Raw genomic sequence first — 57671 nt, forward strand, 5'->3', positions numbered from 1 at the left:
GAGGCCCGAAGGTCCCCCTCTTTGGTCCGAAGACGTTATGCGGTATTAGCTACCGTTTCCAGTAGTTATCCCCCTCCATCAGGCAGTTTCCCAGACATTACTCACCCGTCCGCCGCTCGTCACCCAGGAGCAAGCTCCCTGTGCTACCGCTCGACTTGCATGTGTTAGGCCTGCCGCCAGCGTTCAATCTGAGCCATGATCAAACTCTTCAATTAAAAGCTTGATTTGCTTCAACTCGTGAAGCGGTGCTCAAAAATTAACTTTCGTAATAATTCAACTAAATGAATTACTGCTTGGTCACTCTTCAAGACTTGATATTTTTTTGATACCCGAAGGTATCTGAGATATCAATCCTGCGAGTGCCCACACAGATTGTCTGATAAATTGTTAAAGAGCAGTGAGTTGCGCGCTTTCGCTTGCTAACTCGAGGTGGCGTATATTACGCTTTCCTCTTTCAGAGTCAACCCTTAATTTCAGGATATTTGACTCTCATCGCCGCGTTACTCTGTGATGTTGTTCACATGTTCCGTGTCGATGGAGGCGCATTATAGGGAGTTCTCCTGAGGCTGCAACCCTAAATATGCAGTAATTTGACTGACTGCTGCAATCCCCAGCAAAAGCCCGCTTTATACGCAGTTGTGCACAAAGTTATCCACAAAACTGATCGACTCTCCTTGATAAACCCACCTCGAAGTTAGTAATACGATCATCAGCAACACCAGAAACGCCCCATGAAGACGCATTTTTCTGCCTCACCGTTCATTTATATCCTTCGCGAAGCCAAGGTTCGCGTTCCTAACCGCGAGATCTGCCTTAAACATGCCATCTCCTGTTCTTCCGTCTATATATAGAAGGCGTAAGAAGTTTGGCGACATGGGCAGATTGGCTTTTGATGGCGGCAACATCGTGCGTGAATGTATCCGGTCTTTCTCAAGTGAACGGTTGTTACTGCCGAGCCACGATGAACCCCGCACGCATCGTTCCTTTATAAGTACACTTCGGGCTTTCGGTACTACCTGCTTTCGGCCTGCCTCGATTCGCAGCTGTGTTATCAGCTTAAACACCGCAAACATGTAAAACGTATGCGAATCGGTTTAGCTATATAAATGTACGCTGCACGATGATGTCTTTGTCGACCTGTTCGTGAACTGCGTGATGGGTGCCTGGCGCGTAATAAAGAAGGAAATCGTTAAGCTCGGAGATTTACGCGGGGAACTAAGCTTGGGTGTTGTGGAATTTATGACCTGCTCCCCGTTGATTAGTACACCCCGATGTTAGTAATGTCTTCATCTGCAACGTGAGGACATCCCCATGAAGAAGCGTTTTTCCGACCAACAGATCATCAGTATTCTCCGCGAGGCTGAAGCCGGGGTATCTGCCCGTGAGCTCTGCCGCAAGCACGCCATTTCCGATGCCACGTTTTACACATGGCGTAAGAAGTATGGCGGTATGGAAGTGCCTGAGGTTAAGCGCCTGAAGTCGCTTGAAGAAGAGAACGCCCGACTCAAGAAGCTGCTCGCCGAAGCCATGCTCGATAAGGAGGCGCTTCAGGTGGCTCTTGGGCGAAAGTACTGACGACAGACCAGAAGCGGGAAGCCGTGGAGTTGATGTGTGGAGCGACCGGTCTGTCGCAACGTCGTGCCTGCAGGCTGACAGGTTTGTCCCTGTCGACCTGCTGCTATGAAGCGCAGCGTCCGGCGTCGGATGCGCATTTATCAGGGGGCATCACTGAACTGGCGCTTGAACGCAGGCGTTTTTGGTTACCGGCGCATCTGGCAGTTACTGCGTCGGGAGGGCGTTCACGTCAATCACAAGCGGGTATACCGCATTTACCACCTTAACGGCCTGAGCGTAAAACGCAGACGACGTCGTAAAGGGCTGGCGACCGAGTGGTTTCCCCTTCTGCGCCCAGATGGGCCGAACCTGACTTGGTCGATGGATTTCGTCATGGACGCACTGGCCACCGGTCGCAGGATCAAGTGTCTGACCTGCGTGGATGATTTCACGAAAGAGTGCCTGACGATTACCGTCGCTTTCGGGATTTCAGGCGTGCAGGTCACGCGTATTCTGGACAGCATTGCACTGTTTCGCGGCTATCCGGCGACGATAAGAACCGATCAGGGGCCGGAATTTACCTGCCGCGCATAGGATCAATGGGCCTTTGAGCATGGCGTGGAGCTGCGACTTATCCAGCCGGGCAAGCCGACCCAGAACGGATTTATTGAGAGTTTTAACGGACGCTTTCGCGATGAATGCCTCAATGAGCACTGGTTCAGCGATATTGTTCACGCCAGGAAAATCATTAATAACTGGCGACAAAATTATAACGAGTGCTGTCCTCATTCATCGCTGAATTACCAGACTCCAGCTGAATTTGCAGCTGGCTGGCGAAACGGGAAATATGAAGAAAAACCAACCGACATTACTAACTGAAGGTTGTGATCTCCCCCCTGTAAACCGTACCAGTCTAAACTGAAGTATCCGGTCTTTCTTTCATCTCACAGAGAGGCACATCGCCATGAAAAAGACCCGTTATACCGAAGAACAGATTGCATTTGCGCTGAAACAGGCCGAAACCGGCACCAGAGTGGAGGAAGTGTGCAGAAAGATGGGCATTTCTGAAGCCACTTTTTACAACTGGAAGAAAAAATTTGGCGGGATGGGCGTGACGGAACTGCGTCGTCTGCGGCAACTGGAGGATGAAAACCAACGACTCCGTCGTCTGGTGGCAGACCTCAGTCTGGACAAGGAAATGCTCCAGGATGTCATTCGAAAAAAGTTCTGAGGCCCGTCCAGAAGCGGGAAGCGGTGACTTACCTACTGGACGCATATCGTATTGGTCTGCGCCGTGGTTGCCGTTTGATGATGCAGAGTCGCACGGTATACAACTATTGCAGCTGCCGTGATGACAGGGCCCTGACTCACCGGATAAGAGAGATTGCTGAGGCGCGTGTCCGCTATGGCTGTCAGCGTATTCATATTCTTTTGCGCCGTGAAGGCTGGTTAGTAAACCATAAGAAAACTCACCGAATATATTGTCTGGAAGGACTGAATCTACGGACAAAACGCCCCCGTCGGCATGTTACTGCCAGGCACCGACACGTCCGTCCGGAAGTCAGCGCTGTAGATCAGTGCTGGAGCATGGATTTTGTTGCTGATAATCTGTTCAACGGACGTCGGATCCGTGCCCTGACTGTAGTGGATAATTTTAGTCGTGAATGCCTGGCGATAGAGGTTAGTCAGGGGCTGCGGGGAGAGGATGTAGTTGCCGTTATGGAGCGCCTGAAGCGAATGAAGCAGCGGGTGCCACACCGGTTGCAGACGGATAATGGCAGCGAATTTATCTCTAAATCGCTGGACAGATGGGCGTATGAAAATAAGGTGACGATGGACTTCTCGCGGCCGGGAAAACCCACAGACAATGCACTGGTCGAGTCATTCAACGGCAGTCTGCGTGATGAATGTCTGAATGTTCACTGGTTCCTGTCACTGGAAGATGCTCAGGAGAAGATCGAGTGCTGGCGACAGGAATATAACCAGCAAAGACCACATTCATCGTTAAATAATCAGACTCCGGAGGAATTTATCCGAAGTCTGCAAAAAGGCCGGAATCACTGATTTAACCTGGCATCGATATTGGGAAGGGATCAATAACCCGGAAATCTCAAAAAGTGCGTGGAACTAAAACGGGTGTGCTTACACACGCTCTCCGGGAATCGTCCACATAGCCGTTTCAAAATCCACTTCTGTCCAGCGAGCAAAACGTAACTCGCTCGAACGGATGAAAACTAGTAACGTCAAATCCACAGCTAGCCGCGTTAATGGTCTGCCGGTGTAGTTATCAATACGATGGAGTAACTCAGGAATGCGGTTGAGATCTAGCGCAGCGCGATGCTTTCGTTTAGCTGTTGCGATCGCACCAGCGATCTCTTGTGCAGGATTGTAATCAATTAAGCCGTTCTGTACCGCAAAGCGCATTATTGCCGTTGTCCGCTGTTGAAGACGCGCAGCTACTTCAAGACGTCCTGACTTCTCCACGGCTTTAATTGGAACCAGTAAATCGCGAGTACCAATATCTACTATATTTCGCTTCCCTACTGCGGCAAATAAATTGTCTTCCAGACTTTTCAACACTCGAGCACTGTGCGATGGAGACCACTTTTGATTGCTGGCATGCCAGTCTCTGGCGACCACTTCAAAAGTTATCGCCTCTTGCTCTTGTTCTACCTTAACAGCTTTCTTATTCTCACTGGGATCGACTCCATTAGTTAAATGCTTGCGGGCTTCTTCACGTCGTACCCTGGCATCAGCCAATGACACTTCAGGATATTTCCCCAATGCCAGCATCTTTTCTTTCCCGCCGAAGCGATAACGCAGCCGCCAATATTTAGAACCGTTCGGGTGAACCAGCAACACCATGCCGTCACCATCAGTCAGCTTATAAGCTTTTGCTTCCGGCTTAGCAGTACGAACCTTCACATCACTCAGAGCCATATTGAGTATCCTTTCAAGGGTTCTGTGTGGGTACAAACATTATCGAACCGGGATATACCCACATTTGTACCCGCATCAGTAAGTTGATGTAGATTGAATCAGGTTGACTTATGTTGACTGAAAAAGCGAGAGGAGCCTTGCGGGGACTGGATTTTAGGCATAAAAAAAGACCTCAGTTGAGGTCTATTTACATACATATGGTGCGAAGGCCGGACTCGCACATAACGATTAATCCTTTGATTTAAAAGAAATAAAAAATAACATTTATATAATATACCAACATCGATACCAACACATTAAATCGTTGATTTTGGGACTCGAATCGGGGCAGGCCCTACCTAAAAAGATACTAACAATCGAGCATGTCTCTGTTGCTATGCATCAACCACATCCAATACCGTTTTGCGAAAACAGGCATAGGCCTCTTCCCATGAAACGTGGCTTTCACCGAATACCATTAGTGTGACAAATTGATGATAGCGTTCCTTATAAACAGGATTGCTCATGAGTTCTTCCAGCCCCATTTTTAGTTCTTCGACAGGCGACTCGCAGAATTCAGGATACTGAGCACCGTAACGTTCAATATCCTGTTCAATGAATTACTGCACGAATTGCTTCAAAACAGTAACGTCAGCACCTTTTTCTCTAACAATACAAAAATTATCGTAGATATGACGTACCAGTGATTAATCCATTGCACGTTCCACATCACGCATACTTGCAGCTGTTCTGCGCATCATCGAGATCAGTTTTTCAGCCTGCGTGCTGCCGATGGTTGCGCAAGAGAAAGCCCTCACTGCTTCGCCCTTCTTTGTTAGATTCATTACCAAGGAGCTAATAGCACGGTTTTCCGCAGCCTCAGGCAAATCCGTTTCCATCAGTTCCAGTTTGATAAATGGCCTTAAGCAGGGAACTTGTGCGTATTCCTGCGAGTAACGCACCGGAATTTCATTATAACGGTATTCATCACGAGTAACCTTTGGATACTCTTCATCCATGCGAAACGTACCTGAAGCGGCAATCGTTGCGAAATTACATCTGACTTGACTGCCCGTTCGCATTTTACTTGACCATCGTTCGCAAATTACCTGTGCATATCCAGCAAAATTATCATTGTTCCCCCGAGGAACCTGGCCACAAGAGCGGACATCGTAAATAGCCAAATATATTGATCACTTGGTGGCGACTCAGAATCGCTAAAAGTACACTTAAAATTGGCGCGGGTCGCTGGGAGGAGGCCGCAGTTGAAGCCAACCAGGTAACGGCGGGAACTGGCCGAGCTCAACCGGCAACCCAAGTGGGGGCAAGCGAGGGTATTCGCCTTCTAAAGGAAAATAAACGTTGGTGTAGAAGCAGAGCCCTTGGCGGCTCTGCTGTCACTTTAAGACAGTGTTACTCTGGGCTATCTAGTGTTGAGCGGACAAACCTACGCAGTGGTTTTATCTGATCGGGATTCTTGAATCCCTTCTCACCAAACATGACGTCGTGCGTAATCATGGTTTCTATCACGGCTTTCTCATAGCGCATTTGATCGATAATCATTCCCTGAAAGGTAACAATTACTAGCGGATCAACATCACTGTTGCTCTGCAATCTCATATGATAGAGGCCGGTGTATTCAGGAGATGAGCCAGGTACGGAATTTGAATCTTTGGCCAAGGGATAACGTGCAGTGTAACCGTGTATATTAGGATCGTAAATCTCAATGTAACCTTGAGTTTCCATCAAGATTTGGAGATCAACTAAATCATCATCATAGGATTCTTGTACTTCCGCATCGAATCCGAACGTCTCACTTGAAGATGCAAATTTATTCGCGAGTTCTACTTTGCCGAAGTAGATCTTCTTAGATGCATTACCAGATTGTGTGCCCAACAAACTTCCCTTCTTCGGCTAAATCCTTCTCACGAAGAGCACGAAGCTGGGCCTTACGTTCATCCCTGGAACCGGTTAACTGAACGCTACCTGCTTTACGTGCTTGATTCAGAGTATGGACGATCTGTTTTGGGGATGGAGTGTGTTTCATAGAGAACCTCCGTTAATCTACATCATCAGTATAAACCTTAAGCACAGAGAAGGGCTATAGGACTGTCAAAAAACTTTGACAGTCCATATCATCAGTATTAGTGGCCACTGGAGTTTTGCGAGGGGCATTTATATATTGCACACCACTCATATTTCGATGTCAGACACTCATATTTATTGTGCCAGGCTTCTGATATCTCAGATGAACTCTGCCTGGTACGATCATTACGAAATAATTTCTGCGCTTCGGTCACAGGACACTGAGAAAGAAGCAGAATTTCTCGCCATTGATCTCTGCAAAAGCCGTCTTCGCCTTCTGGAGGCTATCCGTTCAAGCCGACGTAGCCTGTGGGCAAGCGGTATCACTATATCCTAACCAAGTGGAGAGTTTTCACTTCAAAGTGTAATTCTCAGGGACCGAATGACTATATTTCGCTCAAAGCCGACCTCCAGTGCCCTGCATTTGTCCACACTGTGCCAGGAGCGGACGTTGGCTTGATGCGTCATTTTCTGTGATGCTCGCCAAGAGTAGCGGAGCTATAAAAAAACACTCTAGTCGGTATAATCTCTTTCATGTTTTTCTTTTCGGTATCTAACACCATGAGCATGTCAGCATTACAACCGCAGATAGTTAAAGCAATGAAACCAAAACATGGAAAGGATTGGATGTTAGTCCGTGGAGACACGGTTTTCGTCCGCTTTTTAGCTAAAAATGATGATGGTAATTCTTTTGAAGTGCAGACACCAACGAGGCCCGAAGAGAGAATTCGCATAGGGGGTGATTTAACTATCGGATACAAGCTGCCAGTAAACCAGAAGCTCCTTTTTTCGGTCGCTGAGACGTTAGCCCAAGAAAATCATCTTCAACCTGAGAATAAAGTAGACCGATTTCAGAATAATTGCATCTCCATGTTTTCCATTACTATAGATCACGGCAAAACTATACAAGATGAGGTCAACGAGGAATGGGTCACTCGCTTCTTTGAGCTCTTCGATGCTCATGGGATTTCAACGAATATTGTCGAACCTGGCATGGTCGATATTTATTCTGACCTATGTGTTGAGGATGGCGAAGACGTTTGTCTGAATGATGGTATGTACATGCGCCCGAACGGGACAATTTACGAACGTTAATAATTTAGGTGCGAAAGCATAAATCAATTCCCGGTTGATAGCCGGGATATCACTTAACCATTTCCGACAATTAGTCCAAGTAGCTCCACTTCTTCAGGCGACTTTTCGTATTCATGACCACTCTATGATTTAGTTCGCCGCCACGCTCTGGACTTATTTCCTCTACTTTCAGACGATCTAACGCTTCAATCACTACCGCAGCGGAACCTCCGGGAGCAGCAGGCATCAACTTACCGGTAATCGCATTTTGCCGCGCTTTGGTGTAGTCGCCATAGCCTACTTTCAGCAATAGCCCTTCCTTCACCAGCTCATACAGTGCTCTGCCAATTTGGTCGTAGCCAGCAAGATCTTTGAAATCGTCACGAGTGAAAACATAACGCTTTGAGCGTTTCAGTCGTGACTGAATACGAGCTTTTGTAGTCATGTTATCCTCCTTTGGTCATTTCTTCATCATAGCAAACATACGACACTTAACTTATCTTGTAGCGAGTATTCCCGGATAGTGTTTCGCAATAATGTCATTCATTCGGTCAATCAACTCTGGGCGCTTAAACGTGATATGCGCACTTCCCTTCTGAAAATAGCGGATAGAAAAATACGCATCGTCGAAAATTTTCGGGGTACTTTGCTGGGTAATGTGTTCACTCAGTCTGACCGTCACATCGTGGCGGTTTTCCGGAATGGGTTTTCCATCTAACAGAAACAACATACGTTCAAGGTCAGCCAGTTGATCCCGCCGCCATCCCCAGTTGAGCCGAAAACCCCAGCGGTTGTGATCCACCAAGCTATTGACGATGATCTTTTTGCCGAACTGACACGGGTTGTTGGATTTGTAGTCCCAGCTCAATCCTTTGAACACATTGATGATGCCACGTTCAAACACATCTGCTTTGCTACTATGCAGTTGTTCAAAGGTACTGAGAATATTGGCTTCGCTGATCTCAGGAATATCGTCACCTTCAAGATTATTATCCCACTGCTTACGCCCCTGAGCGTCCATCAGTGCCAGCATCCCCGATTTTTGCATCAGGTCACGCCAGATGCTGCGATCAAGATTGCGGGTTATCGTACTCATTGCGGTTTTCACATTTTCCATGAGCCAACAGCCACAACGAAACTCTTGACGCATCGCCCAGTCACGGGCTGTTTTACCTCCAATACTGCTGGTCAGCGTAGAGATCGCATCAAGTTGCTGGATCAGTTCCTCAATCTGTTTCAGTGCGGCATTGCGGCTCGTTACGGTGCGTTCAATGCTGGTTGAACTGATGATATCGGTATGGTCTGTTAAAACATCCGCTTCTACGCAGTGTTGTTCTGACATGATTTTCTTTCCTTTGTATACAAATGCAAAGCGCCAGCCGAATGAGGGCTGGCGCTTATGCGTATTGTGTTGTCTGGTTGTGGGATGTTGCCTGTGGTCAGTAGAGGTTTTTTGTTCCGGTTGGTTGATAACGAGGTGATACGCGCTACCCGTCAAAGGTGGCAAAGCCCGGGAGAATGTCGCCAAAGGCATCAAAGTGGATAGTGGTCATCGCATAGCGACGCATCAGGGTGACGATAAGCCGCCGACAGTCCTTTGATAATCCCAGTCGCCTGAGACGTAATACTGGAAACATCCACGCATTAAGGCGGATCAGGTAGCCCGAGCCCGTGTAGTGCACCCATTCCGCGTCACCGTAAGCCTGGCACTGTTGCGAAAGTGCATGCAGAAGCTAGTTATCCTCATCAGTGATATGTGCTGTACTGCACTGAATACCGTTAGCTCTGGCGGTAGGTGGCAAAGGAACTTCGACCATGATTTCACCAGGTGTACTGGCAATGCGAAGTGTGTGACCATTGTCGTTGATCACATTAATCAGGTCATCAATTTCAACCCCATCCATTTCAACAGCAATTTTCCCCATATTGAGGGCCAGAACGTTAATACTATCGGCTTCAACATTCATTGATATTTTCAATGGTGTTGCTCCAGCCGACTCACTTTGCCACGTGTAATATCACTCACAGCTTTATAACCACTGCGCTTCATCAGACCGGTGGCTTGTCTGGCGCGGAGGATATCGATTGGGGTGATAAACGGTGACTGCTCCATGATGTTAAAACCAGGCCGGTCAGTGCGCAACAGCTCATATTTCCCCACAAGGAAGTTTACCGCATCGCTGAGGGATATTCCGGCGTCAATATGCTCGCGGATGGTGGTTTCATTGCTGAACGGGGTATCACTGAGTGTGAGTCCATAGTGCTGCTCGAGCAGATGCGTCAGCAGCTGTTGCCATATTTCGACAGGTGACGGGCAGGACTGTGCCGCCCTTTGCGGGGTTGCTAAAGGTACAGTTTGCATGGGTTGGGTTCTCTTCAGATTAACGATGTTACGTAATGGGTATTGCGAAGAAGGTCGTGCGGGTTATTTCGGGCTTGTCGGGTAAATGGTGAGATAGAGATAACCATGGCTGCCCAGGGTATCGGCTTCGCAGGTCAGGCCATTGTAGTGCAATGTAACGCAATGCTGACTGCGGGGATTGACCTCACCTGAGTGCAGCCTGAGTTCAAGCTCTTTGAGCATCAATGGAAACGCCTGGTCAAGCCGCAGTGCCTCATCCTCACTGAAGGCACCGTTAAAGCCAGCACGATCAGCCAGAAAATGTAGACGGTTGCCTTCCTGCACCAGACGCGCACCAAAACTGGGGGTTACTTCGCGATTTAATCCCCATTGCAGGCATGGGGTGTTCTCCGGTGATGTACCGGATGAAGCGACAGATTTCATTTAAGTGTTCCTTAATGACTGAGAGATGTGATTAATTCAGAGTTACGCTGCGAAAAATGGCATATGGGCCTGCCCGGTCCTGACGATGCTCATCAAAAACAGCGAGTACGCCGCTGATATCCTGAACTTCACGTCCGTAGTAATGGCAGACACTACCATGCCACCGGTAATGACCTGTACAGAAGGCAGATAGCCTGGATTCGGGATGCTGACGATAAATATGCATCGCCTGACGTTTACTGATGATTTTCATTCTTCACCTCACAACCAGCCACATTCAGCAAAAGACACCACTTCGTTCCCAACAACGAGATGATCCAACACTCGCACTTCTACCAGTGCCAGGGCTTTTACGATCCGCTGAGTGATATGTTTGTCCTGCTGGCTGATTTCTGTCGTACCGGACGGATGGTTGTGCGCCAGAATGACCGCAGCGGCGTTGTGCTTAAGGGCAGATTTAACCACTTCTCGGGGATGCACCTCTGTATGGCTGAGCGTGCCGGTAAACAGTGTTTCTCGTTCCAGCAGGCAGTGTTGATTATCGAGATACATCACGATAAAGACCTCACGCTCCTGGTGAGCCATCTGTAATTGCACCCAGCTTTTAGCAAAGCTGGTGGCGGTAAATGTCTCACTCGGTTGACGTTGATACTTCTCAAGCAGGCGCAGCGCACGACGAATAATGCGCTGCTCATTAACCGGAAAGACAGGGGATAACATCAGTTCAGACATGCTCAATCCTTAATCAACAATCCGCATAATGGCAGCACATTCCGGATGATGCAGCGCGTAATCCCGCAGACGGTAATAGTGCTCCGTCATGGCATCATTCTCTGTTCGGCAGGCATGGTGACTGTATGCCAGCAGACAAACGGTGATACCCGCTGCTTCACTGCTCATTTCCGCGCTGTTGCCGTTGAGTGGATTGCACAGAGACCAGAGTGTTTCATCGTCGGGTGCCATAAACGCTCCGCCATTACTGAGCGTGTAGAAATTCCAGATACCGCCACTGTAGTCAGCGCACATCCGGTCAAGCCAGGCAAAGATGCGTGGTTCCAGCAAGATCCATTGTGGAATGGTGCCGAAGTGCTGCGGCCAGAAACTGGCGCGGTATTCATCTGGCACGAGAATGGCCGAAATAGTTGCCGGGTTAACCGTCCGGGATAAAGTGGACGTATCAGTCGTAGGCGTTGTTGAGGTCTTCATGGTAAACAGCTCCGGATATAAAAAAGCCAACCGGTAAGGGCTGGCGGGAATGGTGAGTGGTTAAGTGCACTGATAAAGAATCACAGATTGCGGATACCATGGCTGGCGATATAGCGATTCAGCATGTCTCCGGCCTCAGGTTCAAAATTCCATGCCCGCCAGATCATTTCGCCGTTGTGACGTACTACCAGGCGAAAATGGGTGCCCTGGTCATCTTCAATCGCGACATTCTGATACTGTCTGGCGATGGCTTCGGCCTGCTCGCGTGTGAATGAGCCGGAAGGAAGCAGTGCGAATTCTTCAATGCTCACAGATTAAGTTCTCCCTTCTTCACTGCGTGTGTGGGTGATCGAGAAATTCCAGCATATTTTCTGCCATTACCCACAAAGCCCGGTTGAGCTTCACATCCCCGTCGATACCCTTTACTGCCCGGGTATGGCTACGCCCGCCTTTGGCATTCCTCCCGGCAAGCCCACCTTTGATTAAATTCTCCTGAATACGCTGATAAACGGTCCATAAGTCATCGCTGTAGTCCTCATAGCGACGTGGTGTCAGCAACTGTGATACCGTGACTGGCTGATGCTCTTCACCAAAGCGATAACGAAGTGCAGCATTCGCCATTGCCTGGCGAGCGGGTGCGGATAGTGTCAGGGACTCCATTGCATCCCGTTTCTCCTCCACTCGGTCAAAAATGCCCAGCACTTCATAAGCACCCTCAATAACGTTTTCCACCACATTTCCCCGGTGCGGTACTTTTACTTCGCCAAATGACTGTCCGCAAATCAAACCGTTCTGACAAACCGATCTGAATAGACCCGGCAACATCTGGTAAGAACTGGAGCCATCATGGCTGTTAAGCAGAATGATTTCCGGCACCTGTTTGCCGGTGATTTGCCCTTCGCGGCGCAGGCGCAGCATATGTTTGGTGTGCTCTCGCTTGCTCGGGTCACGCACACGGGTCTGGCAGGCAAAGAAAGGCTGGAAGCCTTCACGCTGCAGGTTTTCGAGTACGGTAATGGTCGGTATCCACGTATAGCGTTCACTGCGGGATTCATGCTTTTCTTCGCTGAAGACACTCGGTACATTATGCGCCAGTTCATCGCGGGTTAACGGACGGTCGCGGCGTATGAGGTTCACCGCACCAAAGCGGCTGGCTAATCGCATGGTTAATTCCTTTTCTGAATGAATCGGTATAAAAAGAAAAGGCCACATTCCCGAAGGAACATGGCCTTTAACATTAAAGATGGTGTTACTGATAAACTGTTATTGCCCCATAGACTCCACTTTTGCACCAGTGGCCTTACCATCAGCGCCAACGGTGACGAGCACCTTATCGTAAGTGCGATATCCCGCATTGTAGACTTCAAAAACCACAGTATTACCCTTCACTTCATAGCTGCCAAAGTCAGCAGCATCTGCCGTTTCACTGTCATACTCCTTTATGTAAGCCTGCCTGGCTGCCTTCATGACGGAGCCTTTATTAATCTGCGGAATGCTACTTGTTGTGCCGGTCGCCAGAGCGGGAACATACTTCGGGCAAACCTTCATCATGTCACCGCGGGTAAATGACAGTTGCCCGCCAAACACCTGCAGGGTTGAAACCTCCTGAGCTGCAATGGAGACAATCGCCTTTTTAGCTGCAGCTGTAGCTTGCCCGCCTTCAACTTCAACGGCTTTAAACCCTGTTTGCTGGTTGCACATCTGGGAAGTGGGAACCAGATTACCGTTTATATTAATGCGACTGCCCATAAGCTCCTGCGGACCACTGGGACATCCCTGTAACTGGCCGAATATGCCAATAGTGTCATTTTTCAGCATCACCAGTGCCTGACCGTCTTCCGTCATGGTCTGGCACCAGCCGTTTTTCACGGCCCAGTTGCCTGCCTCAGCCGACACCGAAGCGGCTGACAAAATGAGTGCTATTGCTGCCTGAATTTTCATATATCACCTTATGGATAAATCAGAAGCTGCAACGGGAAAGATAAAGAAACGGGCAAAAGCGCAGCGGCCTGGCTTTGCATCCTTGCCTTCATACACTTCCCTGTCATCCAGACCCCTGAAGCCTTCTGCGAAAGAAATCCCATTACTTTTGATAGGTAAAAGCGATCAACAGGGAATAATTCATCGATATTTTAATAGATATAAACGATCGATATTTGATTATTGATCGTTTTTACAGATCAATATACTGCTTTTTGAGCACCTGTTTCTGGCCCAGTGCCGACTGTTTCAGCCAAACAATCTGTCCCACAGGCCCGTCGCCAGCTGCACCAGTTTCTCGCGTAACTGCAACAGCAACGCACGCCAGCCCGAGGGCAGCGAGTTCGGGTCAATCACAGAATCAAAAGCAGTCCCTGCCAGTTCACCGAAACACTGGCGTACAGCGGAGTCACTTTCAGAGCTTTGATGTTCAGGTTTTAGCTGACGATAAACAGCGCTACTGGCCTGGGGCGGTAAGGCATGTACCATCAACTCCACCAGAGCGGGCAGGTTGTAACGGGTATGTGCGGAAACGGCCATTACGGGGAAAGAGGATGGCAGCTGGCCTGCAACCAGCGCACTGACTGCAGCAAGCGAAAGGCACTGTTCAGCAGAGGGCAATGCCTGCCGCAGCTCTCCCTCTGGAAGGGGTGGAATGCGATCGGCCTGGGTTACCACAAACAGAAAGCGTGAATGATCGGCACCGCAAGCCAGCAGTGCCCTGTGTGTCGCGATATCTGTTGCCCGGGCACGTTCATCTGCACGCAGCACCCAGATAATCAAATCCAGCTCAGCCAGCAATTTCTGATACAGCGGCAGATATTCTTCATCGTATTCTGGTGTCTCACCCACGCCAGGCAAATCAACCAGCGTCATACTGCGCTCACCTACGGTCAGTAACAGACGCTGGGGTTCGCGGGTACAGGCGGTTAAATCACTGGTGAGGCAGACGGGCTGCTGAAAAAGGGCATTACACAGTGAACTCTTGCCCGCACCGCTTTTACCCATAATGCCAATCACGGGCTCGTAGTGAATGGCCTGCTGCAGTCGGAAAAGAACACGTTCAGTAGCCTGTTGCGGTAAGAAGTTAAGGCAGGTGCGCAGAACATCACTGGTATCCTGCGATTCGGGGATTTGAGACATAAATTACTCCTGTGAAAAGTCACACCGGAAGATGGCTAACCGGCTATTCACAGAGGTAATATAGTCGTGAAATTTTCTTCAATAGGGATAATGCCTGGATGGATATTAAAACAATGAACCCGAGGCAAGAATTCCTTAAAACTATTCAGTATGAAAAAATCTCGATAGCGATCCGGGCAGGTAAAATCTGGCTCGCGACTCAGAGAATGCTCAAGCGAACCGGTAAAACTTTCTCAATTGAAAGCAGTGAAAATAGTTCTGACAAGATGACATTCAGTTTTGATGAAATCCGGCATTTGTACTTGTTGCAGCTGGCTGCGACTCACATCAAAAGCGTTAGAGGTTATTCCTCCTGGGTTGAAATATCTCTTCTTCAGGAACGAGTTCCTCGTTTAGTGTCGTGGGCCACTTCGCACATGATTATCCCAAGCTCAGTACGAAGAAAAGTTGATGCTTACAGGCAGATAAAAACGTCATCAGAAAAACAACAATCCACCTCAGTCAAAGAGTTTTCTGGAAGTCTGTACTCTGCACTTCATCAGGCGCTTGAATCCAAACCCGCTGCCGATAAACTTATTTCTCAATTACCCTCGACACATGAAGATGCGAGGAAAATAACTGAACCGGATATTAAAGCTTATGGCTATGTAGGAAAAACTATTGCACCCGTATTTGTACTTTTCACACTTGAGTGTAAACGGCTCGGATATAGCACAGAGCATGAAGTTTTGTTGCGTCTGCAAAGATTAATTAAAGATAGTGATAAATTAAACATGCTTGGTAATAGCTTATATTTCACCTTTCTTTATCCGGACGACGAAGATCTTTTCAGTCATTTCTTTATTGAATATCAGAAAGGAACAAAATCATCAGGTGAGCGTGAGGTTTATGCGACAAAATTCATACAGGATGTTTACTCTCGCTATTTGCATACTGCAAATAAACGTAATTATATTAAGAGAAAACATAAGAAGTGGTCAGAATAGCCACTTCTTCGAGAATATTAGTCAATGCTTCCATGCAAGATTAATTGTTCTATGATCGATTGCTGTGTCGCCCCTCGTTCACTGACCATTTTATCAAGTCGTGCTTTAGCATGCCTGCTTATTTTTACGCTAATTTGCGTTTTCAGTTTATCTTTTGCGGTGCTTTTTATTTTATTATAAGCAGCCTTGAAATTTGATATTAAATAATTTTTGTATTTGATGGCTTCCTTCTGATGTATGTACTCAACAATAAATGGCTCATCAAAAACAGCAATAATTGCCATATGACGCTCACTCATACTTCGTGGCTGAAACCAGGATGATAAACCTTTGTTTTTAAATTCAGGTAAAGCCCTGATATATTTCCACGCCCACTGTGTGGTGTGTTCATTCCGGGGGAGCCAGGACATATCTTTGATCTTATCCTCAATAAAAAACCATTCATTCTGCATTTCACGCATGATCTTAAATGCTTCAGTCAAACCTTGTTTCTTTTCCATCACCTCGAAATATTTTTTAACAGCAACCAGGCGCTCCTCATGAATAGCTGGATCACTGTTTACCTCGAAGAACCTGTAGGGAACATCCTTATCATCTAGATCTGCGATCTGAATGCCTAAACATGAGCATGACGCACCCCTGATAAACAACCAACACCAGAATGTGGTACGTTCCGAATTTATCCAGTCCAGCAGACTGCTTTTATCTGCAGGAATGAACGTTGTGTTACGCCTTTTTGACTCAAGATCTTCCCCGTATTTTCGATACTCGTTGCGTTGCTCTAATAAGCTCTTTCCAGTCATCGTTCTTTCTCCTCGATGGGATAACTCCCTACTGAATTTGGTTCAAACCTTAACAGAAATGTCAATTGATTTATCTACACCTCAGATTTGAAATGTTTAAAACATTTCGAAAAATAGTCATCAATAAAAAATACATGCCTGTTTCATGTGGTCAAAAATCACTGATTACCATGAGAAGTGCGTAACTTAATGCTGGCTACAGAAGATGACGCTTTATGACGATGCTGACAAGTTTATTGATGAAAAACTGCTCTGAACCTTTCGACCTGAAGGCATACGTCATGGCATTACGGTAATTTTTTACATTTAAACCTGTGGTATGAGAAGGATGCCCGTTACCCCACTAGTAGCAACCAGGCACCTCTCCCGACATCACACTAACTTACGGGAGCATCACCATGACAAACAAAACTCATCCGATATCGGCCATTACCCCGGCATCAACATCTGTACTGAACGACCAGCTTGTAGACATGACTTTTATCACCACCTTTTGCGGTGTAAGTGATAAGTGGATCTACCGACAAATTCAGCTCGGCCACTTACCTGGGCCGATTAAGCTGGGTCGCAGCTCGCGATGGCTTAGAAGCGAGATTGAGGAATGGTTGCAAAAACGAGTCTGTAGCAGATGACGGGATATATAACTCCAGAATCTGCTTTACCCCACCAGATGCAATAACGCCAGAGGAATTATCCATACCAGACAGAAATTTAAATCCACTTCATGTCGGATATAAATATATTAAATTAATGATGGATTACAATCACTATCAATACCTATTAACCGGTAATGACACACTTTAGCTTTCGATACCTGTTGGTTATTAACGCCTGTTAACCAGTAATACACTTTAATGATTAGCACCCCTTGCTCATGACACTCTTTATCAACGATGCCCTCCTTGTTTATAAATATCACAGTCACTAAGTCAGAACCCGTTAGTCATTCCACATCAACAAATTTCACTCAAGATCTACCCATGAATTTCTGATTGAAATACCAACCAGAATAAACCTTCCCCAGCCGGAGTCAGCCATGCCTGTAAATTATTATCACCATCCTCCATACATCGCACGCATTCTGCAAACCGTCAACTCTGCAGTCAGTATCCATTCCCAGTTGGCGTGTTTCTTTATCACGTTAAGATTTCCTCAAAACGCCACAGGTCGTGATGATGATGAAGCTATTTCGCGTTTTATTGATGCCCTGAAATACCAGATTAACGCCTACATTGATTTCAAGCGTTCGGAGGGTAAACGTGTGCATTCGACTACGCTGCATTATATCTGGGCTCGAGAGTTTGGTCCCCGTAATGGTAATAAACATTACCACGTCGATCTGATGCTCAATAAAAACACATTTCATCAGTTGGGTCATTACATCCTGCCTGACTCAGGACCGGGATCGCTGGCAAATTTGATCCAGAGAGCATGGTGCAGTGCACTCAAATTACCAACAGAATCACATGCCAGTCTCGCCAGTTTTCCATCTGATTTTCCGTGCATGTGGATTGAAAATAACAACCCTTTCCAGCGTACGGATGCGGAACAACGGATGTTTTATCTGGCAAAGCGCTATACCAAACGCAATGGTGACGATAAACACTCTTTCGAATGCAGTCAGTCCAGACCCTCGCTGCTGAATGGCCGTAAAAGTCGCGTATAAATATTACCCCTGTACAGGGGGGAGCATCATGTGTAACGCCATCCTCTCACGGATACAAAGCCTGTAATTTCACTGTTGAGCAGTGTCTGCTGGTGGAGTATCCGGATCCTGACGGACAGTTCCAGGTCGTAGGTTACCGGAAGAGAACGGTGCGATTAGGCTTCTCAAACTATCAACCGGACTGAATTACGCTGGATTAGAAAGGATACGATGAATAGCAGTCGCTGATTCATTTCCCGACTAATGGTGTTTACATCCTTGACCGGGGCCAGCCCGACTTCGTTGAAACCTGGAATGACCTTGTGTTTGGTCTCAGCTATCTCGCCAAAGAAGACACCAAAGTCTACAGCCCACAGGAACGCTCAATGGGTTGCCAGAAGTAGTCTCAGCCTTAAGGGTAGTGACTACGGTAATTTATTACAGACGAACGTAATCCTCTGAAGGAGTACCGGCGAGCAATGTCACTCAACCGTGCCGGTCTTCTCCTGTCGTTAATCATTCAGAGGGAGAATCAACGTATGAATACCAAAACCAGTCCTGTACCTGCGACATCGCTACTGAACGCAGACGATCCGTTAATCGATATGAATTTCATCACCACGTACACGAACATGACCGACAAGTGGTTTTACAAACTTATTGGCGACAACCAGTTTCCCAAACCCATCAAGCTGGGGCGCAGTTCCCGTTGGCGTAAAAGTGAGGTGGAAGCCTGGATGCAGGAACGTGTGAATAAGTCTCGCCCGTACTGACGGTTTTAATTGAACAGGACAGCCCGTAATCCTCAGCAGAGAACTTCCCCATGCAACTCAGCTTCATCAAAATCCCTTACGCAGTGGCGCTACCGGATGGCGAACTGGTCGATGAAAACTACATCGGACATGCGCCTCTGGTGTGCGAATTCTGCGGTGTACAAATGGTGCAGGAAGTCGAATCAGATAACACTCTGTACTACCGGCATGTGCTGACGGGTGAGAACGCTATCGCCAGAGCGAAAGCCTGCAAATACCGTCATAACCCGGCAGGCGGTCAGCAGCCTTATCATGCCCTCAAACCTCTTGATTACCGTGCTCCAGTTCCGGCATGGGTCAAACAAACACTTCAGCACAAAACGAAGATACGCAACTGGCGATGCCTGTTATGTAAACACCGCTATTACGGCAATAAACAATGTCCCCGCTGCCATGACTGGACCTGCACGTTAGAAGCCTGAGGTCCTCGAACGGCTTGAATCAAATGTTCTTCAACTCTATCCATGCCCGGCAGGGTAAACGCTGTCGAGTATTTCTCATGCCTGTCGAAAAGGATAACGCGAGAATGAAACAAATTGAAAATACGCACGACGTAAAAGTGGTGGAATACCGTTCCTGTATAACCCAGTTAAACGCATATCTGGGTGGGTTCCACGGGTGCTGCAATGACGCTGAACGGCGTGACTGGCGTGCAAGGGCAATTGACCAGTTGAGCAAAGCGACATCGATCCGTTGCCATCGAACGAAGCCTGCCGATATCCGGCGGTTCAAATCGGTCTGTGAACGTCTTCAGCTATGCATCAACAGCGTCTCACCGGAAGGCCAGCTTTGCGCTCACACCGCCTGAATCCGCTGCCCCGTAATATTTTTGAGGTATAGGTATGAAACAAAAAGCAGCCAAAAGCGCCATCGATGAATTCGGGAATCTGGTCAATGCTAAAGATTTCCGGTTTCCCTCGATGTGGAAACTCTACTGCTTTCACTGCAGCCGCCCGATGACCCTCGTGCATCCTCAAGGTGACAGGGCAGCGTATTTCTTGCATGACATCACCTTGTTGACGCCAGGTGATTATATTGCCTGCCCCAACCTGGAAGCATTGCAGACTCCGTAATCATTTTACACAGGCAGCGGGAATGCTCTCTGTCCAACCATTCGTATCATCTTTCCCGTTGCCCTAATTCCCTATTTTCGAAGAAAGAGAAACCGATGATTCATTACGGTGAAAAAAACACACCCCGAACACGTACTGACAATACCGATGTCGTACTTATCCGGACAACTCTGCAGCAGGCAACGGATCATTATCCACGTCTGGCCGCTCTGGGTTTTACGCTTCAGCATGCAAATTCTCATCCAGGCGGAGATATGCAACAAAACCGTGCTCAACTACTTCGCTTCCATGCTGAAACCTATTGTCGTATCGGAGAATATGCAAAGGTGCGGACCAAATCAGGAAAGCTGTCTCAGCCCACGCTTCTGCGCTGGCTTTGGGAGGAGAAACATGTGTCTGCATGCAGGATGATGATGCTGTTCAATCTGGGGGTGTGCTATTCCCCCCGGCATGATGTTTCACCGGATGAGGAGATGCAGGCAATGATATCGTTGCTGATGGCAGCATGGAGGGATGTGGAGCCCGGCGGGAAGCTGGTGGAGATGACGGAATACCGGGCTGAGAGGACGAAACCAGTGGCTTTTGGAAAACATTATTCAGTTCTGCGGGAAGCTGCGTTGCGAATAACCAAACCTGTCGCTTATGCACGGAGTGGCCCAATAACCTAATTCTTATATCTTCGCTGTTTGTAGTCTTCGTTGTTCTTGCCTTAATCTATTCAGTCTGACATTCAAGCAATGGTATAGCAGAAAGCTTCGTGAAGACGATAAAGCGGGATTACATCAGCATCATGTCAAAAACGGACAGCGACGATGAATCTGACGTTGGCGTGCAGTCATTACACCGAACATCCCCCAAGGATACTGTTTGCCACGAGAATATATACGCGGGTAGTTAATGTAACCGTAAGAGAAAGAAGCGTCTGGTATATAGGGTAAAATCCCCCCTCATTGGCCCCTCTCTTTAAGCCGTCTTAAATGACCCTTAGGTGTTTGTTAAAACCGTAGTGGTTCTATATGAAAAAAGTTAAGGGGAGTCGTCTACTCCCCAATGTTGATTACAAGTCTTCTAGAAAATCTGAGCTAACATACTACGCAAGTTTAGCTCCGACCTGTTCACAGGTACTTTCCAATACTACCGCTACTTCGTGCAGGAAAGAGTTCCGATCAGGCGATGGAGTCTCGTCAGGAATCGGTGCTGCCCTCTTGTATATTCTCTCACCGATAATTGAAGCACGTGAGTAGCTAGAACCAGGCCCAGACAGGCTGAACGCAGACTGCCATTCCGGCATTCTTTCGGTCCGAACGCGGCGGCTGGCAAGATCTAGAATTTTCGCGGATAGTGTGTTTGCTAGGCTATCGAATACCTGCTGCTTATGCTCATCGCTGGTAGGTTCTGATGGCTCCCATTTAACTGGGTTTTGTAGCAGAACGTAAAGTCGATCCTGGAGTTGTTTGCGGAGATCTGCAACCGGTTTAAGATTGTCGTATTCATCGCCGAGTCCAGGTGTGCTAAGACGCCGACTTAACGCCCAAATACGTTTCCAGTGCTCTTTGCAAATACCTGGCTTATAGGTGAGGCCCAATCGAGGCCACCATGTATCCTGGAAGCTCTCAGCAGCGTTCTTCACCGCCAGAACAAGATTCATGCGGTCATACACGGGTTTCTCGGGCACAGGAGAAGGCTTTTCCACAATGGCATCAATGGCGGACAATAATGCCTTCATCTGACCAATGGTCCGCCTATGAGCCTTTTTACTGCCATCTAAGTGTTCGTCGATACTACCGAAGAAGAAACACGCTTCCTTTAACCGGCTGCGAAGGGCTCTCTCCGCGAATCGACCCAGTTCCTCGCCGATTGAGGCTAAGACATTTTCAGCGGAAGCTAGGATATGCTGCTCTTTAGCCGCTGCGTTAGGCAAATTATCACCCTTGACCTCGTCGAAATGTGAGAACACAAGCAGAAGTTTGCTGGCGCAACCCGACGTGATCATCTCCTTCATTGCTGCAACTGGTGCTGCTTGCATCGGCTGGATCGCATTGTCAACAAGCACTATGGCATCTGTTGATTCTATACGCCGGGTCAATGATGTCGAGATTGTTGCCACTGATTTGGGGGTATGACCTAGCCCTTCACCATCAAGTAGTACAAGCTTGGGCTGTTGCCCATTGTTCCAAGCTGGCAAGAATGCCCCTGCGACACGGATACCGTTAACCAGGGGAGTCAGCAAATGTCCGAAACGTGGTGAATGGTTACTTGAGAATCGTGTTATTGTCTTAATGAAACTCTCTCGGTCGTCCGTCTCCCATGACCACGATTGTGGCCAACCCTGCTTGTTGCGACGTATCTTACCGTCTGTCAGTAGAATGAAACGTAATTCGATCTCGTCCATCAGCTCGTCGCTAATACTGTGGAACTCATTATCTTCACGTAAATGGCGTTCAAGCTCTTCCTCAAATAGTTCATCGACGACTCGTTGATCCTTCTCGTCAATTGCACCAAGTTCAGTTTTAAGCTGATCTCCATAACGAACAGCGATGGCACGTAGAGTGGTTATACTCCTACTAAGCAATGCATTCGTATCATCAATGTTGATTGCATTGTCAGTGATAAACTCATCAGCCGGTTCAACAGTGATATTTTCGTCTTCGTCGTCATCATCGTCGTCTGTTACCGCTACCTGTGGCCCGTTACCCAATAGATAGTTAAACCGGAACCTCTGATTCACGTGCATCAGCAATTTGCGTAGAATTACGTTGTCACTATCTCCACGGTAGGCTGATAAAACAGCTTCCGAGAGACATTCATTCAGGTGTTCACGGACTTCGTCGATGGGGCAAAATGTGACAACTGCCCGGTACGGACCTGGCGCAAGAACAACCTCAGTTTCATGCACCGTAGTCTTTGCAGTCGATGTTGAGGGAAAACGTTCTGTATCCGGATCTGTACCGATCAGCTGTCGCAATAATGTTGTCTTACCTGCGCCAGTTGTTCCAAGGAGTAGCACCCGCCGATAATCGGAGTTTTCGGCTGTTGGTAGAGGAATAATTGACTCACGAATTGCGCCGAAGTCACTCTGTTCAGGATCCATGCCGTAGTAGAAGATTTCCACAACCCGGAGAGGGAACCGCTTTTCAGCGTCGGCCTTAGCTTGCAGACTCCAATAGCGATCTTCCGCAAGTAATTGGTTGAGTTGATCTTTCAAAGCGCTAGCCTCGGCCTCATCTGGTGTCCCAAGCCCTTGACGGACTCGCAAGCCCGGTTTTCTAGTGCTTTGGTCAATACGAACCGGATGGCGAAAGATCACGGCCCATGCATTGCGGCCCTGTGACCGGCTTAGGGTTGCGACAAAGCGTTTTTCCACGTCAGACCTCGTTGTTCAATTGTTGTTCTTATATTCAATATTTGCAGAACTAAACTCGGTCGTCAAACTACATCGGAACAACCATAGAACAACGTTAATCCGGAGTGATAAATCATATCGACTAGACAGCGATGAGCAATGGCCGTTTCTGTGTGTCGGAGGATTATATCTATATCAACAACACCGCCTCCATCACTCACCGGAGCAATTATTTCGATGTCATAACAATGAGTTATATCAACGTCATCGTGGGAATTATTCGGCTGGCGAAGCTGGAGCAAAACAAAAAAATAAAGGTGTTTTTGTACAGGCATGCCCTAGTGGAAACGCGTCACTTTTTGGGACTGTAACGCAATCGCGTTGAGGATAAATCGGGCGTGAAAACTTGCTTCAAAGCGAACATATCCCTCATCAGTTTGTTCAGGGGTATCAACAGTTTCAGCGATGTGTTTTTCTTTATCAAACTGGTGGGTAAACTCCAATAGTACCGAGCCGTTACAATGACATATTGAATCACCTGGACACGCGCTGCTTAATTACTCCGAAAAACATTCCCCACAGATGTTCTGACATCCCTTCGTTGGTCAACACCCCCTCCCGCGGGGCTCCACTACTAAAGCCTCCCATCAAAGCACGAAACCCTAGAGTTTGGCCGTTATCAACAAGGGTCAGACTTTCGTTATAGCTATTTCGGACAACGTTTTCTTGGCTATAACAGATATCTCCCATTCCATGGTGTTGATTGCCACGCCAGATACCACATTGACCAACCTTGCTACCGTTAATATACACCGCGCAAGTGAAGGAATTCGCATCAATTCGGTGGAAATCGACGTCTAACCCAGCATGGTGTTTCTTGAGTTCATCCAACGAGTTCTCAAAATAACGGGCGACATACTCAAAACCTTCTCGTCGGGCTCGATCTTTATCAAGGTCGGTAAAGGTCTTTGGTAGAGAAAGATTGCTAGAGCGTGGAGTAAAAACTGTCTCTGTTGCCTGATACACCGCATTCCCCGTAGTGGGAGAAGGGACATGCACATTCTGTTTTGGCTTTTTCGCTTCCATACTGGCAATAGCACGAGAGACGGCATCGAAGACCTGAACATAACCTTCATCGTGGCTGGCAAATTTGGTGATGGGTTTACCATCGATTGTCGCCGCCATAATGCTGCCGAACGGCAACTGGTGCCAAGCACATTCTCGTAAGATCACAGGAATAACCACTGCCTCACCCCGCTTGTGACGTTCCATCGGGTTGGTCATTTCAACCTGATAGCAGTAATCGGAGGCAATGAAATCGCTACTGATGAGCAAAAGAATAATATCGGCTTCGAAAAAATAATGATCAATCTGGTGTTCAAATTCCAGCCCAGGATCGATGCGACGATCGTGCCATGTAGTGATTTTCTCCATCCGCTTGAGGGGCGAAAGATGTTTCTCAAGCTCATTGCGTAGTGCTTCATCTACTTGGGAATAAGAAAAAACAAGGCTAATCATAATGGTGCAGACTCCTGAGGCGCAGCAATTGACTAATTCTATTCTGCCTCAGATATAGGTAAAGGGCACTTTTCTCACTATTTTTTATGGTTATTACTTTCTCGATTTTTTTGCTTTTCACACACTTTAATAGTCAGGTTAGCAATACGCCTTCACTGGCATTGCATCCAGTAATTTTCTTGTTTTCACACCTCAAGTGAGGTATAAAAAACGGAAAACCCATAAGAGGCACTGCCAATGTACTCTCATAATCTCGCAAAAACTGTCGTGCTAGCTGACCCTGGTGACGTTGAGTCCTATCTGCAGCCTATGAATCTTAGCCAAAGTGATCTTGGCCGTATCCTCGAACGAGGGTTATCAGGTCGTTACTCAACGACCCAAAACCACCCTGCAATTTCACGTGGGCAGTATTTTTATGGTGAGGGAGTTAGCGGTGCTCGTGAGATTCTTGCGCCAAAAGGGTACAAACGGCTATCTATTCGAAATGTTGAATTAACCGTTAGCGATAATGTTGCAATTTACCTATGCCGTGGCTGCGATCAAACTGGGCTTCTTCATGGATACCCCGAATCTCGCCTGAAGAAAGGTGACTTTACTTGCGAATTGATGGGGTTGATTCACAACAATACCCCAGGACAAGGAAATCTCAAGCTCGACGATAACCAACTTAAGTTGGACCTTGATCTACCCGAAGGTGATGTTATCCCTCTCCTACCGAATAAAATCGGAATGGACTTATGGTTTTTACTCTACGATTTTTATGAAATCGATGACTTTCACCGTGTAGGTATCCGTGCAGAGCTTTCTCGACCGATCTCGTACAACGATAAAAATGTTGTTAATAGCTTTTCTACACGTTTGATACTTGATATTCAAGGACCTGAGCCGATTATCCAGAGTAATGATGCACCACGATTTACGCCGGATATCAACCTCGACATTTTAAAAGTAGGCTAAATATGTACCATGTTTAATTCAGAGCGTTTACGTATAGCAAGAGAACGAAGAGGTCTGACACAAAGAGCCTTAGCCGAAGCAGCTGAATTGACCAGCAGAACGATTTCGAACTATGAGAAGGCAGGTATCTTTGACGCTATAGCCAGTGACAGTATGGATAAAATATCTGCTGTTCTTGGTTACCCTGTTGAGTTTTTCCTAGACAGAGACGTTCCCTCTCTTTCTCCTGAATCTGTTAGTTTTCGAGCAATGACTAAGCTAAGCGCGCAGAAGAGAGATTCCGCGCTTGGTGCAGGCAAACTTGCCCAAGAGTTATCGATCTGGATTGAAGAACAATTTAAACTACCGACACCCAATATTCCTGATTGTAGCTTCGATGGTTATTCGGAACCTGATCGCGCCGCCCGAGCAGTGAGAGAACACTGGGGAGTCGGTGAATTATCGATTTCTAACTTAATTCACCTTCTGGAAGCAAATGGTGTGCGTGTGTTCTCGCTCGCTGAAAATTGCATTGAAGTTGATGCTTTTTCATTTTGGATTGACGAAAAACCATTTGTTCTTCTGAACACAATGAAAACACCGGAGCGTAGCCGCTTCGATGCAGCTCATGAATTAGGTCATTTAGTTCTTCACAAACATTCGAGCAATAATGGAAGGCAAGCTGAGCTAGATGCCGACCGCTTTGCATCATCTTTTTTGATGCCTGAACGTAGTGTTTTGGCGACAGTCCCAAGAATGCCATCGCTGGATCTACTTATCTCAATGAAAAAAAATTGGAAAGTATCACTCGCAGCTTTGGTCCGTCGCACATTCGATGTGGGTTTATCTACCGAATGGCATTATCGACAGTTATCAATTGAGTTAGCTCGGCGGGGGTATCGGACCAGCGAACCACAAGGCATGGACGATCGTGAGAGATCACTTGTATTAGAAAAGGTATTTTCAGCACTGCGTTCAGGTGGGATCAAGCGTAGTACGATCCTCGAACAATTGCGGTTCCCTGCAGATGAAGTAAGTGCTCTTACCTTCAGCAATAGCTTCTTTATGGGCTCCATTGATGGGGAAGGCTTATCTGAGCAAACCTCTGGTAAACGCCCTCCACATTTGAGTTTGGTTAAGTAGATTTGAATGAATATGGCTTCTACTTGCCATATTCATTTTACAGCAGCGACTACATCTAGTAATCATGTGTATTAACTCAGATTTGAACTGACACAATTCTGGCACAGAGCCAGATCTAATCTGACTGTCCGCTCTGTGCTATGAGTTCAACTGGTCGATGCAACGCTATCCTCAATAAAGGGGGACGTTGCCATGAAACGAAGAACGCGGATTAACTACACGCCAAGGCGGACATAAAACCTATGCGGTAGGTAAACTCATTGAGCATGTACTTAATGATGTTTGTAAACGCCTTCCAGTTTCCCTTCCCAGAACGACTCTGTTTTTTCCAACCCAAAGAGATGAGTTCCCTTGCGATAAGTTCATTCATGACGCCATGCCCCATCAACAGCACAGTTCCCTTGAACTTGTTAGCAACATTTATAAGTATTTCTGCCCCCTGAAAAGCACGCTTTTTTGCCTTTCCCAATGACTCGGTCTTACTGGACATGCCACAGAGCCATATTGCACGAAATAAAACGGCCCAGCATGTAGGTGATAAACGGAAACATGGGATCAGGTCAACTTCTCTGAATACTTCATCAATTAAGCCAGGTTCATACCCTAATGCTCTCAGGGAAGAAAGCGCTCTGGGTAAAGGACTGCTTATAATCTGCAACGTACAGGATGACAATAATTTGCTTGATTCCGGAGGCGTGTCGTTACCTGTATCGGAGATATTATATTGTTCAATCCAGTCAGCCATTTCACGGGAAGTCACTTTTGGAGAACCAGTGTAGGTGGGCTTTCCATGATGCATCAAAATAATTTCCATATTGTGCTTCCTGTTATCATTGCTCGACCGCACACGAAATAATGTGTTTAAACAATGCTGTTCTACCATCGGGTTTAGCGTTAGCCACAGCGATCACATTCTCAGATTATCAACAACTTTAGCACCGAGAATCAGGACTGATTTCACACTTGTTTCAATTCGATCAATGATTTCCGTCCGTGGGCCATTTATCCATGCATCGCTACGGTAAAATTCATCCTGTGAAGATTTCAAATGCGCGGGATCGTCGAAAGAACGGATCAAGTAATATGAATCTTCATCGTGTATAGAGTTACCAAAAGAAACTATATCCATTCCCGATGCACGATGAAGAGGCGTACTCTGCTCAACCATTATTTTATGGAAAGCATTTCCTGTCCCTCTCTTCAAGGTGTACTGCAATATCTCGACTATTCTCATCATTATTATTACCTGGTTGATGCCTATGATTTCTTTTTATCATAACGAAATGTTAATGGCACAATTAAATGAGATATCTACAATACAGGCCTTAGCCTCTACAACCCGACCTAGTTAATAGTCTGATGATTCTCAGGTCGTTTTCCCTGTGGGCATGAAACAACCGTTCAGATTCACTGATAGTCACATCATGCACACCAATCAGGCAAGCAAAGCCGAGTTGCATAAGTCCATCTGGCTCGACTTCCGATGCTCGCTCAAAGCCGCCGAGATTTTCGAGTGGCAGGTTAGTGCCATGAACGGAAGTATTCAATCTCTGAATATAACTACATTATTTTGATTCATTGTGTTTAAAATCACCTACTCATTTGATAATATTGGGAAAACCTAAATACATAAGGGATAATGATGAATGTGTTTATTGATACAAATCTTTATCTAGATTTTTATCGTATGGGGCAGGATAAGTTAGATGAACTAAATAAAGTATTTGCCCTGCATGACTATGGGCAACTAAAAATTTGGTTACCTGAGCTATTAAAAAATGAATTCTGGAGAAACCGTTCCAAAGTCGTTGCTGATAATATTAAAGAAATTGAGAAAGACTATAAACCATCTCTACCACATATTTTCAGGCAACATGTTGATCAGAAAACCTTTCTTAAAACTGTAAGTGATGCTAATAGACTTAAAAATAAAATATTCGAAGATATACAACAGCAATTTAAAGATGAAACCTTAGCAGCAGATTTGGTTATCAAAAAGATTTTTGATGCGGCAATAAAAATAAATGCTGATGATGCAACTATCGATAAAGGCAAGCGTCGTTTTGACTTAGGAAACCCACCCGGAAAGAATAAGTCTTACGGTGATGCAGTAAACTGGGAATGTTTGCTTGCTGCTATACCAGAAGGTGAAGATATATATCTTATTACAGAAGATGGTGACTATAAAAGTTCATTCATAAAAGATGATATGAATGAATATTTGAAATATGAATGGAAAACCAAGAAAAAGTCTGAACCACATATCTATGCAAGATTATCTGAGTTTATCAAGGAGCATTTTCCTCAAGCCAATAATTTAGCGGATATGGAAGTTAACTTGATTATCAAAGAATTAGAAGAATCAGCAAGTTTTGCTAGTACTCATCATGTTGTTTCGAAACTTCTGAAGTTCAAAGATTTTAAACAAGATCAAATTTTCAAGATCATAAATATATATTTTGATAATAATCAGGTTAGATATATCAAAGATGATCCCGATGTAAAAAGTTTAGCCCGAATGATAATTCAGCAAGGTGATGAGGAAAAAGATCCAGAGGGTATTCTTGAAACTTTCAGAGTAATGATTGACTAAAAAATAAAAATGGGAGATAAGATCTCCCATTAAGATATATGGAACAAACCCCTGCACATTATCTATTATCTTTGTACGCTACCATGGGTTATTTTTCGCTGCCTGGTTGACGACGGCCTAACGCACAGTCAGCCAAACGCGAAATTATGCGTCACGTAAATTTCTGCGGTTCCAGCGTTCAACCCCTTAATGTGCTTTGATAACCTCCAATGCCCTATATTCAATAACGTGCTGACAGATCTTTTTTGGGTGAGAAAACCACGACCGCCCCACAGATTGCAGATATGATGATTTCGAAGAACTCCCTCTGGGCCGTTCAAATTCGCTCTCGGGACAACCTTAACTGGTGCAGTTATATACAGAACTTCGACTCCCCTTAACTTTGTGTTAAATTCCAAGGATGAGTATAATTGGAGGTTGTTATGAAAATTGATTATGACGTAAGTCTTTACAGAGAAATCGCAAATTTTAGTGTAAATAAAGTAGTTCAAGTATTTAATAAAAAAGGTAGAAAAAGTACTATCCATATCACAAATATAACGCAACTTTCGTGGCAAAGTTTGCAATTACTAGTATCCAGTGGTTCAGATAGATTCAGTAAAATGGTATTTCTCTACCGAGAGTATTCCAAGCAGGGACAGATTTCTGAGTCAGCTATTAGAGGCAAACATCTTTCTTCGAATGAAACTAAGGAAATCAACGAGTATGTAAAAATTTTTCGAGAGCATGGTTGCACGAAACACCACGAAGTTAACGAAATTATAACCAAAAATAGATTGTGGGATAATTTCAAAACTATTCGTTCGTTAAACGATCATGGTGAATTTAAAGAAATTGAAGGTATTCAGCCGCAATATTTTGAGATTATTTGTAATATTCTTAAAATTTCTGGAGATAAAGGCTTACCACTTGATGGCTATAAAAAGTATTAAAGCAGCTAATGGGTCTGATGCAGGCTATACAAAAACGCATAATTCTCTTAGAGTTCCTATGCATGTAGATTAGGTTAGCCTTAAAGTGAACTTCCGCTGTTCGCTCGGAGCGGACTGTCAGATTTGATTGCATGCTGCCTGAGAAAACTGTCCGCTCAGGTTTGAGCTAATACAAATCATGACAACCAAACATCCATTCAAGTTCCTACTACGGAAAAATAACTAGCCGCTACTAAAGATTTAAAAACCAATCGGGTTCGATACTCACTTTCTCAACAAGCTCTGTTTTCACACCTAAACTGAGTTCCTTTAGCTTATCCGCTAACTGATCGCCATCAACTAAATCGATTGGGGCAACACCGTCACGGTTTGCTTCTTCTATGGCAGCTTTTGTGAAACTCCCAGTTGTAATAAACATTCCTCTATCTGCACGGCCCACAGTTGCACCCCGGAAATCTCGTATCTCTGGAGCCCCAATCGATCCCTTATATTTTTTGCACTGAAAAGCAATGTGAAAACTCATCAAACCATTTATTCTGGCAATGCCTTTACCATCTATGCCACCATCACCAGTACGGCCTGTAACTTCAACGTGAATAAAACCAGATTCTCGTAGAAGCCTTTGAGTTAATCTTTCAAACGCATCAGGACTCATTTCTTCAATCAATACATGATGTAACTTTTCGCGCCAGGCAAGCACTTCCTCCGGTGAATCATCAACAGACAATTCAGGTTTACTGGGATCCGTTGTAGCTTGGCTGGCTTTTCGGTCTAATGTACGAACAAAATTTACGATCTCACGACTATCGATTCCCGACACTTGTTTCGCTTTGTCCGTTAAGGTCCATACACCACGCGATGAATTCTCTAGATAACCCGCCTTTTTTAAGTAAGTGCGCGCCCAAGCTAAGCGATACCCGATCTCTGTCTGACTGCTTTTCTCCGGGTTATGTAAAATAGCCAAAGTTTCTTCATCAAACTTTTCTATATCGACCACAGTCTCATAGATTTCATCGATACTACCAGATCCCCCTAAGTTAACTAAGGCCTTCATTAATGGGACCATAAGCTGATCATAGGTAACCATTTTTTCAGAACTCATTTACTTTCCCCCCACCCAGACATCATTAACTCTGTGAAATCGCGACGCGAGAGCACGTTGGAGCAATCACGCCAATCTTTATCTGATGGAGACATTGTCTCTGTATAGCGCAGATCAAATCCATTAGCCTGCTTCTGGGCGTTAATATACTCATCCATTTTCTCACCCATAGTTTCAATATCTTCTATCCATTCATCCCGGATGGTGTCAGGCAAAGAGCCGAACAGATTGTAACGGTCCTGCATTCGTTCAGACAGTTTCTCATAAACCTTTTCGTCCACGGTTTGCTCGTTGACGAGATTAAGCATACTGACTTTTTCACGAACTTGACCAAAGCGCTTGATGCGGCCAATACGCTGCTCTAAACGTGTCGGGTTCCATGGCAAGTCAATATTGATCAACGTACCTAATGTCTGAAGGTTCAGGCCTTCACAAGCGGCATCCGTTGCAACCATGATCTCAAGTTGATGCTCAGCAACCATACGCTTAAGCGTTTCCCTTTCAATACTGACACTTTCACCCTTTTGATAAAGGCGGCTGCGACCTGCTCCAGCATAAAGACCTACAGCCTGATTAGGGTAACGTTCAGCAAGTGAGTCGGCGACCCACTTAGCAGTGTCGTAATACTGGCTGAAAATAATGACTCCAAATTTCAGCCACTTTTCCTTATCAAGGTAATGAATCACAGCGTTGAGTTTCGGATCTTCTTTTATATGCTCAAGTCTGGTTATCATCCTTTCCAGAACCTCAATTTCATCCGGACTTTCGGCTTTAATCTCAATCAGCTGTTCATCACTTTCCTCGCTAACAGTCCGGCCAGCCAATAGCATTCGGGCCGTATTTAACCCAGCAGCAATACTCGAGCAAATCCGTTGTTCCATAAGGTTTTTCATGAAGCCACTGCCTTTCCCATTCAGAGCAAGGGCTTTGCCAAAATGTCGTGCCTCTGCGTAAGCTTGTCGGAAGTCCTCGCTTGTTCTCAAGGCTTTCCCTTCGAACAGAGAATTAAATTGGTGAACTTCCTTTGCCAACTCCCGATCAGGATGAACATCTACACCTATACGGGGCAAAAGACCGGCATCTTCAAGCGTTACACGTTTGCGCAAAACGATGTGACGGATTAATGGGTTTTCACGCTGAAAAAAACTGGCACCAGCAATATCTCTGTCCAGCTCATCTTCAAGATATTCTGTTGAGTCCTCTGAAAGATCAGAGAGCGTATTCTTTATATCCCATTTGTCATTTTGATAAATTAAGCCCAAATCCTGACGAATAGAGCTGAATAAGCGGCGTGCATTCTGTTCATTAGTTGAATCCACGACTGGCAATGGTGAACGAAGCAGTTCCCACGCAAAACCGGGTTCAGTAACACTCTGCTCGCCCGATAATATAGGTAACACTTCCTGTGGGCGATGCCATTTGGCAAAGTCATTGCCGAGTACAAAATTACCGCTACCTTGATGTAAGATGCCAATCAAGTCCCATAAATCTGCAGGGTTGGTTTGAATGGGGGTAGCCGTGCCCAAAATGACATGATCTGAGCGTGCAGCGATTTCACGCATGAAAGTGAGTAGCTCATTATACGAACCAGCATCTTTGCCAAATCCTTGTCTGCTACGCGCTTTATGAGCTTCATCCAATATCGCCACACCAAAATGCAATCCCAACAAATGTTGCTTCTCTAACGAGTCACGCATCATTAGACCCGTGGATACAATTCCTACGCGAAGCGGACACTTTGCAATATGCTCTTGCCCAGTTGGCGAGATGATCCTCCCTTCAGGATCTAACCAAGCTTTCTTTTGGGTATGCCACCTAGCACAGGGAATGCCCAGCTTATCAATCATCTCCACTTGCCATTGCTCACAAAGCGTGGCTGGGGCAAAAATAATAACGGGCTTGCGCTTCTTATTATCGCGATCGCTAAGTAAACACAATGAAAGTGCAGCAGTAGCCATCGAAAGGGTTTTTCCAAGACCAACTTCATCAGCAATCAATAAGCGTACAATGCCATGGTTGTGGTAATGCCGAATGCACTCACTGACAAACCCTTGCTGCCAAGGCTGTAAGGAAAATCCCTGCCGATAAAGTGGAGACTCGATCAGCGCTGCAGGAGCTACATCATCATCTTCAACGATATCTTCAAATAAAACCTCTCTGCGATAGCCACGCCGCTTCACCTCACGAATAACCGCTTCAGGTAACGGGCGAGCAGCGTTCCACAAAAAATTGAACTCCTGCTCAATCCACGCAACACCTTCCGGGGATTCATCTTCCCAGAGAATTTCATAATGCCGCTGCCAGCCACTGCTGGTTTCGTTCATAGAGCCAATGAAGCCAACTTTTCTCCCATCAGCAAGCTCAATAACACCTGCTTTACCGTGCAAAAATCCACAAATACTGTCAGGAGCGACTCGAATTACTTGACCATGTTTGGCCAGAAAACTGTCAAGTCGACGATAACGGTCGCGGTTGAGTAAACTTTCAGCTTCAATGTCCCTCTCATTCCAGCGGCCTATCATCTTGGACTCACGAAGCTGAGCCACTTTCAGGTCACAAGGATGGATATCCACATTGCATACAATTTTTACATCCGGGATAGAATCAAGTAGCTCGTTGGCCACCTCAAAGAGTGAGCTCGTAAAGTAACCAGCTATTCGTTTGTAGCTGCGAGCATCTTCGAGGTGCTCGAGCAGGAAGCTATTGTCGAGTCTATGTGTGCGTGACGAAAATCGCCGAATGCTCATTGATGTAGAATCTCCATCCAGGTTATTACCCAACTAATCGTTTCATTGATTCATCATCGATACTGTTCACGTTGATCATTGACCAAATGCACGCATATTCTTCAGGCGGGCCCCCAACACTTCAGCAGCCTCACGAGTTGCTTTCTCGGGAGCTTTATTTTCGATAAAGGCTAAAATATCGAGCAATGTTGGCCGTACCTCGATGAAGTCTGGCAAGTCTCCCTGAAGTTGACCAATTATGATTTGAGGGTCTTTTTCATTAATTATCTGCTGTAAACCGATGATCAAATGACCCAACCAGCTTGCTCCAAGCTCGGTACTATCCGTTAGGTCGCGCGAGACAAAATCGGGTATCCTCTTCAGCTGCGCCTTGCTAGCGGTCATATTGCCCATTACCCTACCGTAATCTTCAACCCGGAAAGCTTTGGCAAAGTTCTGGTAGTTGTCGAGTTTAGATGCACCGGTAGTTTCAATATCCATCATGCGCAAATAAAAGCGCTGAATGCCGTTTATTTTTTGCCAAGTATCGGCAGACAAACCTTCTGGCACCAATAAACTGTTTGCAGCTTCAGCAGCTTGTTGGACTATTTCGTCCACAACTGTCACTTCTCCACGAATACGCGGACGTAGTGCAAAGCTGGTAACATCTTCGCCACCGATATGGGTATAAGACGTCAATACCTTTAGTGCTGCAGCATAACCGGCCATTTGAAGATCAGAGTCATTAAAGACTGGTTCCCCCAGCTTATCTTTCACTTCATCATTCAAGTGCAACATATTTTCGATCTGACGTTTTACTTCCACCCGTACTGCAGGTAAAAGTCGTTGCTTAAATCCAGCATTTTCACCAGCAAGACGTTTGCGCAACATCAGGATGACAGTACCTTGCACGTAACCACCTTTCTTCAGTTCAGTACTGGTTTCCGTGGCGATATACCACGCGCCGACTACCTGTAATCCAGAAGCCCAAAAAATACCGATCATGTCTGACCAAACGCCGGTGTCTTGATGGGTAAACATTACACACTGCATACCATTGTCAGGCATATTTTCTGCCATCGTCTTATAGGCACTCACCATTCCTTTGCGGAAATCATCACCTGAGCCTTTTATGGCTAAGGCACGACGCGAGTCCCAAGCCCACTCATCAAACGGCTTTGGAGGATTCTTGCGAAGCCACGCGATAAAAAACTCTGCTATTTCATGGTAGTTAACTGCATCTGCGTAGGGAGGATCGGTAATCCAATAATCACAGCTAGTAACGACATCAGCCGCTTGTTGATTTAGGATCTGTAGCTGCCCATTAGTGGCGCTGCTTGAGCTGGTTAAAAATAAATAATTTTTTCCAGTTACAAAGGAACGAACACCATATGAGTAGTTTGTATTGTAAGCTTGATTGTAAAAAGTTTGTGTGATTGACTCCCTCGCTGCGCCAGTGCCATATCGACAAAGCTTGCTTGACCAGTCAATCATTTTGGCCAAAGACAAATTTAGGACTGGCTGTACATCAACGTCCTGCTCAAGAATTTTCTTTTTTGCAATAGCTGCAACAAGCAATTGCCTTGGACTGAACATATGATGCCAATGGGTCCATCCCCTTGTTCGTATAGGCTCGTCAGTTTTAGCACCAGGTTCAATTTCCATATCAGGAATGAAACCTTTTTTTTGCCACTCTGACAAATTTTCGCGAACTATTGTTTCTACTTTGATTTCTCTTCTAAGATCATTTTCAGTAACAGAAGAGAAATAAGTCTCTTGCCTTCCTAGATCTAAGCTTCTTTTTGTAATCCATTGGATAGCATAAATTCTTTCCTGAAAGACATCATCAGGCTGCGGCTTGATATCGTCTTTTCTCCAAGAGCGCAAACGATTCTTGGTTGTTCCATCTTGATGCCTATAATCACCTCTCAATGTTTTAATTGGAGTGCGATAGGTTTTCCCTTCTAGCTCATATACAAGGCTTCCATCCTGGACGGTTCCCTTTTCTGCCTTTTTAAGCTCATCAGATGTAACGTCAGAAACGATGTCAACTTCAAACCGTTTTGAACTATAATCTGGGCGTAGTTCCGCAATTACATTCCGGCTTTTTGAAACAACCAAACTTGGTATAAGTGGCACTAACCATCCAGTCTCTGGGCATTTCGCTTCAAGGCAGCACAAAAATGCCTTGGCTCTATTACCATCGCTATCATGTTCAATTTCAAGGCTTTTTATCTCTTCATCCACTGCATTAACGAGTTTTTGTTGTGCGATTTCTATTTTTTTTCTTTCTTTAAGTGGTGCTCCGATAATATTTGTCGTGCCCCAAGTCAACATACATGCGATAGGGTTCAGATCACTAGCAAATGCATCGCAACCAATTCTTGCTGCTTCAAAAGGTATAGAACCTCCGCCAGAGAATACATCTCCAACCTTTGGCTTGTGTCCAAACCTAAGAATACCTAGTTGTTCTACCAGACAATTAATACTGTTAGCATTTACGGAAAATGGAGAAAGATGTGAATTCACGCACGACCAAACATGACTATACAACCATGTTTGGTCACATTCTTCCGGACGTCTGCATAACAAAGATTTTTCTTCATATGTCACCAACTGATCTAAATATTGTTTAAATAGTGGTATTTTTTCATTATCTGTAATATCCCTTCGCCATCTAATTTTCAAACCTAACTCATTACTATCGAAAGGTGCATGCAAGATATTAACCTCTCGAAAGTGTTCATCATCATTTTTTAAATTGTGGGAAAAATAATCCCACGGATTATGTAAACTGATAGCCGAAATAATATCTACTGGCTTGATAGAACCTAATGTAATTGCTCTCTTTGCTAAACTCAATGAATCAAAACCTAGCAACATTTCAAATAACTCGAGATCTTTTTCCTTATTATTAGTTTGAGGAAGCAAAGATCCCAAAATGATGCTTCTTACTAAGATAAGGGGTTTTCGGCCTTTCCAGTAGGATCCGAGGCCGGTCAAAGTTTGACTTTGTACTGATGTTCTTTCTTGCTGAGCTTCAAAAGAAACTTTTTGTACAGGATATACCGCTTCTATAAGCGATGGCGCATCCTTAAGCGCAAATGGAGTTAATTTTGCCATTCTACCTTCATCTCCAAACAGACCGAGCAAAGAAAATTTTCCTAGCACAGTCTGTAATCTATAAAGTACATTTTTAGACTAATTGGCCTTTTACCGCCCGAATCCAAATCTTTAGCTAGATCTTTTTTCCATACCCTAGCTCTTTAAGGCTGCGGCCTTGAAGATCCCGCCAAGCATCCATACCGCTACGTGGATTACCAGCTACCACACAAGCAGCCGCGCTGGGACTTTTAAATTGATATTCATGTATAAAGGAATAAACTTCTCCTTGATTCACGAGAACACCTTCATCTAGCAACTTCTGCCTTAATTCTCGAATAGCTGGACGTAATGATTTCGCTAGAACAATATTTGCTGTTGATCCCTTTTTGACCAAAAACTCAGGACTACTCATTTCGCCAACCGGTTGCCCGATAGCCTTGGCAAGTTTGGATTCAAACAAGAATAAGAACTCCTCTGCATTTGAGTTGCCTAGAGCAGGTTCAATAGATAATTGTGCATTCGATGCATCAAGAGATAACGAATCGTTACCACCGGTATCGTTAGACAACAAGCAGGTATTATCAGATGATTTCAAGTCGCCATAACTTACTGATGGTTCCTTTATTTCGTGTGATTCTGGTGCATGCCGACTATAAGAGACACTGCTGTCTTGAGTGAATTGTATTTGCTCTGTTTGTACGATATCACCAAGTGCGTGACGCAAGGCAATACGCCACCCAACATCACGATCTTCAACCCCCCCAGTACTTTTGGCTGTCATGCCAAATAACCACCAACGTTCTTCTGGGCTAAGCGCTAACCAATTGCGAACTGCAACGGGGATATTGTCAATTTCCATCCCCTCTATTGCCCAAGCGAGTACACAAATCTCCTTACCTAACAAACGGTCAAGCATGTTCTCCCCTACTTGCCAAGAGCTGGTTTCTAAGCCATAGCTTTTCAAGCGAGCATTAAACGCACGTTGGACTTCAGCGCGTATCGCTGTCCAACGAGTGCGGTCTAACTGCACACGATCAACTACAGAAAATTCTTCGCTTTGCGCCTGCAAACCCAGATACTCACTAATTTGCACTTTACCGGTACTTGACTTTGGAATGATCACTTTAAAGTGGTGAGGATCACTGCTAGCAGGCACACCGAAACCCAGCGTCGGATGCTTAACACCTGTCGTGGTTTTGTTTGATTGTGCCTTGGCCATATATCTAGTCTCTGTTTTTGGGGACTACTCTTCTTGAGCAATGTCACCAGGTTTCAACTCAATACCAACTAACTTGGCGAACTCTTTGGCTTCAAAGCCATTTTCAAAATCGATACCCTCTCTTACAGCAATCGAGACATTAGCATTAGCTTCGTTCAATACATCCCGCAGGCTATTTATAGTCGCCTCGATCATCGCGGCCGTGATATGACGCTCTCCAAAGCGAACACCAACGGTGTTCTCTCCTTCACCAATCTCAATGCGAACACCTTTAAAGCGTGTGTTCGCTTGGTCTTTAAAGCGGGTTAGCACCTTGAAGACCTTTTCTGTTGTATCGAGCGGTACACGCTTTCCACTGATTAAACTCGCAGGCTTGGTGTCATCTATCTGAACAGTTTTGTCGCCGCTATGCTGTATCGGGAAGTCTGCTGTTTTGGTTGCTTCACCTGATTTTGCGTAAACCAACAAGCGAGCAGCATTAGAGCCAACTTCAAACGGAGCGATATATGGTTGCCCATCTTTCGGATTTGAGCCGTCTATGGTGTAGTACATCTCGGATTTCGGCGTACACTGCAAAGTGACCTTTCGTTTATCTGCGGAAGGTTCGATTTGATGTCTGATTTTTAGATCTGCCACCCAGCGCGTTGCGGGGCCACACTCATACTTTCCGGTTGGATCGACAACTTTAAAATAAAGGGTACCTTCCCTCGTACTAAAATTTTCCAAATCATCAACTTTTGGATCAGTATCCAGTACTTCTGGTTTAGTCGAGAAATAGATAACTGGACTTTCGCCCGCGTTTCTCGGAGTCAAAGAGATCAATGACTCTCCGCTTTCTGGGCTAGTGCCTGCTAACGTGACGTTAACACTAGTTTTTTCTTTCGGGAATGGACCTTTTTCTATATAGCCATCCTCCCCCATTCTCCAACGCCCTTGCTTGAGAGCTGCGGCCCTGAGGGTATCCATACCACTACCGCCTGGCATCCATGGCCAGCCTGAATTACATTTGGCACGATTGACGACATCCTTCCATGGGGTGCGGCGGTTGCTAGCACCAGAAGGCCAAAGCTCTGACTCCGCCATAGCAAAAAACTGAGTGAAATCCTTTTCCAAATCGGAAGCTAATTTATAATTAGCTCTTGGATCTGCCATCAATTTTTCAATTTGCGCTTCAGCAGATTGATCACCTTCCCCAACTTTTAATCCATGATCAATTGTGACTTTGAGCAAACGCTCAGAACCATCGATCCCATCGATACCAGGAAATAGGATTGTATTATAAGCTGCAGACAAGGCTTTGATAAAACGCCCCTCAGCTTCTTCTAACCTATCGCGAGCTTCCTCATATAAGGTATCGCCGGCCTTCAGGCGTTTGGTAATTTGTTCGATGGCATAAAGCTCACGTAGGCGGTCTTCTACAGCATCAGCCATGATGCTGTCCTGTCCGGTAAGCACAAGTAAGTTGTTTTTTTCCTGCTGAAACTCAAAGAAATTAGTGAGTTCGCTCGGCGGTACTTTGCCATCTGGCTTAATCACTATAAGGACACGAGGCCCACTTAGTTTGAGCTCATCCATGCGAGGGAGAATCTGAACTTCCTGATAGACGTTACGACGGTTAGGATGAAGGATTCCTTTTAGCCTATTAATTAGAGCCTGATCAATTTTTAGCTGCGGCAATTCCTTAGCATTACGCTCGATCTGGCGTGAAAGATTTTCTGTTTCTTTGATATAGAAACGCTGATCTTCACGGTGTAGATACCAAGCTTGTTCCCGTAGTTTTTGTAGTGCATCAAGGAACTCATCAGCTTTACGATACGGCGCGGCTAAGAATTCAATTACTTCACTTTCCGACAGACCAATACGCCCCCCTACGGCACGAGACAATGATGATGCAAGCAGCAACGTCATTAATTGGCTGGCCGCATCGTTACTGAGTTCGTTATCGATATTCTCGGCAATAGCGTCGCCTTTGTCAGCAATATCTCTGGTGACAGCTGGAATTAGTTTTGGTGAAATTCGTTCAATTTCATCATTCACTTGCTCGTCATTAAGGTCCAGGTGCTGCGTGCCGACAAGGAAAACATCATCAACCTGGCGTTGCTCAACACTTTTTAATAAGCGAGCAGTAAACTGCATCAAGCCGCGAGTCTGCCTGAACCCCTCGTTTTCTTTAAACAGAGCTACCAAGTGTTTAAACGATGGATGGAAAGGGTAGGTCTCTCTAATTTGTTCAGCAATTTGTTCGATACTTGCTGCAACAATGTATCCTCCGTCCTCTGCCTTTTTGATTTGTTGGGCATATTCCTCAGCAACTTCATTGATGGTTTGCTCATCTGGCAGCTCATCAATCAATCTCTTTTTAAGGATTTCATAGATTTCATTACCCGATAGCTGTACCGGCGTAATGGTCATCGATTGTCTGCGAGTTTCTTGCTGCAGGTTTGAAATTGCTTCTTTAAGTGTCTTGGTCTGGGCATCATAACTACCAGACAAGTTGGCAATGACAATACAGCAGTTTGGTAGTTCTAATGCAGCACTCATCAAGGTACTAAGGCTGTACACCACCATGTTGGCAAGCGTGCCAGAACCGTATAACTGAGTACTTGCGTTATCAAGATATGGCGGCAACTCATCAATCATTATCAACGTGGGAGTGCTGCCAATAATCTCTTTCCACTTTTGTTGGTCAACAGCTTTAGGACCATTAATCCAATGCTGTTTGATTTTCTCTGACTCACCAAGCTGGGTGGCAATATCCCCCCAGATATAATTGTCAGGATTATTTCGACCATTGAACGCAGCAATTCTTGCATTACCAAAGTCTAAGCGCTTATTAAGATCAGCAGATAAGACCTCGGGACGTAAATGTGTATTTTTTGCAAGCAAGCCTAGCGCAATCATCATGTGGGTTTTACCACCCCCCATAGCCTGGGTGAGCTCGAAAACTGCTTGGTCTGACTTACCAGATAGGCGAAGCATACCTTCTCGGAAAAGTTGCTCCATACCGTGAGTAACATAGTTTCTTGAAAAGAATTCTTTGCCATCGCCTGCATCGTTTATCAGATCAGCCAGATTCTCAATTCCCTGGCTCATTCTGTAATCCTTAATAACAGGATTAAAACGACACGCCTGCTTCACTGTCTTGATCATGTTTAACGTTCCCCACGTTGATCCGATTTCTTGGACTGCTCGATGGCTATATCATTTTTCACGCAATGCTCACGGATCAGCATTTCTATCATGTTAGCGATTGAACGATGTTCCACTTGTGCGGCAGCTCGCAGCGCGTCCTTCAATCCAGGATCTAGCCGGATGGTAAGCGTCGCGGTTTTGGTATTAGCCATGTCACACTCCCGTAGAATGCCTGCAAATGTACTGCAATATACAGTATTAGGTTTTACTGAACAATCGACTTGGCCACATAGCTTTTTTGAATCCAGTACTGATTCCGGCATACACTTTGCGGTTATTGTTTGCCCATTTTTCCACCATAGGTACCCGGCATTAACTTTGTAGCGGCCTAGCAGCTCAGGCCGCAGATTTACAATATATTCAATCCCTTCACCTGCGTATCTTACCAAAATCAAACGGACTAACCGCCTTCTCCCGGTTCGCATCAAGAAAATCAGCCCACCACTGTAGCATTAGCCTGCGCTCATCCAGATGCTCGGCTTTGTGAATATACGCCGCTCGCACAGAGTTACGCTCCATATGGCTCATCTGCCGTTCCACCGCATCCCTCGACCACAATCCCGATTCAATCAGTGAACTACACGCCATCGTCCTGAAGCCATGGCCGCAGACTTCAACCTTAGTGTCATAACCCATCACTCGCAGAGATTTGTTTACCGTGTTCTCACTCATCGGTTTACGAGGGTTATGATCACCAATAAAGATCAGTTCATGATCACCACTGAACGTCTTTATCTGCTCCAGGATATTTAATGCCTGTCGAGAAAGCGGCACCAGATGGGGCGTGCGCATTTTTGAGCCACGCTGCGAGTGCTTTACTCCTTCGATAGCTTCACGCTCGGCTGGAATCGTCCACATAGATGTTTCGAAATCGATCTCTGACCAACGGGCAAAACGCAGTTCACTGGAACGAATAAAGACAAGGAGGGTTAGCTCAACGGCAAGGCGAGTTAAAGGCCTACCGGTATAGCTGTCAATTCGTTGAAGAAGCTCGGGGATACGTTTCAGTTCAAGAGCTGCTCGATGCTGTCTGTTACTTGAAGCAACGGCACCCACCATCTCCTGCGCAGGATTATAGTCAAGCAAACCGCTCTGAACGGCATAACGCATAATTGCAGTTGTTCGCTGTTGTAGCCGGGAAGCCACTTCAAGTCGCCCCGACTGTTCTACAGCTTTAATAGGAGCTAACAGGTCCCGAGTTTTTAGCTCGGCTATATTACGTTTGCCAATGGCTGGAAACAGGTTGTCCTCCAGGCTTTTCAGCACTCGACGACTATGCTCTTCCGACCACTTTTTATTTGTGGCGTGCCACTCAACAGCAAGCTCCTCAAAAGTGCGCGCTTCTTCCTGTTCAACCTTATCATTTTTCTTTTTGTCTCCCGGGTCGATACCGTTTGCCAAAAGCTTACGAGCATCATCACGACGCGCTCTGGCATCTGCAAGAGACACATCAGGATATACGCCTAAAGCCAGCATCTTTTGCTTCCCGCCAAAGCGGTACTGCAGACGCCAGTATCTTGAACCATTGGGGTGGACGAGAAGATGCATACCGTTGCCATCGGTCAGTTTGTATTGCTTATCCGTTGGCTTGGCTGTTCTGACTTTGATATCTGTTAGAGCCATGCTTATCCCCTCCCTGTTGGTACAAGCATTATCGAACCGGAAATACCATCATCTGTACCAACATGTGTTGGTAGATGTACGTTGAAGTCGGTTGACCTTGAGAGAGTTAATATAGCGAGAAAGGTAGGTAAATGCTGGATTTTAGGCATAAAAAAAGACCTCAGTTGAGGTCTATTTACATACATATGGTGCCGAAGGCCGGACTCGAACCGGCACGTCTTTCAACGGTTGATTTTGAATCAACTGCGTCTACCGATTTCGCCACTTCGGCACGAAGAGGTATGCGGAAAACGTTGTGGATTATACCTGTAGCTCATCACCTTGCAAGCCCCATTATACCTTTTACCTTCTAAGTGCTGAAAAAACCAGCGCATCATCAGTTGGTTGTACTCATAAGCCTTCGCACAGGCTTAATCACGGCACTAAAAGCCAACAAAATCTGCAGTTCCCACCACTGGTTTTCCCAATACATCGTGATAGTCTTTCAAACACACCCCGCCTTCGGAGATAGCACCCGTTTATGATACGCCTCGCTGTTATTGGAACTAACTGGATCACCCGTCAGTTCGTCGATGCTGCCCACGAAAGTGGCAAATATAAACTCACCGCGGTCTACTCCCGCTCGCTGGAACAGGCGCAAAGTTTTGCTAGTGACTATCCGGTGGAACATCTGTTTACCGATCTGAATGCGATGGCAAAGAGTGATGCCATTGATGCGGTTTATATCGCAAGCCCGAACTCCCTGCACTCCCCGCAAACGTTACTGTTCCTCAGCCATAAAAAACATGTGATTTGCGAGAAGCCGCTGGCGTCTAATTTGCGTGAAGTGGAAGCAGCGATTGCCTGCGCGCGTGAAAATCAGGTCGTGCTGTTCGAGGCCTTCAAAACCGCCAGTCTGCCGAACTTTATCGCGCTGCAACAGGCGTTGCCGAAAGTGGGCAAGATCCGCAAAGTGCTGCTCAACTATTGCCAGTACTCTTCGCGCTATCAGCGTTATCTCGATGGTGAGAATCCAAATACCTTTAATCCAGCATTCTCAAACGGCTCGATTATGGATATCGGTTTTTACACGCTGGCATCGGCGGTGGCGCTGTGGGGCGAGCCGTATTCGGTGCGCGCAACTGCCAGTCTGCTGGAAAGCGGTGTCGATGCGCACGGTTCGGTGCAGATGAATTACGGTGATTTTGATGTGAATCTGCTGCATTCAAAAGTGAGCGATTCAACCATTCCAAGCGAGATTCAGGGCGAAGCCGGTTCGTTAGTTATCGAGAAGATTTCTGAATGCCAGCGCATTACCTTTATTCCACGCGGCGGCAAACCACAGGATCTGACGCTGCCACAGCATATTAATACTATGCTTTATGAAGCCGAAGTCTTTGCTCGTCTGGTCAATGACAACGAAGTTAACCATCCAGGGTTGATCACCTCACGCTCCACAGCATTACTGAGTACGGAGATTCGCACACAAACGGGCGTGAAATTCCCGGCGGATGATGTCTCTACTCAGCAACCGGCGTAAAGGTATGTAAAAGCCGGGTATCAGCATGTTGACGGATTGTAGCATCCGTAATATTTTGTTACCCGCAAAGGGGAGTAACTTCATTGTCGGTTAATCGTCATTACGGTGTGAAAGCACCCGGTTACCGAGCAATACGAATGGCTTTTTATACAAAAAACCATTCCGTGTTGTAAGTGAGACCTTGCCGGAAGGCGAGATCCCTGTTGCAAGCATTAGCGGCTGGCGTCTTCCGACGTTGGCCGTTTTTGTTTTTATAGGAATAATTTTTATGAATAGTGTCGGCACTCCATTACTGTGGGGCGGTTTTGCCGTCGTGGTCGTCATCATGCTGGCTATCGACCTCCTTCTTCAGGGGCGTAAAGGCTCGCACACCATGTCCATGAAGCAGGCGGCCGTCTGGTCCCTGGTCTGGGTTTCGCTTTCGCTGCTGTTTAACGCAGCCTTCTGGTGGTATCTCACCGGGACAACAGGCCGTGAAGTGGCGGATACGCAAGCTCTCGCCTTCCTTACCGGTTATCTGATTGAAAAAGCGCTGGCGGTGGATAACGTCTTCGTCTGGCTGATGCTGTTCAGCTACTTCGCCGTGCCTGCGGCTTTGCAGCGCCGTGTGTTGGTCTACGGTGTGCTGGGCGCGATTGTGCTGCGTACCATTATGATATTCGCAGGCAGCTGGCTGATATCCCAGTTCGAATGGCTGCTGTACGTGTTCGGTGCGTTCCTGCTGTTCACCGGTATCAAGATGGCGCTGGCGAAAGAAGATGAAGGCGGCATTGGCGATAAACCGCTGGTACGTTGGATTCGTAGCCACCTGCGCATGACGGATAAAATCGAAGGCGAGCACTTCTTTATTCGTAAGAACGGTATTTTGTTCGCCACACCACTGCTGCTGGTGCTGATTCTGGTTGAGTTGAGCGACGTGATTTTCGCGGTCGACAGTATCCCGGCTATTTTCGCTGTGACGACCGACCCGTTCATCGTGCTGACGTCGAACCTGTTTGCCATCCTCGGCCTGCGCGCGATGTATTTCCTGTTGGCAGGCGTGGCAGAACGCTTCAGCATGCTGAAGTACGGTTTGTCGGTGATTCTGGTGTTTATCGGCGTGAAGATGATGATTGTCGATTTCTACCACATCCCAATCGCAATTTCGCTTGGCGTGGTGGGCGGTATTCTGGCGTTCACTCTGATTCTTAACGCTATCGTGAACTACCGTAACGATCAGAAAAAGCTCGCGAAGTAAGATTTTTGTCAGATGGCGCTATCGCTTATCCGACCTACGAAACCCTTCAAACCCCGTCTATGGCGGGGTTTTTCTTTTTATAGCGCCAACTGCATGAAGTGTTGCTAATGTCACATATTTGTTAATATTTAGTTATAAAATCTAGCCTGTACCGAAATAATCAGTGATTACTACTTACTACCCTGCGACATTTCCTTATACTCGACCAGGCAAACACATTTCTTTACATCCGGTCAAAAAAGTACCTCAGAGTACCGACACAGGATGGGACGACATACAACACAGGAAGGTTATTCATGTCTATACAATCTCCGGGTTTACTACAACGCCTGGCACAGGGCAGTCTGGTCAAACAAATTCTGATCGGACTGGTGCTGGGTATCGCACTAGCGGCAATTTCGAAACCGGCAGCAATCGCTGTCGGTCTGCTCGGGACATTATTCGTTGGGGCACTGAAAGCTGTCGCACCAGTGCTGGTTCTGATGCTGGTGATGGCGTCTATCGCCAATCATAAGCACGGCCAGAAAACCAGCATCCGTCCGATTCTGGTGCTCTACCTTCTGGGTACGTTCACCGCTGCATTGACTGCTGTCGTGGTCAGTTTTGCATTCCCTTCCACGCTGCACCTGGTCACTGGTGCGACTGATATCACTCCGCCGTCAGGCATTGTAGAAGTGTTGCGCGGCCTGCTGATGAGCATGGTTTCCAACCCCATTGATGCATTGCTGAAAGCGAACTACATCGGGATTCTGGTTTGGGCTGTGGGCCTGGGCTTTGCTCTGCGCCACGGTAACGAAAGCACCAAAAACCTGATTAACGATGTGTCCGACGCGGTGACGTTCATCGTGCGCGTAGTGATTCGTTTTGCGCCGATTGGTATCTTCGGCCTGGTGGCATCAACGCTGGCAACTACCGGCTTCGAGACATTGTGGAGCTACGCGCAACTGCTGCTGGTGCTGGTTGGCTGTATGTTCGGCGTGGCGCTGGTTATTAACCCGCTGCTGGTGTTCATCAAAATTCGTCGCAACCCGTACCCGCTGGTGTTCGCCTGCCTGCGTGAAAGTGGCGTAACCGCCTTCTTTACCCGTAGTTCTGCGGCCAACATTCCGGTGAACATGGCGCTGTGCGAGAAGCTGAATCTGGATCGCGATACTTATTCCGTTTCAATCCCACTGGGCGCAACCATCAACATGGCTGGCGCGGCAATCACCATTACCGTGCTGACGCTGGCGGCGGTGAATACCCTGGGTGTGCCGGTTGATTTACCAACCGCGCTGCTGCTTAGCGTGGTGGCGTCACTGTGTGCTTGCGGGGCGTCTGGTGTGGCGGGCGGTTCGCTGCTGCTTATCCCACTGGCATGCGGCATGTTCGGTATTCCGAATGAGATTGCCATGCAGGTCGTCGCAGTCGGCTTTATCATCGGCGTGTTGCAGGATTCTTGCGAAACCGCACTGAACTCCTCTACCGATGTGCTGTTTACAGCTGCGGCTTGCCAGGCCGAAGATGCACGTCTGGCAGACAATAATCCGTTACGCGGTTAATTCTCAAAGCTCCCTGCCCTTCGAGGCGGGGAGTTATCCCTCTTGTTGTTGAACCTCTTTTTCGACCTTAAACGGGTCAATGCCCCGCCTTTGCATCCGCCAGAAGCGAATAATATTCAGGCCGTTCATCACCAGAAAACTCCCTTCGATTAACGTTCCGCCAATCGACCCTAGCCAGAAATTATGTGTCACCCAACAAGCCGTGGAGCACCACATTACGCAGCGAGTGGTCAGCCCTTTGCAGCGAAATAATGCCCAGGTACTAGCCACGGTTCCGGCAATCGGTAGCAGCTCCATCGCATGGTTAAATTTAGCCAGCCCCAGGCCCAGCGTTAAGGCAATGAAAATGCTCATCACCCACAGGCTGCGGGTACGCAGGGAGATAACGGTACGGATTGCGTTAAGTTCGGCGCTCATACCCGCCGGGCTTGCACCCATCAGGAAGAAGTGAATACCGATGATGGCGCTGTAACCCGCCAGTTGTAGCTTGAAGCGCCGCTCGTCGCGGTTAATGAACGTGGTAATACCAACCACAAAGGCGAGAACCCCGACGCCCTGGGCAACCCAATACGCGGTCATGACAAATCCTTGTGAGTAAAAACGAGGCGAAAAAAAACGGCATTTCGAATATCAAAATGCCGTTTCATGGTAGCACCTGAAACGCTACTTACAACGTGACGCCACTTTTAAAGATGGCCAACTCGCGGAAATCATTACGCTCGTTGCAGGTTTTCTTGCCGTTAGCGATATCAACAATAGTGTCGATAAACTCTGTCAGCAGTGTATTCATATCGCTGCCGTGCAGCAGTTTGCCTGCGTCAAAATCAATCCAGTGCGGCTTTTTAGTAGCCAGCTCACTGTTGGTTGCGATTTTAACTGTTGGCACAAAACCGCCGTATGGTGTGCCACGACCGGTGCTGAACAGCACCATATGGCAACCTGCGCCAGCCAGTGCACTGGTAGCAACCGCATCGTTACCAGGCGCACTTAACAAGTTCAGGCCAGGCGTTTTCAGGCGCTCGCCATAACGCAGCACATCGACAACTTCGCTCTCACCGGCTTTTTGCGTACAGCCGAGGGATTTTTCTTCGAGCGTGGTGATACCGCCAGCTTTGTTCCCTGGTGATGGGTTCTCGTAGATCGGCTGGTTGTGTTCGATGAAGTATTGTTTGAAGTCGTTCACCATGGTGACGGTTTTTTCAAACGTTGCTTCATCGCGGCAGTGGCTCATCAGGATGCGTTCTGCGCCAAACATTTCCGGGACTTCTGTCAGCACAGTGGTGCCGCCGTTAGCCACCATATAGTCGGAGAAACGACCGAGCATTGGGTTCGCCGTAATACCGGACAAACCGTCTGAACCGCCGCACTCCAGGCCAAACTTCAGCTCGCTGATTTTGCCTGGTTCACGCTTGTCGTTACGCATCACTTCGTACAGGGCCTGAAGTTGCTCAAGCCCTGCTTCCACTTCGTCATCCTGCTGCTGGCAAACCATAAACTTCACGCGGGACTCATCGAACTCACCCAGCGTTTCACGGAAGGCGCTCACCTGGTTGTTTTCACAACCGAGACCAATCACCAGTACCGCACCCGCATTTGGGTGATGCACCATGTTTTGCAGCATGGTGCGGGTGTTAACGTGATCTTCACCCAACTGCGAACAACCGAACGGATGGCTGAACAGGAACACGCCGTCGATATCTTCGGCGTCGTTGTTCTGTTTCAGGAAACGGTTCTGGATCTGACGCGCGATGCCGTTTACACAGCCCACGGTTGGCAGGATCCACAACTCATTACGCACGCCTACTGAGCCGTTTTCACGACGGTAAACGCTCACATCGCGGTCTGCAGCCTGGCTTGCCAGAGACTGGAAATCAGGTTGATAGCTATACTCATCCAGATCGTTCAGATTCGTACGCGTATTGTGTGAGTGAATGTGCTCGCCGGCTTCAATCGTCGCCAAAGCATGGCCAATTGGTAAACCGTATTTAACGACGTTCTCACCTTGCGCAATGGTAACCAGCGCAAATTTATGGCCACGAAGCACCGGCTGGCGCAGAGTCACCTCTACACCTTCAACGGTAACCACTTCACCTTCAGCCAGGTCCACTAACGCAACAGCGACGTTATCTTGCGTATGGATCTTAATGTATTGCATATCAACCTCAGAGCCTGATTAGTTCAGTTCAATGCCAAAGTAGTCTCGGGCGTTGTTAAAGCAGATGTTTTCCACCATTTGGCCCAGCAGCTTGATATCAGCTGGAGCTTCGCCCGCTTCAACCCAACGGCCAATCATCTGGCACAGGATGCGACGGAAGTATTCGTGGCGGGTGTATGACAGGAAGCTACGGCTGTCAGTCAGCATGCCAACGAAACGGCTTAACAGACCCAGTTGCGCCAGCTGCGTCATTTGACGCTCCATGCCATCTTTCTGGTCGTTGAACCACCAACCTGAACCAAACTGCATTTTTCCTGGCATACCTTCGCCCTGGAAGTTGCCAATCATGGTGCCCAGCACTTCGTTATCGCGTGGGTTCAGGCAATACAGAATTGTTTTTGGCAGTTCGTTGTTTTCGTTTTGCTTGCTGAGCAGGCGAGAAAGTTCTTCAGCCATTGGACGGTCGTTGATGGAGTCAAAGCCCACATCAGGTCCCAGCAGTTTGAACTGGCGCAGGTTGTTATTACGCAGCGCACCAATGTGGTACTGCTGAACCCAACCGCGACGGGTATATTCCGCAGCCAGCCAAACCAGAACCGCAGTTTTGAACTGTGCAACTTCGTGCTCGCTTGGGGTTTCACCGGAAAGACGACGAGCCAGAATGCCGTCCAGAGTCGCTTCATCTGCTTCTGCAAACAGAACAACGTCCAGTGCGTGGTCGGAAACTTTACAACCGTGTTCAGCAAAGTGATCCAGACGCTTGTTCAGTGCAGTTTGCAGATCGGAGAAACGACGAATGTCGGTATCAGACACTTCAGCCAGTTTGCCCATGTATTCAGCAAAAGTAGCTTGTTCAATGTTGAACGCTTTATCCGGGCGCCAGCTTGGCAGCACTTTGGTTTCAAACGCATCGAGCGCGATTTGGCGGTGGAAACGCAGATCGTCAATTGGGTCATCAGTCGTACCGACCATTTTCACGTTCATCTGCTTCATGATGCCGCGCGCAGAGAAGTTGTCCTGAGCCAGCAACTCATTACATTCGTTCCAGATTTCATCAGCAGTTGTTGGAGACAACAGTTTGCCAGTGATGCCGAATGGACGACGCAGTTCGAGGTGAGTCCAGTGATACAGCGGGTTACCGATAGTGTGCGGAACAGTTGCAGCCCAGGCATCGAACTTCTCGCGGTCAGACGCATCACCTGTACACAGACGCTCCTCCACACCGTTAGCACGCATGCCGCGCCACTTGTAGTGATCACCTTTTAACCAGATGTCATACAGGTTTTTGAAGCGGTAATCTTCAGCGACTTGCTGTGGCTGTAAGTGGCAGTGATAGTCGAAAATAGGCTGGTCGGCTGCAAACTCATGATACAAACGGCGGGCAAATTCGGTATCAAGCAGAAAATCTTCAGTCATAAACTGGGCCATTGTAGGGTTCCTCTGTTCATAGCAGTTCGATGCTTGCGCATAATGCAAATAAAGTTATCACACCAATTTCTGGAGGCCGAGTGGATTTTTGTGGTATTCGTCACAAAAACCACACTTTTATTGTTAATATTGTGTTTAAAACAAAGCCGCATCCCGCGCCAGTTCTGGCTTGAAAGCCCCTACCCCCTTGGAGTGAGCTGATCGACACTTTTGTGATATCACTCAACTTTTGAAGCTGTATGACAAGTTATCTTTCTGCCGTCGCAATACAGACGTAATGGAATTACTTCAGACGCTGACATCAATAACAGCGCATCACGGTACGGAAACCGGAATTGCCACAGGCAGTTTTTTACATATGGCAAGGTACGGGTCGTACCGGGTGATACCCCCGGATATGAACCCCTTAATAGATCAAACGCTCTGGCAGCAGTGCCGGACGTACGGCCGCATGATGTGCGGTTGTTTATAAGACGGGATGAAATTCGAAATGCGAAAGATTCAAGGCTTGCGCTGGTACATGATTGCCCTGGTAACCATGGGTACAATTCTGGGTTACCTGACACGTAACACTATTGCTGCTGCTGCGCCAACATTGATGGAAGAGCTGCATATTTCCACTCAGCAATATTCCTACATCATCGCGGCTTACTCAGCTTGCTACACCATCATGCAGCCTGTTGCAGGTTATGTGCTTGATGTACTGGGTACGAAAGTGGGCTACGCATTCTTTGCTGTCGCATGGGCAATTTTCTGTGGTGCTACTGCACTTGCAGGAAGCTGGGGTGGCCTGGCAATCGCTCGTGGTGCCGTTGGTGCTGCTGAAGCGGCCATGATTCCAGCTGGCCTGAAAGCCAGTAGCGAATGGTTCCCAGCTAAAGAGCGTTCAATCGCCGTGGGTTACTTCAACGTGGGTTCCTCTATCGGCGGCATGATTGCTCCACCATTAGTGGTTTGGGCGATTGTGATGCACAGCTGGCAGATGGCGTTCATCATCTCCGGTGTCCTGAGCTTTGCATGGGCAATGTGCTGGTTGATTTTCTACAAACATCCACGTGACCAGAAACGCCTGTCTGAAGAAGAACGTGAATACATCATCGGTGGCCAGGAAGCGCATCACCAGACTGACAACAGCAAAAAAATGAGCGCCTGGAAAATCCTGCAGAACCGTCAGTTCTGGGGTATTGCTCTGCCACGTTTCCTTGCTGAACCAGCCTGGGGTACTTTCAACGCCTGGATCCCACTGTTCATGTTTAAAGCTTATGGTTTTGACCTGAAACACATTGCGATGTTTGCCTGGATGCCAATGCTGTTTGCTGACCTGGGATGTATTGTTGGCGGCTACCTGCCACCATTCTTCCAGCGCGTATTCGGTGTGAACCTGATTGTTTCCCGTAAACTGGTAGTGACCATGGGCGCGATTCTGATGATTGCTCCAGGGACTATTGGCCTGTTCACTAGCCCGTATGTTGCAATCGCTCTGCTGTGTGTTGGCGGCTTTGCTCACCAGTCACTGTCTGGCGCTCTGATCACTCTGTCTTCTGACGTGTTCGGTCGTAACGAAGTGGCAACGGCGAATGGCTTGACCGGTATGGCAGCCTGGACTGCGAGCACCCTGTTTGCTCTGGTTGTGGGCGCACTGGCTGATACACTTGGCTTCAGCCCACTGTTCGCTGCACTAGCAGTATTCGATATCCTCGGTGCTATCGTTATCTGGACAGTGCTGCAAAACAAACCAATCAGTGAGTTGAACGACTCGCAAAAACCGAAGCAAGCAATAGCATAATCGGTGTCTCAAATTTGTTTACAAAGCCGCCCACGGGCGGCTTTTGTGTATCTAGAATGTGGAGCCGAACTTTGAAAAGTGGTATAACAAATAAGGTTACCCGCAGGACCTTTCCCGGAGCTACAGATGGAAGTTATGGAACCACGTCGTCTTTATCAGCAATTGGCCGCTGAACTTAAACAACGCATCGAAAACGGTGTTTATCTGGTTGGGGAAAAACTCCCGGCAGAGCGCTTTATTGCTGAAGAAAAGAACGTGAGCCGCACTGTGGTTCGTGAAGCGATTATTATGCTGGAAGTGGAAGGCTACGTTGAAGTGCGTAAAGGCTCCGGAATCCATGTTATTGCGAACCAGGCTAAATACTCTAACCTGCCTGATGACCAGTTTGAATTTGCCAGTTTCGGGCCGTTTGAGCTGTTACAGGCTCGCCAGCTTATTGAAAGTAACATCGCGGAATTCGCGGCGACTCAAGTGACTAAGCAAGATATCGTCAAGCTGATGGAAATTCAGGAAATGGCGCGTAATGAGCACAATTTCCAGGATTCAGAATGGGACCTTCATTTCCATACTCAGGTTGCTCTAGCTTCACAAAATAGCGCCCTTGCAGCCATCGTAGAAAAAATGTGGAGCCAACGCATCCATAACCCATACTGGAAAAAACTTCACGAGCATATTGATAAGCGCACCGCTGATAACTGGTGTGAAGATCATGACCAAATTCTTAAAGCACTGATTCGCAAAGATCCTCATGCTGCTAAAGTGGCAATGTGGCAGCACCTGGAAAACACCAAACAGATGTTATTTGATGCAACCAGCGATGATTTCGAATTCAATGCCGATCGCTACTTATTTGCAGATAACCCGGTTATTCATCTCGATACTGCCGCAAACGGTCAAAAATAGTCATTTTCCCGCGCGAGGGTAAGCAAACCAACCAATAGTGTCAGCGTTTGTAAATACCCTCGCCAGCCCCCCTACGACTCATCAAAATCAATCCTCAACAAAGCACAAATACTGTGACGCATTAGACAGAGCTTTGTTACAATTAGATGCAATTTCACTGTCGGTGTTAGCTTTGCTAACAACCTGCCCGGTCGCATTCACACGGAGTTGTGGCGAACCTGGGTAACGAGCGGTGGATTGTAGGCGGCTACTACACAAGCATAACCACACAGAATAAAGCCGCACTCTACTTATCTGACTTTGATCAGCGGTCTTAACCGATGTGCCAGGAACACTGAATGGAACTTCTCTCGCAACTGTTGAACGCTCTCTGGAGCCAGGATTTTGAAACGCTCGCCAATCCAGGAATGATTGGCATGCTTTATTTCGTCTTGTTCATGATTTTATTCCTTGAAAACGGCTTGCTGCCAGCAGCCTTCCTGCCCGGCGATAGTTTGTTAGTTTTGGTCGGTGTGCTGATTGCCAAAGGGGCAATGGGTTTTCCGGAAACCGTTTTACTGTTAACCACCGCGGCCAGCCTCGGCTGCTGGCTTAGTTATATTCAGGGGCGTTGGCTTGGTAACACGCGAATCGTGCAGAACTGGTTATCGCATCTTCCCGCGCATTATCATCAGCGTGCGCACAACCTGTTCCATAAACATGGCTTATCGGCATTGCTGATTGGTCGCTTCATTGCTTTTGTTCGTACCCTGTTACCAACTATTGCTGGTTTATCTGGTCTGAATAATGCGCGCTTCCAGTTCTTCAACTGGATGAGCGGCCTGTTATGGGTACTAATCCTCACCACGCTAGGATATCTGCTCGGTAAAACGCCGGTATTCCTGAAATATGAAGATGCATTGATGTCCTGCCTGATGCTGCTACCAGTCGTGTTACTGGTAATTGGTCTGATCGGTTCGTTGATTGTGCTTTGGCGTAAAAAATACGGTAACCGCAGTTAAGAGGGATAACGATGAAAACACATTTTTTTCGTGGCCTAAGGGCCACGATGTTGATTGGCGCAATTGCCGCGGCCTCAATACTAATATGGTCTGGAATGCAGCGTACTGAGTCCACACTTGAGATTCGCTCCAGCCAACAAGGGATCAGCATGCCTGACGGGTTTTATGTCTGGCACCACCTTGATGCCAACGGTATTCGCTTTAAAAGTATTACGCCTGACAACAATTCGTTATTGATAAAGTTTGATTCGAGTGCGCAAAGCGAGGCTGCTAAAGCCGTGTTATATAAAACGCTGCCACATGGCTACGTCATCGCTCAGCAAGATGAAGATGACAGTGCCAGCACATGGCTTACGCGTGTGCTTAACGAAAATATCCGCATCGGTTAACCCTTTCCTGCAATCCTAATTTGCTAATGGGGATTGGGTTTTTACTCAATTCCTGACTATGCTTGTTTTTACTTAAACCGCTACAAATCATCACATTCGTTTAATTTCTGGACTTTTTGTATGCTTAACCTTGCGGGTAAACGTACATTCACAATGGAAGGTTTTTTATCATGAACTATCGTACCGTATTGGCTATCGCCCTATTGTCTCTGACGTCCGCAGCGCATGCGAGCTCGCTGTGTAATGAAAAGGAGCAGGATATTCAGCGAGAAATTGGCTATGCGGAGAAACACCAGAATCAAAGCCGTGTCGATGGGCTTAACAAAGCGTTGAAAGAAGTTCGCTCTAACTGCACCGATAGCAGTTTACGCGCGGCTCACAAGAAAAAAATCAACGAACAAAAAGCTGAAATCACCGAGCGGAAAGCAGATCTTAAGGAAGCTCGCGAAAAAGGCGATGCTGATAAAATTTCAAAACGGGAACAGAAACTGGCTGAAGCTGAACACGAGCTGAAAACTTTGCAGGCTCGTGATTACTAAGTTCAAGGATCAACCTCAAACACCTGGAGAGAACCATGTCAAAAGATACCACATCAGAACATTTGCGCGCTGAGTTGAAATCCCTGGCAGATACCCTTGAAGAGGTGCTGAGTGCATCGACGGATAAGTCAAAGTCCGAACTTGAAAAGCTACGTGGCAAGGCTGAAAAAGCACTGAAAGAAAGCCGTGTACGCCTGGGTGATACAGGTGATGTTATTGCTAAACAAACCCGTGAAGCTGCCGCGAAAGCTGACGACTATGTGCGTGAAAACCCATGGACTGGTGTTGGCATTGGGGCGGCGATTGGCGTCGTACTCGGTGTCCTGCTGACGCGTCGTTAATTATGCCTGAATCCCATCAACCTCAAGGTCCAGGTAAAGGCGTCCTTGGCATTGGCCAGCGCCTTGTCACTATCATCGTTGGGATGGTGGAAACACGTGTGCGGCTTGCAGTGGTAGAGCTGGAAGAGGAGAAAGCACATCTCATCCAGTTACTACTGATGCTTGGGTTAACCATGCTGTTTGCTGCATTTGGCTTAATGAGTCTTGTGGTGCTGGTTTTCTGGGCCGTCGAGCCGCAATACCGCCTGAACGCCATGATCGCGACAACAGTCGTTCTGTTGGGTCTGGCTTTCATCGGTGGTATCTGGACTCTACGTAAATCGCGTCAATCCACCTTGCTGCGCCATACCCGTCGCGAGCTCGAAAATGACCGCTCGTTGCTGGAAGATGACAAATTATGAGCAAACGCGAGCTAGATAAACGCAAAGCATTTTTACTCAGTCAGATTCAGCAACAACGGCTGGATTTAAGTGCAGGCAAGCGCGACTGGCTTGAAGTGACAGCGACTTATGACAGAAGCTGGAACACATTGATTAGCTTACGCCGGTACGCAGTTGTCGCCAGCAGCGTTATGGCTATCTGGACAGTGCGCCACCCAAGCTTCCTGATGCGCTGGGCAAGGCGCGGGCTAGGCGCCTGGAGTACGTGGCGCCTGATTCGCAACACAATACAGCCACAATCGCATTAGTATCCAACGCCGCCTTATTCAGGCGGCGTTTTTATTAATCAGTAATATTGAAAAACATCGACAGTTTTCCTTGCTAACAATCCCTTAACGTCACGTCTATTATCCTCCCCATCAACCGCAGTCACCGGTAACTACCGGAAACTGCAAAGACAAACATCCCTGGGCTGATAGCACCCACAAGAGATTCGCTGGAGAGTAAAATGAAAAAATTAGATGATGCAGGTGTTCTGTTAGCTCGTGTCCTGATGCCGATTCTGTTCATCGTTGCAGGTTGGGGCAAAATTAACGGTTATGCCGGCACTCAACAATATATGGAAGCGATGGGTGTTCCTGGGTTCTTACTGCCATTGACCATTCTGCTTGAGTTTGGCGGCGGCCTGGCGATTCTGTTCGGATTCTTTACTCGTACCACCGCGATTATCACTGCAGTGTTCACGATTCTGACAGCGTTCTTGTTCCACGGTGATTTCAGCCAGGGCATGAACTCAACCATGTTTATGAAGAACTTCACCATCGCCGGTGGTTACCTGTTACTGGCTATCTTCGGACCAGGTGCATACAGCATCGACCGTATTCTGAAGAAAAACTGGTAAGGCTTCTATACTGATTAGAAGTAAAAGCGAAGGTTAATACCTTCGCTTTTTTGT

General features: G+C 46.9%; 54 protein-coding genes, 1 tRNA gene, 1 rRNA gene and 5 pseudogenes. 28 read left to right on the plus strand and 33 right to left on the minus strand.

Annotated elements, in window-relative coordinates:
* Positions 1-215 (minus strand): 16S ribosomal RNA (locus tag LVQ77_RS12720); the annotation flags it as partial.
* 1096 nt (positions 216-1311) lie between these two features.
* Between LVQ77_RS12720 and LVQ77_RS12725 the strand changes: the two are divergent.
* A pseudogene (locus LVQ77_RS12725) lies at positions 1312-2433 on the plus strand (IS3 family transposase).
* Between the two features lie 85 nt (positions 2434-2518).
* A protein-coding gene (locus LVQ77_RS12730) for an IS3 family transposase (RefSeq protein WP_232867052.1) occupies positions 2519-3618 on the plus strand; the annotation gives its coding sequence in 2 pieces (ribosomal slippage) (positions 2519-2780 and positions 2780-3618; 1101 coding nt in all).
* 84 nt (positions 3619-3702) lie between these two features.
* Here LVQ77_RS12730 and LVQ77_RS12735 read toward each other — a convergent pair.
* The 4 genes and pseudogenes from LVQ77_RS12735 to LVQ77_RS12750 all read right to left on the minus strand — a co-directional run.
* Positions 3703-4494, minus strand: a pseudogene (locus LVQ77_RS12735) (tyrosine-type recombinase/integrase); the annotation flags it as partial.
* Between the two features lie 374 nt (positions 4495-4868).
* A pseudogene (locus LVQ77_RS12740) lies at positions 4869-5519 on the minus strand (nucleotidyl transferase AbiEii/AbiGii toxin family protein); the annotation flags it as partial.
* Between the two features lie 367 nt (positions 5520-5886).
* Entirely contained in the window at positions 5887-6369 is a 483-nt protein-coding gene (locus tag LVQ77_RS12745) for a hypothetical protein (RefSeq protein WP_232904594.1), read from the minus strand.
* Positions 6350-6520 carry a hypothetical protein gene (locus LVQ77_RS12750; protein ID WP_232904595.1) on the minus strand — a complete coding sequence of 57 codons (171 nt, stop codon included), beginning with the start codon at positions 6518-6520 and terminating at the stop codon, positions 6350-6352. The genes LVQ77_RS12745 and LVQ77_RS12750 overlap by 20 nt, the downstream gene beginning before the upstream one ends.
* A gap of 605 nt (positions 6521-7125) precedes the next feature.
* Here LVQ77_RS12750 and LVQ77_RS12755 point away from each other — a divergent pair.
* On the plus strand, positions 7126-7653 hold the full coding sequence (locus tag LVQ77_RS12755) for a hypothetical protein (RefSeq protein WP_232904596.1): 528 nt from the start codon (positions 7126-7128) through the stop codon (positions 7651-7653).
* 70 nt (positions 7654-7723) lie between these two features.
* On the opposite strand, the gene LVQ77_RS12760 is transcribed toward LVQ77_RS12755, so the two are convergent.
* The 12 genes and pseudogenes from LVQ77_RS12760 to LVQ77_RS12815 form a co-directional block, all read right to left on the minus strand.
* Positions 7724-8077 (minus strand): DUF6088 family protein, encoded by a 354-nt coding sequence (locus LVQ77_RS12760; RefSeq protein WP_232904597.1) that lies wholly within the window; start codon positions 8075-8077, stop codon positions 7724-7726.
* A 51-nt stretch (positions 8078-8128) separates the two neighbouring features.
* Complete coding sequence (locus LVQ77_RS12765) at positions 8129-8974, minus strand: DUF4942 domain-containing protein (RefSeq protein ID WP_232904598.1); 846 nt, start codon at positions 8972-8974, stop codon at positions 8129-8131.
* A 145-nt stretch (positions 8975-9119) separates the two neighbouring features.
* A pseudogene (locus LVQ77_RS12770) lies at positions 9120-9611 on the minus strand (DUF5983 family protein).
* Positions 9608-9994, minus strand: coding sequence for a TA system toxin CbtA family protein (locus LVQ77_RS12775; RefSeq protein ID WP_232904599.1), 387 nt, complete (start codon positions 9992-9994; stop codon positions 9608-9610). Before LVQ77_RS12775 ends, LVQ77_RS12770 begins: the two are co-directional and overlap by 4 nt.
* A gap of 63 nt (positions 9995-10057) precedes the next feature.
* Positions 10058-10417 carry a type IV toxin-antitoxin system YeeU family antitoxin gene (locus tag LVQ77_RS12780; protein WP_232904600.1) on the minus strand — a complete coding sequence of 120 codons (360 nt, stop codon included), beginning with the start codon at positions 10415-10417 and terminating at the stop codon, positions 10058-10060.
* Positions 10418-10448: 31 nt separating this feature from the next.
* The gene (locus LVQ77_RS12785) at positions 10449-10670 is read right to left on the minus strand and encodes a DUF987 family protein (RefSeq protein WP_232904601.1); all 222 of its coding nucleotides are present in this window, start codon (positions 10668-10670) and stop codon (positions 10449-10451) included.
* Between the two features lie 8 nt (positions 10671-10678).
* Positions 10679-11149 carry a RadC family protein gene (gene radC, locus LVQ77_RS12790; RefSeq protein ID WP_232904602.1) on the minus strand — a complete coding sequence of 157 codons (471 nt, stop codon included), beginning with the start codon at positions 11147-11149 and terminating at the stop codon, positions 10679-10681.
* Between the two features lie 9 nt (positions 11150-11158).
* A complete protein-coding gene (locus LVQ77_RS12795; RefSeq protein WP_232904603.1) occupies positions 11159-11623 on the minus strand; it encodes an antirestriction protein in 465 nt (154 codons plus the stop codon).
* An 80-nt stretch (positions 11624-11703) separates the two neighbouring features.
* Positions 11704-11934 (minus strand): DUF905 domain-containing protein, encoded by a 231-nt coding sequence (locus tag LVQ77_RS12800; RefSeq protein WP_232904604.1) that lies wholly within the window; start codon positions 11932-11934, stop codon positions 11704-11706.
* 19 nt (positions 11935-11953) lie between these two features.
* Complete coding sequence (locus tag LVQ77_RS12805) at positions 11954-12787, minus strand: DUF932 domain-containing protein (protein ID WP_232904605.1); 834 nt, start codon at positions 12785-12787, stop codon at positions 11954-11956.
* 99 nt (positions 12788-12886) lie between these two features.
* Positions 12887-13564, minus strand: coding sequence for a hypothetical protein (locus LVQ77_RS12810; protein ID WP_232904606.1), 678 nt, complete (start codon positions 13562-13564; stop codon positions 12887-12889).
* Between the two features lie 288 nt (positions 13565-13852).
* Entirely contained in the window at positions 13853-14746 is an 894-nt protein-coding gene (locus LVQ77_RS12815; RefSeq protein WP_232904607.1) for a GTPase family protein, read from the minus strand.
* A 98-nt stretch (positions 14747-14844) separates the two neighbouring features.
* On the opposite strand from LVQ77_RS12815, the gene LVQ77_RS12820 reads away from it, so the two are divergent.
* Positions 14845-15732, plus strand: coding sequence for a hypothetical protein (locus LVQ77_RS12820; RefSeq protein ID WP_232904608.1), 888 nt, complete (start codon positions 14845-14847; stop codon positions 15730-15732).
* Positions 15733-15749: 17 nt separating this feature from the next.
* Here the strand turns inward: LVQ77_RS12820 and LVQ77_RS12825 are convergent, their stop codons facing one another.
* Positions 15750-16535, minus strand: coding sequence for a hypothetical protein (locus LVQ77_RS12825; protein ID WP_232904609.1), 786 nt, complete (start codon positions 16533-16535; stop codon positions 15750-15752).
* 473 nt (positions 16536-17008) lie between these two features.
* On the opposite strand from LVQ77_RS12825, the gene LVQ77_RS12830 reads away from it, so the two are divergent.
* The 8 genes and pseudogenes from LVQ77_RS12830 to LVQ77_RS12860 form a co-directional block, all read left to right on the plus strand.
* On the plus strand, positions 17009-17167 hold the full coding sequence (locus tag LVQ77_RS12830) for a helix-turn-helix transcriptional regulator (RefSeq protein WP_370645043.1): 159 nt from the start codon (positions 17009-17011) through the stop codon (positions 17165-17167).
* A gap of 404 nt (positions 17168-17571) precedes the next feature.
* On the plus strand, positions 17572-18201 hold the full coding sequence (locus tag LVQ77_RS12835) for a YagK/YfjJ domain-containing protein (protein ID WP_232904611.1): 630 nt from the start codon (positions 17572-17574) through the stop codon (positions 18199-18201).
* Positions 18202-18428: 227 nt separating this feature from the next.
* Positions 18429-18584, plus strand: a complete 156-nt coding sequence (locus tag LVQ77_RS22365; RefSeq protein ID WP_370645044.1) for a YagK/YfjJ domain-containing protein — start codon at positions 18429-18431, stop codon at positions 18582-18584.
* Positions 18585-18719: 135 nt separating this feature from the next.
* On the plus strand, positions 18720-18953 hold the full coding sequence (locus tag LVQ77_RS12840; RefSeq protein ID WP_232904612.1) for a helix-turn-helix transcriptional regulator: 234 nt from the start codon (positions 18720-18722) through the stop codon (positions 18951-18953).
* A gap of 50 nt (positions 18954-19003) precedes the next feature.
* Positions 19004-19414: a zinc-ribbon domain-containing protein gene (locus LVQ77_RS12845; protein WP_232904613.1), complete on the plus strand. Its 411-nt coding sequence runs from the start codon at positions 19004-19006 to the stop codon at positions 19412-19414.
* A 420-nt stretch (positions 19415-19834) separates the two neighbouring features.
* Positions 19835-20065 (plus strand): hypothetical protein, encoded by a 231-nt coding sequence (locus tag LVQ77_RS12850; protein ID WP_232904614.1) that lies wholly within the window; start codon positions 19835-19837, stop codon positions 20063-20065.
* 95 nt (positions 20066-20160) lie between these two features.
* On the plus strand, positions 20161-20733 hold the full coding sequence (locus LVQ77_RS12855; protein ID WP_232904615.1) for a UCP030791 family putative phage-derived protein: 573 nt from the start codon (positions 20161-20163) through the stop codon (positions 20731-20733).
* A 65-nt stretch (positions 20734-20798) separates the two neighbouring features.
* A pseudogene (locus LVQ77_RS12860) lies at positions 20799-20959 on the plus strand (IS3 family transposase); the annotation flags it as partial.
* A gap of 196 nt (positions 20960-21155) precedes the next feature.
* Here the strand turns inward: LVQ77_RS12860 and LVQ77_RS12865 are convergent.
* A complete protein-coding gene (locus tag LVQ77_RS12865) occupies positions 21156-23429 on the minus strand; it encodes a Rab family GTPase (RefSeq protein WP_232904616.1) in 2274 nt (757 codons plus the stop codon).
* A gap of 513 nt (positions 23430-23942) precedes the next feature.
* Positions 23943-24926: a toll/interleukin-1 receptor domain-containing protein gene (locus tag LVQ77_RS12870; protein WP_232904617.1), complete on the minus strand. Its 984-nt coding sequence runs from the start codon at positions 24924-24926 to the stop codon at positions 23943-23945.
* Positions 24927-25163: 237 nt separating this feature from the next.
* Between LVQ77_RS12870 and LVQ77_RS12875 the strand changes: the two genes are divergently transcribed.
* Positions 25164-25883, plus strand: a complete 720-nt coding sequence (locus LVQ77_RS12875) for a hypothetical protein (protein WP_232904618.1) — start codon at positions 25164-25166, stop codon at positions 25881-25883.
* Positions 25884-25892: 9 nt separating this feature from the next.
* Complete coding sequence (locus tag LVQ77_RS12880) at positions 25893-27005, plus strand: helix-turn-helix domain-containing protein (RefSeq protein WP_232904619.1); 1113 nt, start codon at positions 25893-25895, stop codon at positions 27003-27005.
* 211 nt (positions 27006-27216) lie between these two features.
* On the opposite strand, the gene LVQ77_RS12885 is transcribed toward LVQ77_RS12880, so the two are convergent.
* Both LVQ77_RS12885 and LVQ77_RS12890 read right to left on the minus strand, forming a co-directional pair.
* On the minus strand, positions 27217-27819 hold the full coding sequence (locus tag LVQ77_RS12885; RefSeq protein ID WP_232904620.1) for a histidine phosphatase family protein: 603 nt from the start codon (positions 27817-27819) through the stop codon (positions 27217-27219).
* 93 nt (positions 27820-27912) lie between these two features.
* The gene (locus LVQ77_RS12890) at positions 27913-28239 is read right to left on the minus strand and encodes an NIPSNAP family protein (RefSeq protein ID WP_232904764.1); all 327 of its coding nucleotides are present in this window, start codon (positions 28237-28239) and stop codon (positions 27913-27915) included.
* 408 nt (positions 28240-28647) lie between these two features.
* Between LVQ77_RS12890 and LVQ77_RS12895 the strand changes: the two genes are divergently transcribed.
* Both LVQ77_RS12895 and LVQ77_RS12900 read left to right on the plus strand, forming a co-directional pair.
* Entirely contained in the window at positions 28648-29598 is a 951-nt protein-coding gene (locus LVQ77_RS12895; protein WP_232904621.1) for a PIN domain-containing protein, read from the plus strand.
* A gap of 422 nt (positions 29599-30020) precedes the next feature.
* Entirely contained in the window at positions 30021-30530 is a 510-nt protein-coding gene (locus tag LVQ77_RS12900) for a hypothetical protein (protein WP_232904622.1), read from the plus strand.
* A 232-nt stretch (positions 30531-30762) separates the two neighbouring features.
* Here LVQ77_RS12900 and LVQ77_RS12905 read toward each other — a convergent pair whose 3' ends face one another.
* The 8 genes from LVQ77_RS12905 to LVQ77_RS12940 form a co-directional block, all read right to left on the minus strand.
* Complete coding sequence (locus LVQ77_RS12905) at positions 30763-31632, minus strand: restriction endonuclease (protein WP_232904623.1); 870 nt, start codon at positions 31630-31632, stop codon at positions 30763-30765.
* Positions 31629-34379 (minus strand): phospholipase D-like domain-containing anti-phage protein, encoded by a 2751-nt coding sequence (locus LVQ77_RS12910; protein WP_232904624.1) that lies wholly within the window; start codon positions 34377-34379, stop codon positions 31629-31631. The genes LVQ77_RS12905 and LVQ77_RS12910 overlap by 4 nt, the downstream gene beginning before the upstream one ends.
* A 75-nt stretch (positions 34380-34454) precedes the next feature.
* Positions 34455-37481 (minus strand): anti-phage-associated DUF1156 domain-containing protein, encoded by a 3027-nt coding sequence (locus tag LVQ77_RS12915; protein ID WP_232904625.1) that lies wholly within the window; start codon positions 37479-37481, stop codon positions 34455-34457.
* Positions 37482-37596: 115 nt separating this feature from the next.
* The gene (locus LVQ77_RS12920) at positions 37597-38682 is read right to left on the minus strand and encodes an anti-phage-associated DUF3780 domain-containing protein (RefSeq protein ID WP_232904626.1); all 1086 of its coding nucleotides are present in this window, start codon (positions 38680-38682) and stop codon (positions 37597-37599) included.
* Positions 38683-38706: 24 nt separating this feature from the next.
* Positions 38707-41832, minus strand: a complete 3126-nt coding sequence (locus LVQ77_RS12925) for an anti-phage-associated DUF499 domain-containing protein (RefSeq protein ID WP_232904627.1) — start codon at positions 41830-41832, stop codon at positions 38707-38709.
* A 2-nt stretch (positions 41833-41834) separates the two neighbouring features.
* Positions 41835-42026 carry a type II toxin-antitoxin system antitoxin gene (locus LVQ77_RS12930; RefSeq protein ID WP_232904628.1) on the minus strand — a complete coding sequence of 64 codons (192 nt, stop codon included), beginning with the start codon at positions 42024-42026 and terminating at the stop codon, positions 41835-41837.
* Between the two features lie 217 nt (positions 42027-42243).
* Positions 42244-43497 (minus strand): tyrosine-type recombinase/integrase, encoded by a 1254-nt coding sequence (locus LVQ77_RS12935; protein WP_232904629.1) that lies wholly within the window; start codon positions 43495-43497, stop codon positions 42244-42246.
* Between the two features lie 186 nt (positions 43498-43683).
* Positions 43684-43768, minus strand: a tRNA-Leu gene (locus LVQ77_RS12940).
* A gap of 249 nt (positions 43769-44017) precedes the next feature.
* Here LVQ77_RS12940 and LVQ77_RS12945 point away from each other — a divergent pair.
* The 3 genes from LVQ77_RS12945 (at position 44018) to sstT (ending at position 47794) form a co-directional block, all read left to right on the plus strand.
* Positions 44018-45016: a Gfo/Idh/MocA family protein gene (locus LVQ77_RS12945; RefSeq protein ID WP_232865611.1), complete on the plus strand. Its 999-nt coding sequence runs from the start codon at positions 44018-44020 to the stop codon at positions 45014-45016.
* 268 nt (positions 45017-45284) lie between these two features.
* Positions 45285-46253: a TerC family protein gene (locus LVQ77_RS12950; protein WP_232904630.1), complete on the plus strand. Its 969-nt coding sequence runs from the start codon at positions 45285-45287 to the stop codon at positions 46251-46253.
* Positions 46254-46549: 296 nt separating this feature from the next.
* Entirely contained in the window at positions 46550-47794 is a 1245-nt protein-coding gene (gene sstT, locus LVQ77_RS12955) for a serine/threonine transporter SstT (protein WP_232865613.1), read from the plus strand.
* 33 nt (positions 47795-47827) lie between these two features.
* On the opposite strand, the gene LVQ77_RS12960 is transcribed toward sstT, so the two are convergent.
* From LVQ77_RS12960 to uxaC, 3 genes are all read right to left on the minus strand, one after another.
* Entirely contained in the window at positions 47828-48373 is a 546-nt protein-coding gene (locus tag LVQ77_RS12960) for a YgjV family protein (protein WP_064515943.1), read from the minus strand.
* An 88-nt stretch (positions 48374-48461) separates the two neighbouring features.
* A complete protein-coding gene (locus LVQ77_RS12965) occupies positions 48462-49949 on the minus strand; it encodes a UxaA family hydrolase (RefSeq protein WP_232865614.1) in 1488 nt (495 codons plus the stop codon).
* 18 nt (positions 49950-49967) lie between these two features.
* Positions 49968-51377 (minus strand): glucuronate isomerase, encoded by a 1410-nt coding sequence (gene uxaC, locus LVQ77_RS12970; protein ID WP_232865615.1) that lies wholly within the window; start codon positions 51375-51377, stop codon positions 49968-49970.
* A gap of 490 nt (positions 51378-51867) precedes the next feature.
* Between uxaC and LVQ77_RS12975 the strand changes: the two genes are divergently transcribed.
* The 9 genes from LVQ77_RS12975 (at position 51868) to LVQ77_RS13015 (ending at position 57617) form a co-directional block, all read left to right on the plus strand.
* The gene (locus LVQ77_RS12975) at positions 51868-53163 is read left to right on the plus strand and encodes an MFS transporter (RefSeq protein ID WP_232865616.1); all 1296 of its coding nucleotides are present in this window, start codon (positions 51868-51870) and stop codon (positions 53161-53163) included.
* Between the two features lie 126 nt (positions 53164-53289).
* A complete protein-coding gene (gene exuR / locus LVQ77_RS12980; protein ID WP_232865617.1) occupies positions 53290-54066 on the plus strand; it encodes a transcriptional regulator ExuR in 777 nt (258 codons plus the stop codon).
* Between the two features lie 338 nt (positions 54067-54404).
* Positions 54405-55067 (plus strand): DedA family general envelope maintenance protein YqjA, encoded by a 663-nt coding sequence (gene yqjA, locus LVQ77_RS12985; protein WP_034461333.1) that lies wholly within the window; start codon positions 54405-54407, stop codon positions 55065-55067.
* A gap of 11 nt (positions 55068-55078) precedes the next feature.
* On the plus strand, positions 55079-55456 hold the full coding sequence (mzrA, locus tag LVQ77_RS12990; protein WP_034461332.1) for an EnvZ/OmpR regulon moderator MzrA: 378 nt from the start codon (positions 55079-55081) through the stop codon (positions 55454-55456).
* 170 nt (positions 55457-55626) lie between these two features.
* The gene (locus LVQ77_RS12995) at positions 55627-55995 is read left to right on the plus strand and encodes a DUF1090 domain-containing protein (protein ID WP_232865618.1); all 369 of its coding nucleotides are present in this window, start codon (positions 55627-55629) and stop codon (positions 55993-55995) included.
* Between the two features lie 35 nt (positions 55996-56030).
* A complete protein-coding gene (locus LVQ77_RS13000; protein ID WP_034461328.1) occupies positions 56031-56336 on the plus strand; it encodes an ElaB/YgaM/YqjD family protein in 306 nt (101 codons plus the stop codon).
* A gap of 2 nt (positions 56337-56338) precedes the next feature.
* Positions 56339-56737, plus strand: a complete 399-nt coding sequence (locus tag LVQ77_RS13005; RefSeq protein WP_064515930.1) for a phage holin family protein — start codon at positions 56339-56341, stop codon at positions 56735-56737.
* Positions 56734-57024: a YqjK-like family protein gene (locus tag LVQ77_RS13010; protein ID WP_232904631.1), complete on the plus strand. Its 291-nt coding sequence runs from the start codon at positions 56734-56736 to the stop codon at positions 57022-57024. Before LVQ77_RS13005 ends, LVQ77_RS13010 begins: the two co-directional genes overlap by 4 nt.
* A gap of 200 nt (positions 57025-57224) precedes the next feature.
* Entirely contained in the window at positions 57225-57617 is a 393-nt protein-coding gene (locus LVQ77_RS13015) for a DoxX family protein (protein WP_064515925.1), read from the plus strand.
* Positions 57618-57671: the final 54 nt, after the last annotated feature.

It is taken from the genome of Buttiauxella cochleicola (assembly GCF_021282435.1).
Lineage (GTDB): Bacteria > Pseudomonadota > Gammaproteobacteria > Enterobacterales > Enterobacteriaceae > Buttiauxella > Buttiauxella massiliensis.

What these genes read in the sequence shown, in the direction of transcription:
- LVQ77_RS12845 (WP_232904613.1), top strand. Translation starts at nt 19,004, where the DNA reads ATGCAACTCAGCTTCATCAAAATCCCTTACGCAGTGGCGCTACCGGAT.
- LVQ77_RS12815 (WP_232904607.1), bottom strand. Translation starts at nt 14,746, where the DNA reads ATGTCTCAAATCCCCGAATCGCAGGATACCAGTGATGTTCTGCGCACC.
- LVQ77_RS12900 (WP_232904622.1), top strand. Translation starts at nt 30,021, where the DNA reads ATGAAAATTGATTATGACGTAAGTCTTTACAGAGAAATCGCAAATTTT.
- LVQ77_RS12780 (WP_232904600.1), bottom strand. Translation starts at nt 10,417, where the DNA reads ATGAAATCTGTCGCTTCATCCGGTACATCACCGGAGAACACCCCATGC.
- LVQ77_RS12795 (WP_232904603.1), bottom strand. Translation starts at nt 11,623, where the DNA reads ATGAAGACCTCAACAACGCCTACGACTGATACGTCCACTTTATCCCGG.
- LVQ77_RS12895 (WP_232904621.1), top strand. Translation starts at nt 28,648, where the DNA reads ATGAATGTGTTTATTGATACAAATCTTTATCTAGATTTTTATCGTATG.
- LVQ77_RS12870 (WP_232904617.1), bottom strand. Translation starts at nt 24,926, where the DNA reads ATGATTAGCCTTGTTTTTTCTTATTCCCAAGTAGATGAAGCACTACGC.
- LVQ77_RS12755 (WP_232904596.1), top strand. Translation starts at nt 7,126, where the DNA reads ATGTCAGCATTACAACCGCAGATAGTTAAAGCAATGAAACCAAAACAT.
- LVQ77_RS12840 (WP_232904612.1), top strand. Translation starts at nt 18,720, where the DNA reads ATGAATACCAAAACCAGTCCTGTACCTGCGACATCGCTACTGAACGCA.
- LVQ77_RS12880 (WP_232904619.1), top strand. Translation starts at nt 25,893, where the DNA reads ATGTTTAATTCAGAGCGTTTACGTATAGCAAGAGAACGAAGAGGTCTG.
- LVQ77_RS12855 (WP_232904615.1), top strand. Translation starts at nt 20,161, where the DNA reads ATGATTCATTACGGTGAAAAAAACACACCCCGAACACGTACTGACAAT.
- LVQ77_RS13015 (WP_064515925.1), top strand. Translation starts at nt 57,225, where the DNA reads ATGAAAAAATTAGATGATGCAGGTGTTCTGTTAGCTCGTGTCCTGATG.
- LVQ77_RS12925 (WP_232904627.1), bottom strand. Translation starts at nt 41,832, where the DNA reads ATGATCAAGACAGTGAAGCAGGCGTGTCGTTTTAATCCTGTTATTAAG.
- LVQ77_RS12910 (WP_232904624.1), bottom strand. Translation starts at nt 34,379, where the DNA reads ATGAGCATTCGGCGATTTTCGTCACGCACACATAGACTCGACAATAGC.
- LVQ77_RS13000 (WP_034461328.1), top strand. Translation starts at nt 56,031, where the DNA reads ATGTCAAAAGATACCACATCAGAACATTTGCGCGCTGAGTTGAAATCC.
- LVQ77_RS12835 (WP_232904611.1), top strand. Translation starts at nt 17,572, where the DNA reads ATGCCTGTAAATTATTATCACCATCCTCCATACATCGCACGCATTCTG.
- exuR (WP_232865617.1), top strand. Translation starts at nt 53,290, where the DNA reads ATGGAAGTTATGGAACCACGTCGTCTTTATCAGCAATTGGCCGCTGAA.
- LVQ77_RS12915 (WP_232904625.1), bottom strand. Translation starts at nt 37,481, where the DNA reads ATGGCAAAATTAACTCCATTTGCGCTTAAGGATGCGCCATCGCTTATA.
- sstT (WP_232865613.1), top strand. Translation starts at nt 46,550, where the DNA reads ATGTCTATACAATCTCCGGGTTTACTACAACGCCTGGCACAGGGCAGT.
- LVQ77_RS12830 (WP_370645043.1), top strand. Translation starts at nt 17,009, where the DNA reads ATGACTTTTATCACCACCTTTTGCGGTGTAAGTGATAAGTGGATCTAC.
- LVQ77_RS12820 (WP_232904608.1), top strand. Translation starts at nt 14,845, where the DNA reads ATGGATATTAAAACAATGAACCCGAGGCAAGAATTCCTTAAAACTATT.
- LVQ77_RS12885 (WP_232904620.1), bottom strand. Translation starts at nt 27,819, where the DNA reads ATGGAAATTATTTTGATGCATCATGGAAAGCCCACCTACACTGGTTCT.
- LVQ77_RS12930 (WP_232904628.1), bottom strand. Translation starts at nt 42,026, where the DNA reads ATGGCTAATACCAAAACCGCGACGCTTACCATCCGGCTAGATCCTGGA.
- mzrA (WP_034461332.1), top strand. Translation starts at nt 55,079, where the DNA reads ATGAAAACACATTTTTTTCGTGGCCTAAGGGCCACGATGTTGATTGGC.
- LVQ77_RS13005 (WP_064515930.1), top strand. Translation starts at nt 56,339, where the DNA reads ATGCCTGAATCCCATCAACCTCAAGGTCCAGGTAAAGGCGTCCTTGGC.
- LVQ77_RS12960 (WP_064515943.1), bottom strand. Translation starts at nt 48,373, where the DNA reads ATGACCGCGTATTGGGTTGCCCAGGGCGTCGGGGTTCTCGCCTTTGTG.
- LVQ77_RS12765 (WP_232904598.1), bottom strand. Translation starts at nt 8,974, where the DNA reads ATGTCAGAACAACACTGCGTAGAAGCGGATGTTTTAACAGACCATACC.
- LVQ77_RS12775 (WP_232904599.1), bottom strand. Translation starts at nt 9,994, where the DNA reads ATGCAAACTGTACCTTTAGCAACCCCGCAAAGGGCGGCACAGTCCTGC.
- LVQ77_RS12920 (WP_232904626.1), bottom strand. Translation starts at nt 38,682, where the DNA reads ATGGCCAAGGCACAATCAAACAAAACCACGACAGGTGTTAAGCATCCG.
- LVQ77_RS12975 (WP_232865616.1), top strand. Translation starts at nt 51,868, where the DNA reads ATGCGAAAGATTCAAGGCTTGCGCTGGTACATGATTGCCCTGGTAACC.
- LVQ77_RS12995 (WP_232865618.1), top strand. Translation starts at nt 55,627, where the DNA reads ATGAACTATCGTACCGTATTGGCTATCGCCCTATTGTCTCTGACGTCC.
- radC (WP_232904602.1), bottom strand. Translation starts at nt 11,149, where the DNA reads ATGTCTGAACTGATGTTATCCCCTGTCTTTCCGGTTAATGAGCAGCGC.
- LVQ77_RS12805 (WP_232904605.1), bottom strand. Translation starts at nt 12,787, where the DNA reads ATGCGATTAGCCAGCCGCTTTGGTGCGGTGAACCTCATACGCCGCGAC.
- yqjA (WP_034461333.1), top strand. Translation starts at nt 54,405, where the DNA reads ATGGAACTTCTCTCGCAACTGTTGAACGCTCTCTGGAGCCAGGATTTT.
- LVQ77_RS13010 (WP_232904631.1), top strand. Translation starts at nt 56,734, where the DNA reads ATGAGCAAACGCGAGCTAGATAAACGCAAAGCATTTTTACTCAGTCAG.
- LVQ77_RS12750 (WP_232904595.1), bottom strand. Translation starts at nt 6,520, where the DNA reads ATGAAACACACTCCATCCCCAAAACAGATCGTCCATACTCTGAATCAA.
- uxaC (WP_232865615.1), bottom strand. Translation starts at nt 51,377, where the DNA reads ATGGCCCAGTTTATGACTGAAGATTTTCTGCTTGATACCGAATTTGCC.
- LVQ77_RS12890 (WP_232904764.1), bottom strand. Translation starts at nt 28,239, where the DNA reads ATGAGAATAGTCGAGATATTGCAGTACACCTTGAAGAGAGGGACAGGA.
- LVQ77_RS12935 (WP_232904629.1), bottom strand. Translation starts at nt 43,497, where the DNA reads ATGGCTCTAACAGATATCAAAGTCAGAACAGCCAAGCCAACGGATAAG.
- LVQ77_RS12965 (WP_232865614.1), bottom strand. Translation starts at nt 49,949, where the DNA reads ATGCAATACATTAAGATCCATACGCAAGATAACGTCGCTGTTGCGTTA.
- LVQ77_RS12850 (WP_232904614.1), top strand. Translation starts at nt 19,835, where the DNA reads ATGAAACAAAAAGCAGCCAAAAGCGCCATCGATGAATTCGGGAATCTG.
- LVQ77_RS12810 (WP_232904606.1), bottom strand. Translation starts at nt 13,564, where the DNA reads ATGAAAATTCAGGCAGCAATAGCACTCATTTTGTCAGCCGCTTCGGTG.
- LVQ77_RS12825 (WP_232904609.1), bottom strand. Translation starts at nt 16,535, where the DNA reads ATGACTGGAAAGAGCTTATTAGAGCAACGCAACGAGTATCGAAAATAC.
- LVQ77_RS12905 (WP_232904623.1), bottom strand. Translation starts at nt 31,632, where the DNA reads ATGAGTTCTGAAAAAATGGTTACCTATGATCAGCTTATGGTCCCATTA.
- LVQ77_RS12785 (WP_232904601.1), bottom strand. Translation starts at nt 10,670, where the DNA reads ATGAAAATCATCAGTAAACGTCAGGCGATGCATATTTATCGTCAGCAT.
- LVQ77_RS12945 (WP_232865611.1), top strand. Translation starts at nt 44,018, where the DNA reads ATGATACGCCTCGCTGTTATTGGAACTAACTGGATCACCCGTCAGTTC.
- LVQ77_RS12760 (WP_232904597.1), bottom strand. Translation starts at nt 8,077, where the DNA reads ATGACTACAAAAGCTCGTATTCAGTCACGACTGAAACGCTCAAAGCGT.
- LVQ77_RS12875 (WP_232904618.1), top strand. Translation starts at nt 25,164, where the DNA reads ATGTACTCTCATAATCTCGCAAAAACTGTCGTGCTAGCTGACCCTGGT.
- LVQ77_RS12950 (WP_232904630.1), top strand. Translation starts at nt 45,285, where the DNA reads ATGAATAGTGTCGGCACTCCATTACTGTGGGGCGGTTTTGCCGTCGTG.